The sequence below is a fragment of the Mycobacterium sp. IS-3022 genome (assembly GCF_001500065.1).
Lineage (GTDB): Bacteria > Actinomycetota > Actinomycetes > Mycobacteriales > Mycobacteriaceae > Mycobacterium.
Genome location: NZ_LQIN01000023.1, coordinates 114,714 through 170,889, shown reverse-complemented (window position 1 = coordinate 170,889; position 56,176 = coordinate 114,714). Strand labels below are relative to the sequence as shown.

General features: G+C 68.2%; 59 protein-coding genes (2 of these 59 only partly in view). 16 read left to right on the top strand and 43 right to left on the bottom strand.

The window, feature by feature from the left end; all coding sequences use genetic code 11:
• From AU188_RS15115 to mqo, 5 genes are all read right to left on the bottom strand, one after another.
• Positions 1-1,194: the 5' portion of a cobyrinic acid a,c-diamide synthase CobB gene (locus AU188_RS15115; RefSeq protein ID WP_059164504.1), read on the bottom strand. The gene continues 213 nt to the left of window position 1, outside the view; the window shows 1,194 of its 1,407 coding nt (coding positions 1-1,194); the start codon lies at positions 1,192-1,194; the stop codon falls past the left edge of the window.
• A gap of 88 nt (positions 1,195-1,282) precedes the next feature.
• Entirely contained in the window at positions 1,283-1,897 is a 615-nt protein-coding gene (cobO, locus tag AU188_RS15110) for a cob(I)yrinic acid a,c-diamide adenosyltransferase (RefSeq protein WP_059164503.1), read from the bottom strand.
• 35 nt (positions 1,898-1,932) lie between these two features.
• Positions 1,933-3,753, bottom strand: coding sequence for a magnesium chelatase subunit D family protein (locus AU188_RS15105; protein WP_059164502.1), 1,821 nt, complete (start codon positions 3,751-3,753; stop codon positions 1,933-1,935).
• Positions 3,750-4,196 carry a GNAT family N-acetyltransferase gene (locus tag AU188_RS15100; RefSeq protein WP_059164501.1) on the bottom strand — a complete coding sequence of 149 codons (447 nt, stop codon included), beginning with the start codon at positions 4,194-4,196 and terminating at the stop codon, positions 3,750-3,752. The genes AU188_RS15105 and AU188_RS15100 overlap by 4 nt, the downstream gene beginning before the upstream one ends.
• Positions 4,193-5,692 (bottom strand): malate dehydrogenase (quinone), encoded by a 1,500-nt coding sequence (gene mqo / locus AU188_RS15095; protein ID WP_059164500.1) that lies wholly within the window; start codon positions 5,690-5,692, stop codon positions 4,193-4,195. Before mqo ends, AU188_RS15100 begins: the two co-directional genes overlap by 4 nt.
• A gap of 195 nt (positions 5,693-5,887) precedes the next feature.
• On the opposite strand from mqo, the gene AU188_RS15090 reads away from it, so the two are divergent.
• Entirely contained in the window at positions 5,888-6,859 is a 972-nt protein-coding gene (locus AU188_RS15090; RefSeq protein ID WP_059164755.1) for an alpha/beta hydrolase, read from the top strand.
• A gap of 3 nt (positions 6,860-6,862) precedes the next feature.
• Positions 6,863-8,278 (top strand): mycothione reductase, encoded by a 1,416-nt coding sequence (gene mtr, locus AU188_RS15085; protein ID WP_059164499.1) that lies wholly within the window; start codon positions 6,863-6,865, stop codon positions 8,276-8,278.
• Here the strand turns inward: mtr and AU188_RS15080 are convergent.
• The 10 genes from AU188_RS15080 to AU188_RS15035 form a co-directional block, all read right to left on the bottom strand.
• Positions 8,275-9,009, bottom strand: coding sequence for an energy-coupling factor ABC transporter ATP-binding protein (locus AU188_RS15080; RefSeq protein WP_059164498.1), 735 nt, complete (start codon positions 9,007-9,009; stop codon positions 8,275-8,277). The two genes, mtr and AU188_RS15080, sit on opposite strands and share 4 nt — an antisense overlap.
• On the bottom strand, positions 9,006-9,779 hold the full coding sequence (cbiQ, locus tag AU188_RS15075) for a cobalt ECF transporter T component CbiQ (protein ID WP_059164497.1): 774 nt from the start codon (positions 9,777-9,779) through the stop codon (positions 9,006-9,008). Before cbiQ ends, AU188_RS15080 begins: the two co-directional genes overlap by 4 nt.
• 2 nt (positions 9,780-9,781) lie before the next feature.
• Positions 9,782-10,141 carry a PDGLE domain-containing protein gene (locus tag AU188_RS15070; RefSeq protein WP_059164496.1) on the bottom strand — a complete coding sequence of 120 codons (360 nt, stop codon included), beginning with the start codon at positions 10,139-10,141 and terminating at the stop codon, positions 9,782-9,784.
• Entirely contained in the window at positions 10,138-10,815 is a 678-nt protein-coding gene (locus AU188_RS15065; protein WP_059164754.1) for an energy-coupling factor ABC transporter permease, read from the bottom strand. The genes AU188_RS15070 and AU188_RS15065 overlap by 4 nt, the downstream gene beginning before the upstream one ends.
• 145 nt (positions 10,816-10,960) lie before the next feature.
• Positions 10,961-11,815 (bottom strand): class I SAM-dependent methyltransferase, encoded by an 855-nt coding sequence (locus tag AU188_RS15060; protein ID WP_059164495.1) that lies wholly within the window; start codon positions 11,813-11,815, stop codon positions 10,961-10,963.
• A gap of 113 nt (positions 11,816-11,928) precedes the next feature.
• Positions 11,929-12,258 (bottom strand): ArsR/SmtB family transcription factor, encoded by a 330-nt coding sequence (locus AU188_RS15055; protein WP_059164494.1) that lies wholly within the window; start codon positions 12,256-12,258, stop codon positions 11,929-11,931.
• A 57-nt stretch (positions 12,259-12,315) separates the two neighbouring features.
• Positions 12,316-13,092, bottom strand: coding sequence for a 3-oxoacyl-ACP reductase (locus AU188_RS15050; protein WP_172799520.1), 777 nt, complete (start codon positions 13,090-13,092; stop codon positions 12,316-12,318).
• On the bottom strand, positions 13,089-14,453 hold the full coding sequence (locus AU188_RS15045) for an aldehyde dehydrogenase family protein (RefSeq protein WP_059164492.1): 1,365 nt from the start codon (positions 14,451-14,453) through the stop codon (positions 13,089-13,091). Before AU188_RS15045 ends, AU188_RS15050 begins: the two co-directional genes overlap by 4 nt.
• Complete coding sequence (locus tag AU188_RS15040; RefSeq protein WP_082686641.1) at positions 14,450-15,319, bottom strand: gamma-glutamyl-gamma-aminobutyrate hydrolase family protein; 870 nt, start codon at positions 15,317-15,319, stop codon at positions 14,450-14,452. Before AU188_RS15040 ends, AU188_RS15045 begins: the two co-directional genes overlap by 4 nt.
• Complete coding sequence (locus AU188_RS15035) at positions 15,216-16,583, bottom strand: glutamine synthetase family protein (RefSeq protein ID WP_059164491.1); 1,368 nt, start codon at positions 16,581-16,583, stop codon at positions 15,216-15,218. Before AU188_RS15035 ends, AU188_RS15040 begins: the two co-directional genes overlap by 104 nt.
• A 127-nt stretch (positions 16,584-16,710) precedes the next feature.
• Between AU188_RS15035 and AU188_RS15030 the strand changes: the two genes are divergently transcribed.
• Genes AU188_RS15030 through ngg form a run of 3 tightly spaced genes read left to right on the top strand, consistent with a single transcriptional unit; the run spans position 16,711 to position 20,720 of the window.
• A complete protein-coding gene (locus tag AU188_RS15030; RefSeq protein ID WP_059164490.1) occupies positions 16,711-17,100 on the top strand; it encodes a DUF6463 family protein in 390 nt (129 codons plus the stop codon).
• A 57-nt stretch (positions 17,101-17,157) separates the two neighbouring features.
• Positions 17,158-18,957 carry an N-acetylglutaminylglutamine amidotransferase gene (locus tag AU188_RS15025; RefSeq protein ID WP_059164489.1) on the top strand — a complete coding sequence of 600 codons (1,800 nt, stop codon included), beginning with the start codon at positions 17,158-17,160 and terminating at the stop codon, positions 18,955-18,957.
• A complete protein-coding gene (gene ngg, locus AU188_RS15020) occupies positions 18,954-20,720 on the top strand; it encodes an N-acetylglutaminylglutamine synthetase (RefSeq protein WP_059164752.1) in 1,767 nt (588 codons plus the stop codon). Before AU188_RS15025 ends, ngg begins: the two co-directional genes overlap by 4 nt.
• A gap of 1 nt (position 20,721) precedes the next feature.
• On the opposite strand, the gene AU188_RS15015 is transcribed toward ngg, so the two are convergent.
• From AU188_RS15015 to map, 4 genes are all read right to left on the bottom strand, one after another.
• The gene (locus AU188_RS15015; RefSeq protein WP_059164488.1) at positions 20,722-21,285 is read right to left on the bottom strand and encodes an alpha/beta fold hydrolase; all 564 of its coding nucleotides are present in this window, start codon (positions 21,283-21,285) and stop codon (positions 20,722-20,724) included.
• Positions 21,286-21,347: 62 nt separating this feature from the next.
• Complete coding sequence (locus AU188_RS15010; RefSeq protein ID WP_059164487.1) at positions 21,348-22,010, bottom strand: hypothetical protein; 663 nt, start codon at positions 22,008-22,010, stop codon at positions 21,348-21,350.
• Complete coding sequence (locus tag AU188_RS15005) at positions 22,007-23,539, bottom strand: cobyric acid synthase (protein WP_286137517.1); 1,533 nt, start codon at positions 23,537-23,539, stop codon at positions 22,007-22,009. Before AU188_RS15005 ends, AU188_RS15010 begins: the two co-directional genes overlap by 4 nt.
• A 19-nt stretch (positions 23,540-23,558) precedes the next feature.
• Positions 23,559-24,419, bottom strand: a complete 861-nt coding sequence (gene map / locus AU188_RS15000; RefSeq protein WP_059164486.1) for a type I methionyl aminopeptidase — start codon at positions 24,417-24,419, stop codon at positions 23,559-23,561.
• 84 nt (positions 24,420-24,503) lie between these two features.
• Between map and AU188_RS14995 the strand changes: the two genes are divergently transcribed.
• Positions 24,504-24,890: a PaaI family thioesterase gene (locus AU188_RS14995; RefSeq protein ID WP_059164485.1), complete on the top strand. Its 387-nt coding sequence runs from the start codon at positions 24,504-24,506 to the stop codon at positions 24,888-24,890.
• Positions 24,891-24,899: 9 nt separating this feature from the next.
• Positions 24,900-25,346, top strand: a complete 447-nt coding sequence (locus tag AU188_RS14990) for a nuclear transport factor 2 family protein (RefSeq protein WP_059164484.1) — start codon at positions 24,900-24,902, stop codon at positions 25,344-25,346.
• Here AU188_RS14990 and AU188_RS14985 read toward each other — a convergent pair.
• The 7 genes from AU188_RS14985 to dxr form a co-directional block, all read right to left on the bottom strand.
• A complete protein-coding gene (locus AU188_RS14985; protein WP_059164483.1) occupies positions 25,343-25,918 on the bottom strand; it encodes a DUF1707 SHOCT-like domain-containing protein in 576 nt (191 codons plus the stop codon). The two genes, AU188_RS14990 and AU188_RS14985, sit on opposite strands and share 4 nt — an antisense overlap.
• Positions 25,919-25,939: 21 nt before the next feature.
• On the bottom strand, positions 25,940-27,748 hold the full coding sequence (locus AU188_RS14980) for a penicillin-binding transpeptidase domain-containing protein (RefSeq protein ID WP_059164482.1): 1,809 nt from the start codon (positions 27,746-27,748) through the stop codon (positions 25,940-25,942).
• A gap of 186 nt (positions 27,749-27,934) precedes the next feature.
• On the bottom strand, positions 27,935-28,594 hold the full coding sequence (locus AU188_RS14975) for a GNAT family N-acetyltransferase (protein WP_059164481.1): 660 nt from the start codon (positions 28,592-28,594) through the stop codon (positions 27,935-27,937).
• Between the two features lie 36 nt (positions 28,595-28,630).
• The gene (locus AU188_RS14970) at positions 28,631-29,485 is read right to left on the bottom strand and encodes a GNAT family N-acetyltransferase (protein ID WP_059164480.1); all 855 of its coding nucleotides are present in this window, start codon (positions 29,483-29,485) and stop codon (positions 28,631-28,633) included.
• Between the two features lie 56 nt (positions 29,486-29,541).
• Complete coding sequence (gene ispG / locus AU188_RS14965) at positions 29,542-30,711, bottom strand: flavodoxin-dependent (E)-4-hydroxy-3-methylbut-2-enyl-diphosphate synthase (RefSeq protein WP_059164479.1); 1,170 nt, start codon at positions 30,709-30,711, stop codon at positions 29,542-29,544.
• A 7-nt stretch (positions 30,712-30,718) separates the two neighbouring features.
• Positions 30,719-31,942 carry a M50 family metallopeptidase gene (locus AU188_RS14960; RefSeq protein ID WP_059164478.1) on the bottom strand — a complete coding sequence of 408 codons (1,224 nt, stop codon included), beginning with the start codon at positions 31,940-31,942 and terminating at the stop codon, positions 30,719-30,721.
• Positions 31,939-33,099, bottom strand: coding sequence for a 1-deoxy-D-xylulose-5-phosphate reductoisomerase (gene dxr / locus AU188_RS14955; protein WP_059164477.1), 1,161 nt, complete (start codon positions 33,097-33,099; stop codon positions 31,939-31,941). Before dxr ends, AU188_RS14960 begins: the two co-directional genes overlap by 4 nt.
• A gap of 166 nt (positions 33,100-33,265) precedes the next feature.
• Between dxr and AU188_RS14950 the strand changes: the two genes are divergently transcribed.
• Positions 33,266-33,937 carry a fasciclin domain-containing protein gene (locus tag AU188_RS14950; RefSeq protein WP_059164476.1) on the top strand — a complete coding sequence of 224 codons (672 nt, stop codon included), beginning with the start codon at positions 33,266-33,268 and terminating at the stop codon, positions 33,935-33,937.
• Positions 33,938-33,994: 57 nt separating this feature from the next.
• On the opposite strand, the gene AU188_RS14945 is transcribed toward AU188_RS14950, so the two are convergent.
• Entirely contained in the window at positions 33,995-34,870 is an 876-nt protein-coding gene (locus AU188_RS14945; RefSeq protein WP_059164475.1) for a TIGR03619 family F420-dependent LLM class oxidoreductase, read from the bottom strand.
• Positions 34,871-34,909: 39 nt separating this feature from the next.
• Between AU188_RS14945 and AU188_RS14940 the strand changes: the two genes are divergently transcribed.
• On the top strand, positions 34,910-36,202 hold the full coding sequence (locus tag AU188_RS14940) for a cryptochrome/photolyase family protein (RefSeq protein WP_059164474.1): 1,293 nt from the start codon (positions 34,910-34,912) through the stop codon (positions 36,200-36,202).
• Positions 36,203-36,205: 3 nt separating this feature from the next.
• On the opposite strand, the gene AU188_RS14935 is transcribed toward AU188_RS14940, so the two are convergent.
• Positions 36,206-37,039, bottom strand: coding sequence for a mycofactocin-coupled SDR family oxidoreductase (locus AU188_RS14935; protein WP_059164473.1), 834 nt, complete (start codon positions 37,037-37,039; stop codon positions 36,206-36,208).
• A gap of 80 nt (positions 37,040-37,119) precedes the next feature.
• On the opposite strand from AU188_RS14935, the gene AU188_RS14930 reads away from it, so the two are divergent.
• Positions 37,120-37,374 carry a DUF2631 domain-containing protein gene (locus tag AU188_RS14930; RefSeq protein ID WP_059164472.1) on the top strand — a complete coding sequence of 85 codons (255 nt, stop codon included), beginning with the start codon at positions 37,120-37,122 and terminating at the stop codon, positions 37,372-37,374.
• On the opposite strand, the gene AU188_RS14925 is transcribed toward AU188_RS14930, so the two are convergent.
• Together AU188_RS14925 and AU188_RS14920 are read right to left on the bottom strand one after the other, a co-directional pair.
• Positions 37,371-37,943, bottom strand: a complete 573-nt coding sequence (locus AU188_RS14925) for a hypothetical protein (RefSeq protein WP_286137486.1) — start codon at positions 37,941-37,943, stop codon at positions 37,371-37,373. The two genes, AU188_RS14930 and AU188_RS14925, sit on opposite strands and share 4 nt — an antisense overlap.
• A 112-nt stretch (positions 37,944-38,055) precedes the next feature.
• On the bottom strand, positions 38,056-39,483 hold the full coding sequence (locus tag AU188_RS14920) for a WS/DGAT/MGAT family O-acyltransferase (RefSeq protein ID WP_059164471.1): 1,428 nt from the start codon (positions 39,481-39,483) through the stop codon (positions 38,056-38,058).
• A 104-nt stretch (positions 39,484-39,587) separates the two neighbouring features.
• Between AU188_RS14920 and AU188_RS14915 the strand changes: the two genes are divergently transcribed.
• Positions 39,588-40,265 (top strand): DUF427 domain-containing protein, encoded by a 678-nt coding sequence (locus tag AU188_RS14915; protein ID WP_059164749.1) that lies wholly within the window; start codon positions 39,588-39,590, stop codon positions 40,263-40,265.
• 38 nt (positions 40,266-40,303) lie between these two features.
• On the opposite strand, the gene AU188_RS14910 is transcribed toward AU188_RS14915, so the two are convergent.
• Positions 40,304-41,221, bottom strand: a complete 918-nt coding sequence (locus AU188_RS14910) for an LLM class F420-dependent oxidoreductase (RefSeq protein ID WP_059164470.1) — start codon at positions 41,219-41,221, stop codon at positions 40,304-40,306.
• A gap of 117 nt (positions 41,222-41,338) precedes the next feature.
• Between AU188_RS14910 and AU188_RS14905 the strand changes: the two genes are divergently transcribed.
• Positions 41,339-42,271 carry an LLM class flavin-dependent oxidoreductase gene (locus AU188_RS14905; protein ID WP_059164748.1) on the top strand — a complete coding sequence of 311 codons (933 nt, stop codon included), beginning with the start codon at positions 41,339-41,341 and terminating at the stop codon, positions 42,269-42,271.
• Positions 42,272-42,616: 345 nt separating this feature from the next.
• On the opposite strand, the gene AU188_RS14900 is transcribed toward AU188_RS14905, so the two are convergent.
• Entirely contained in the window at positions 42,617-43,780 is a 1,164-nt protein-coding gene (locus AU188_RS14900; RefSeq protein WP_059164469.1) for an acyl-CoA dehydrogenase family protein, read from the bottom strand.
• Between the two features lie 67 nt (positions 43,781-43,847).
• On the opposite strand from AU188_RS14900, the gene AU188_RS14895 reads away from it, so the two are divergent.
• Complete coding sequence (locus AU188_RS14895; RefSeq protein WP_059164468.1) at positions 43,848-44,315, top strand: polyketide cyclase; 468 nt, start codon at positions 43,848-43,850, stop codon at positions 44,313-44,315.
• A 2-nt stretch (positions 44,316-44,317) separates the two neighbouring features.
• Here the strand turns inward: AU188_RS14895 and AU188_RS14890 are convergent, their stop codons facing one another.
• From AU188_RS14890 to AU188_RS14860, 7 genes are read right to left on the bottom strand one after another with little or no spacing between them, the layout of a single operon-like run.
• On the bottom strand, positions 44,318-45,232 hold the full coding sequence (locus tag AU188_RS14890; RefSeq protein WP_059164467.1) for an alpha/beta hydrolase: 915 nt from the start codon (positions 45,230-45,232) through the stop codon (positions 44,318-44,320).
• A 4-nt stretch (positions 45,233-45,236) separates the two neighbouring features.
• Positions 45,237-46,754, bottom strand: a complete 1,518-nt coding sequence (locus AU188_RS14885; protein WP_059164466.1) for a flavin-containing monooxygenase — start codon at positions 46,752-46,754, stop codon at positions 45,237-45,239.
• A complete protein-coding gene (locus AU188_RS14880) occupies positions 46,736-47,464 on the bottom strand; it encodes an SDR family NAD(P)-dependent oxidoreductase (RefSeq protein WP_059164465.1) in 729 nt (242 codons plus the stop codon). Before AU188_RS14880 ends, AU188_RS14885 begins: the two co-directional genes overlap by 19 nt.
• A complete protein-coding gene (locus tag AU188_RS14875; RefSeq protein ID WP_059164464.1) occupies positions 47,461-48,207 on the bottom strand; it encodes an HpcH/HpaI aldolase family protein in 747 nt (248 codons plus the stop codon). The genes AU188_RS14880 and AU188_RS14875 overlap by 4 nt, the downstream gene beginning before the upstream one ends.
• Positions 48,204-49,172, bottom strand: a complete 969-nt coding sequence (locus tag AU188_RS14870) for a zinc-binding dehydrogenase (RefSeq protein WP_059164463.1) — start codon at positions 49,170-49,172, stop codon at positions 48,204-48,206. Before AU188_RS14870 ends, AU188_RS14875 begins: the two co-directional genes overlap by 4 nt.
• Position 49,173: 1 nt before the next feature.
• Positions 49,174-50,412: a cytochrome P450 gene (locus tag AU188_RS14865; protein WP_059164462.1), complete on the bottom strand. Its 1,239-nt coding sequence runs from the start codon at positions 50,410-50,412 to the stop codon at positions 49,174-49,176.
• Positions 50,409-51,113, bottom strand: coding sequence for a hypothetical protein (locus tag AU188_RS14860; protein ID WP_059164747.1), 705 nt, complete (start codon positions 51,111-51,113; stop codon positions 50,409-50,411). Before AU188_RS14860 ends, AU188_RS14865 begins: the two co-directional genes overlap by 4 nt.
• 81 nt (positions 51,114-51,194) lie before the next feature.
• Here AU188_RS14860 and AU188_RS14855 point away from each other — a divergent pair, with 81 nt between their 5' ends.
• Both AU188_RS14855 and AU188_RS14850 read left to right on the top strand, forming a co-directional pair.
• Positions 51,195-52,013, top strand: a complete 819-nt coding sequence (locus AU188_RS14855) for an SMP-30/gluconolactonase/LRE family protein (protein ID WP_059164461.1) — start codon at positions 51,195-51,197, stop codon at positions 52,011-52,013.
• Positions 52,010-52,852 (top strand): thioesterase family protein, encoded by an 843-nt coding sequence (locus tag AU188_RS14850; protein ID WP_059164460.1) that lies wholly within the window; start codon positions 52,010-52,012, stop codon positions 52,850-52,852. The genes AU188_RS14855 and AU188_RS14850 overlap by 4 nt, the downstream gene beginning before the upstream one ends.
• Here AU188_RS14850 and AU188_RS14845 read toward each other — a convergent pair whose 3' ends face one another.
• From AU188_RS14845 to AU188_RS14835, 3 genes are read right to left on the bottom strand one after another with little or no spacing between them, the layout of a single operon-like run.
• Positions 52,853-53,635: a MarP family serine protease gene (locus AU188_RS14845; RefSeq protein WP_059164459.1), complete on the bottom strand. Its 783-nt coding sequence runs from the start codon at positions 53,633-53,635 to the stop codon at positions 52,853-52,855.
• Between the two features lie 39 nt (positions 53,636-53,674).
• Positions 53,675-53,866 (bottom strand): ferredoxin, encoded by a 192-nt coding sequence (locus tag AU188_RS14840; protein ID WP_059164458.1) that lies wholly within the window; start codon positions 53,864-53,866, stop codon positions 53,675-53,677.
• Positions 53,867-53,876: 10 nt separating this feature from the next.
• Entirely contained in the window at positions 53,877-55,118 is a 1,242-nt protein-coding gene (locus tag AU188_RS14835; RefSeq protein WP_059164457.1) for a cytochrome P450, read from the bottom strand.
• A gap of 38 nt (positions 55,119-55,156) precedes the next feature.
• On the opposite strand from AU188_RS14835, the gene AU188_RS14830 reads away from it, so the two are divergent.
• The gene (locus AU188_RS14830; RefSeq protein WP_059164456.1) at positions 55,157-55,705 is read left to right on the top strand and encodes a TetR/AcrR family transcriptional regulator; all 549 of its coding nucleotides are present in this window, start codon (positions 55,157-55,159) and stop codon (positions 55,703-55,705) included.
• Here the strand turns inward: AU188_RS14830 and AU188_RS14825 are convergent.
• Positions 55,674-56,176: the 3' end of a CaiB/BaiF CoA transferase family protein gene (locus tag AU188_RS14825; protein WP_059164455.1), read on the bottom strand. It continues 664 nt past the right edge of the window; only the last 503 of its 1,167 coding nucleotides appear in the window; its start codon lies beyond the right edge, outside the window — the gene reads right to left on this strand; the stop codon is at positions 55,674-55,676. The genes AU188_RS14830 and AU188_RS14825 overlap by 32 nt on opposite strands.

The window sequence follows — 56,176 nt, the reverse complement described above, 5'->3', positions numbered from 1 at the left end:
GACTGCGGTGCGGTGGAACTCGTGCCCCATCATCCGGTCGCCGATGCAGTGCAACGGCGAGTCGGCCACCACGACCGCTTCGCGGTAGCCGAGGGTGAGGCGGTCGGTGAACGTCGCCGACCCGGACAACACACCACACATCGGGTGGCCGTCGAGGTCGTCGACGAGGTAGGTCAGCCCCGCGCATTCGGCATGCACCGGCGCACCGGCTGCGGCCAGGTGCCTGATCTGTGCGCGCGCGACGTCGTTGGCCGACAGGTCGGCGACGAACTCCTCGGGGAACCCACCGGGGATGACGACGGCCGACGTGCGTGGCGGCAGCGGGTCGGTCAGCGGGTCGAACTCGACGACCTCGGCGCCGGCCGCGGCGAGCAGTTCGCTGTGCTCGGCGTAGCTGAAGCTGAAGGCCCGGCCTGTCGCCATAGCCACTATGGCGTTTCCGCCGACGGGGGTCACCTCCTCCGCGTCCCACGGATCGTCCATCACCCGGCTGCCGGCCAGCGCGGCGATCCCGACGAGGTCCACATGGCGGCCGACGAGCACGGTCATCGCCTCGACCGCCGCCTGCGCCCGCTCACCGTGTTCGACCGCGGTGACCAATCCGAGATGCCTTGAGGGGACGGATAATTCGACGCTGCGCGGGATCGCGCCGAAGACTCGGACGCCGGCATGTTCGCAGGCCTGGCGCAACACCTCCTCGTGACGCGGCGATCCCACCCGGTTGAGGATCACCCCGGCGACGTGAACCGACGAGTCGAACGTCGAAAACCCATGCAGCAGCGCGGCGATGCTGTGGCTCTGCCCGCGCGCGTCGACGACCATGACGACCGGTGCGCCCAGCAGCGCGGCCACGTGCGCGGTGGAGCCGAACGCCGAGCTCCGCGAATCGTCGGCGATGCGCCCGTCGAACAGCCCCATCACGCCCTCGATGACCGCGATGTCGGCGCGGGCGCAACCGTGCCGGTACAGCGGCCCGATCAGGTGTTCGCCCTGCAGCACCGGGTCCAGGTTGCGGCCGGGCAGCCGCGCGGCCAGCGAGTGATAGCCCGGGTCGATGTAGTCGGGACCCACTTTGAACGGCGCGACGGCCCGACCGGCGCGCCGCAGCGCCCCCATCAGGCCGGTCGCCACGGTCGTCTTGCCGCTACCCGAGGCGGGCGCGGCGATCACCACAGCGGGCGTCGCCCTGCTCACACCGGCGGCTTTCTCTGCCGAGCAGACGTAAATTGCCCCGACACGCCGAAGAAAAAGCTCACTTTGCGGCTGTTCGCGCGAAAAACGGTCACCACTCGATGCCCTTCTGTCCCTTGCGGCCGACGTCCATCGGGTGCTTGACCTTCGTCATCTCGGTCACCAGATCCGCGGCGTCGAGCAGCGGCTGCGGCGCATCGCGGCCGGTGATGACGACGTGCTGCGTGCCGGGCCGTGAGCGGATCGCCTCGATCACCTCGTCGAGGTCGATCCACCCCCACTTCAGCGGGTAGGTGAACTCGTCGAGCACATAGAAGTCGTGGCGCTCGTCGGCCAGCCGCCGCGCGATCTCGGCCCAGCCGTCGGCCGCGGCGGCGGCGTGGTCGACCTCGTCACCGTGTTTGCGTGACCAGGACCACCCGGACCCCATCTTGTGCCACTGCACCGGTCCGCCGACGCCGTGCTCGTCGTGCAGCCGTCCGAGCTCGCGGAAGGCCGCTTCTTCGCCCACCTTCCACTTGGCGCTCTTGACGAATTGGAACACCGCGATGTCGAAGCCCTGGTTCCACGCGCGCAGCGCCATGCCGAACGCCGCGGTCGACTTGCCCTTGCCCGCGCCGGTGTGCACGGCCAGAAGCGGCGCGTTGCGACGTGCGCGGGTGGTCAACCCGTCGTCGGGGACGGTGAGCGGCTGGCCCTGAGGCATGACGTGACTCTCCCCTACTTCCGTGTGAGTCCAGATCAGGCGGCGGTGCGGACCACGTCGGTGAGGCTGTCGGCCCGCAGCTCGGCCAGCCGCACCGCCGGGGCGCCCAACTGCTCGGCGAGCTCTTCGGCCAGCCCCAACCGCACATGGGAAGTCTCGCAGTCCACCACCACCGCGGCGGCGCCTTCGGCGACCAACCGGGCGGCGGCCTCGCGCGCGCGGCCCAGCGGGTCGGAGCCACCGGTGGCCCGGCCGTCGGTCAGCACGACCACCAGGCTGCGCCGGGCACGGTCGCGGGCCTTCTCGCGCACGACGAGGTCGCGGGCCGCCAACAGTCCCTGCGCCAGAGGCGTCCTGCCGCCGGTGTCGAACCGGGCCAGGCGCCTACTTGCGATGTGAACCGACGACGTCGGCGGCAGCAACACCTGGGCGGCCTGCTGACGGAACGTGATGACGGCGACCTTGTCGCGCCGTTGGTAGGCATCGCGCAGCAGCGACAGCGTCGCGCCGCCGACCGCGGACATCCGGTCCCGCGCGGCCATCGAACCCGACGCGTCGACGACGAAGATCACCAGGTTGCCTTCGCGGCCTTCCCGGATCGCCCGCCGCACATCGCCCGGCACCGGCCGGGGCCGTCCCGGTCCACGCTGCCGCTCCACCGCCGCCAGCAGCGTGCCGAACACGTGCACACCGTGACCGGGTCCGTTGTCGCCGGTGGCCGAGATCGTCTTGCCGGTGCGGTTACGCGCACGCGACCGGCGGCCGGGCGCTCCCTCGCCCACACCCGGGACCACCAGCGACCGGGCGCGGAAGACCGGCGACGGCGGGGCGCTCGGTCGTGAGGCGTTGCCCGAATTCCGTTGTGACGCTTGGCTATCCGAACCATTCCCCGATGAGCCACCACCCGGTGGGTCAGGATCGGGCTCGGGATCTCCGTCGGCGGCCTCGTCGGCTTGGGCCATCGCGTCGTCGAGTTGTCCGGGGTCCAGGCCTGGGTCGTCGAACGGGTCGCGGCGGCGGCGGTGCGGCAGCGCGAGTTCGGCGGCGACGCGGATGTCCTCCTCGGCCACCGTGTCGGCGCCGCGCCAGGCGGCATGCGCGACGGCGGTCCTGGCGACCACCAGGTCGGCGCGCATACCGTCGACGTCGAAGGCCGCACACAACGCGGCGATGCGCCGTAATTCACTGTCCGGCAACGAAACCGAGCCGACCGCGGCGCGGGCGGCCGCGACCCGGCGGGCCAGCTCGGCGTCGGCGTCGGCGTAGCTCTGGGTGAACCCGTCCGGGTCGGTTTCGTACGCCATCCGCTGGCGGATCACGTCGACCCGGACGTCCACCTCGCGGGACGCCCGCACGTCGACGGTCAACCCGAACCGGTCGAGCAGCTGCGGACGCAGTTCGCCCTCTTCGGGATTCATGGTGCCGATCAGGACGAACCGGGCGTCGTGGCTGTGCGACACCCCGTCGCGCTCGACGTGGACCCGGCCCATCGCCGCGGCATCGAGCAGCACGTCGACCAGATGGTCGTGCAGCAGGTTGACCTCGTCGACGTACAGCACGCCGCCGTGCGCGCGGGCCAGCAAGCCCGGGGAGAACGCGTGCTCACCGTCGCGCAGCACCTTCTGCAGATCCAGCGACCCGACAACCCGGTCCTCGGTGGCGCCGATCGGCAACTCGACGAGCGCGGCTCCGTCGACCGCCTCGAGCACTTTGGCCAGCCCGCGCACCGCGGTCGATTTCGCGGTGCCCTTCTCGCCGCGGATCAGCACCCCGCCGATGTCGGGACGGATCGCGCACAGCAGCAGCGCCAGCCGCAGGCGGTCGTGTCCGACTATCGCGCTGAACGGGTATGTCACGGCTTCAGCATAGGGACGTGCGGAATGCCGTCCTCGAGGAACTCCTCACCGTCGCGGACGAAGCCGAGGCGGGCGTACATGTCGGCCAGGTACGTCTGCGAGTCGATCCGGCACGGGTAGTCACCCACCTCGGCCAGCGCGGCCTGCAGCAGCCGGGTGCTGTGCCCGTGTCCGCGGGCCTCCCGCTTGGTGCAGACCCGCCCGATGCGGAAGCCCTTCTGCCCGCCGGGGTGTTCCTCCATCAGCCGCAACGTCGAAATGACTTCGCCGCTGGGGGTTTCCAGCCAGAAGTGCCGGGTCTCGGCCAGCAGGTCACGGCCGTCGAGTTCAGGGTACGGGGTGGCCTGCTCCACGACGAACACCTCGACCCGCAGCTTCAGCAGTTCGTAGAGCATCGCGGCGTCGAGGTCGCGCGACCAGCTGCGGCGCAGCGCAACCGTCATCCGGCGGCCACCGCCGAGGATTCGTCGAGCCGCAGCACACGGGTCCCGTGCGACCACACTTCGTCGAACAGCGCCGGCTCCGAGGACAACTCATGGCCCAGCGACGGCACCATCTCCTGCAGTTTCGGCAGCCACGCCTGGTAGCGCTGGGCGAAGCAGCGCTGCATGACGTCGAGCATCGCGGGCACCGCGGTCGACGCCCCGGGCGATGCGCCGAGCAGGCCGGCGATGGTGCCGTCACCCGCGGTCAGGACGGTCGTTCCGAAGTCCAGCACCCCCTTGCCCTTCGCGCCGCAGATGACCTGGACCCGCTGTCCCGCGACGTTGAGCTCCCAGTCCGATTCCCTTGCGCTCGGGGCGAATTCGCGCAGCGCGTCGATTCGTTCGGCGTCCGACAGCATCAACTGACCGACAAGGTACTTCAGCAACCCGAACTGGGTGAGCCCGACGTTGACCAGGGACGCGACGTTGTTCAACGTGATGGACTCGGGCAGGTCGAAGACGTCGCCCTGCTTGAGGAACTTCGGGGACCAGCCCGCGAACGGCCCGAACAGCAACCACGATTTGCCGTTGATCATGCGGGCGTCCAGGTGCGGAACCGACATCGGCGGCGCACCCACCGGAGGCTGGCCGTAGACCTTGGCCCGATGCGCCGCGGTCAACCTCGACACGTCGGTGCGCAGGAACTTGCCACTGACCGGGAAGCCGCCGAAGCCCTTGGCCTCCTTCATGCCGGCTTTCTGCAACAGGTTCAGCGCCCCGCCGCCCGCGCCGACGAAGACGAACTTGGCTTTGAGCTTGCTGGTCCGGCCGGTACGCAGGTTTTCCACTTTCAGCGTCCACGAGCCGTCGGGCTCCTGGCGCAGGTCGCGCACCTCGTGCCCGAATCGTGTGGTCATACCGCGCTGGGCGACGAAGCCGATGAGTTGGCGCGACAGCGCACCGAAGTCGACGTCCGTGCCCCCCTGGGTCCAGTTCAGCGCCACCGAGTCGGAGAAGTCGCGCTTCTGGGCCATCAGCGGCAGCCGCCGGGCGAACTCGTCCTCGTCGTCGATGAATTCCATGCCGGCGAACAGCGGGTTGGTCACCAGAGCCTCGTAGCGGCGCCGGAGGTATTTCACATTGGCCGCGCCGTGCACGAAGCTCACGTGCGGAACGGGATTGAGGAAGCTGCGCGGATCGCTGATCAACCCGTTCTCCACGGCATAGGCCCAGAACTGGCGGGTCACCTGAAATTGTTCGTTGACGCGCACCGCTTTGGCGATGTCGATCGAACCGTCGGGCTTCTGCGGGGTGTAGTTGAGTTCGCACAGCGCCGAGTGCCCGGTGCCGGCGTTGTTCCACGCATCGCTGCTTTCGGCGGCCGCCCCGTCGAGGCGCTCGATGAGCGTGATCGACAGATCCGGCTCCAGTATCCGCAGCATGGCACCCAGCGTGCCGCTCATGATGCCCGCGCCGACGAGCACGACGTCGGTCGTCGGATGGTCGTCAGCCACTGTCAGTCCCCCAGACGCTGTTGTCCTTCGCGGTCGCGGTCATGGTCGGTCATCAGGTTAGCCCGCAGGGCGCCATCTCAATCCCCGCGCACGAAGTGGGACCGCTTCACCGCAGGAGGCTCGGGTGCGCCGACTATCGTTGCTGTCGTGCCCGACTGGAAGGCCGACGTACTGCCGGGCTACTGGCAACACACGATGGCCCTCGGCACAGACCCGGACGGCGAGGGTGAACTCGTCGCGACCCTGGTCCGCCGCGGTGAGCCCGATCCGTCGGCCACCCACGCCGTCCTGTTGGTGCACGGGTTCACCGACTACTTCTTCAACACCGAGCTTGCCGACCACTTCGCCGCGCGGGGGTTCGCGTTCTACGCCGTCGATTTGCACAAATGCGGCCGCTCCTGGCGGGAGGGCCAAACCCCGCACTTCACCACCGACCTGACCCGCTACTACGCGGAACTCGAGCGTGCGCTCGACATCATTGCCTCGGTGTCACCGGCGCAGGTGTTGGTGTACGGGCATTCGGCCGGTGGCCTCATCGTGTCGCTGTGGCTGGACCGGTTGCGCAGCCGCGGGCAGACCGGTCGCAAACGCGTTGCCGGTCTGGTGCTCAACAGCCCGTGGCTCGATCTGCAGGGGCCGTCGATCCTGCGGGCCGCGCCGACGCGCGCCGCGCTGGGCGCGGTCTCCCGGTTTCGCAAACGGCTGGTGGTGCGCCCGCCGACCGAGGGCGGGTACGGCACGACACTGCACCGCGACTACCACGGTGACTTCGACTACGACCTGAGGTGGAAGCCGGTCGGCGGCTTCCCGGTCACGACCGGCTGGATCCACGCCATTCGCCGGGGCCACGCGAAACTGCACCGCGGGCTCGACGTCGGCGTGCCGAACCTGATCCTGCGCTCGGACCGCAGCGTTCGTGAGGTCCGGGACCCCCGAAAAATCGATGAGATCCAGCGCGGCGACGCGGTGCTCGATGTCAGGCAGATCGCCCGGTGGGCCGGCTGCATCGGCAACCGGACCACCGTCGTGCCGATCGCCGACGCCAAGCACGACGTGTTCCTGTCGATGCCCGAACCGCGGCAGGCCGCCTACCAGGAGCTGACCGGCTGGCTGGACTGGTATCTCGCGCACCGCTGGAATGCCACCACCCAATCCCGAGGAGGCTGACCCATGACGCACTTCGACATCGCGATCATCGGAACCGGTTCCGGCAACACGATTCTCGACGAGCGATACGTCGACAAGAAGGTGGCGATCTGCGAGCAGGGCATCTTCGGCGGCACATGCCTCAACGTCGGCTGCATCCCGACGAAGATGTTCGTGTACGCGGCGGGAGTCGCGCAGGACGTCCGGGAGGCGTCGCGGTACGGCGTCGATGCCCACGTCGACGCGGTGCGGTGGCCCGACATTGTCTCGCGGGTGTTCGGGCGGATCGATCCGATCGCGATGAGCGGGGAGAACTACCGCCGGTCCTCGCCCAACGTGCAGGTGTTCGCCAGCCACGCCAGGTTCCGACCCACTCGACCCGACGGCCGTTACGCGCTGCGCACCGACGACGGTGAGGAGTTCACCGCCGACCAGGTGGTGCTCGCCGCCGGTTCGCGGGCCGTGGTCCCCGACGCGGTCGCGGAATGCGGTGTGCCGTACCACACCAGCGACACAATCATGCGGATCACCGATGTGCCCGAGCACCTCATCATCGTCGGCGGCGGGTACGTGGCCTGCGAGTTCGCCCACATCTTCAGCTCCCTGGGCAGCCACGTGACGCTGCTGATCCGCGGCAGCACGCTGCTGCGCGGCCACGACGACGACATCGCCATGCGCTTCACCGACATCGCCGCCAAGAAGTGGGAGGTGCGCAACCACCACGAGCTGGCGGATGCGCGTGAGGCCGGCGGAGGCGTCGAGATCACCTGCACGGACGGCTCGAAGTTGCGCGGCGACACGCTGCTGGTGGCGACGGGCCGCGTTCCCAACGGCGACCTGCTCGACGCCGAGCACGCCGGCGTGAAGGTCACCGCGGGCGGACAGGTCGTCGTCGACGACTACCAACGCACCACGGCGCGCGGCGTTTTCGCGCTCGGCGACGTGTCTTCGGACTTTCAGCTCAAGCACGTCGCCAACCACGAAGCGCGCGTCGTCAAGCACAATCTGCTCCAAGACTGGGACGACACGGATGCGCTGGTCGCGGCCAACCATCGCCATGTGCCCTCAGCGGTGTTCACCGATCCACAGATCGCCAGCGTCGGGTTGACCGAAAACCAGGCACGCGCAAAGGGATTCCGGATCAAGGTCAAGATCCAGGACTACAGTGACGTCGCCTACGGCTGGGCGATGGAGGACACCACCGGCATCGCCAAGCTGGTCGTCGACGACGACACCGGCCTGCTCCTGGGCGCACACATCATGGGCCATCAGGCGTCGTCGTTGATCCAGCCCATCATTCAGGCGATGGCCTTCGACCTGCCCGCCCAGGACATGGCGCGCGGGCAGTACTGGATTCATCCCGCGTTACCCGAGATCATCGAGAACGCTCTGCTGGCGCTCTGCGGGGAACCGCCGTGGCCGCCGTCGAAGCGCCATTAGCGCGCCGGCACCTCGAAACCCCAGGGCAGTTCCAGGCGGTGTGCGGCAAGAAGTTCTGCATCCGAGAGGATGTCGCGGATCGGCCCGTCGGCCACAATTATGCCGCGGTCCATCACCACCGCCCGCTCGCACAGTTGGGCGGCGTACGGCAGGTCGTGTGTGACGATCAACATCGTCGCCTCGAGGCCCGACAAGGTTTCGGCCAGTTCGCGGCGCGCCACGGGATCGAGGTTCGCCGACGGTTCGTCGAGCACGAGAATGTCGGGCGCACACGCCAGCACCGTCGCCAATGCCGCCCGGCGCCGTTGGCCCGCCGACAGGTGGGTGGGGCTGCGGTCGGCCTGTTCGGTGAGCGAAACGGTCTGTAACGCCTGCCGTACCCGCGCCGCCAACTCGTCGCCGCGCAACCCGAAGTTGGCGGGGCCGAACGCCACATCCTGCGCGACGGTCGGCATGAACAGCTGATCGTCGGGATCCTGGAAGACCAACCCCACACGCCTGCGGATGTCGTGAATGGTCTTGCGCGTCAACACGGAATCGCCGATCCGCACGGTGCCCGACGTCGCGGTGAGCACGCCGTTCAGGTGAAGCATCAGCGTGGTCTTGCCGGCGCCGTTGGGCCCCAGCACCGCGACGCGCTCACCATGTGCGACGGCCAGGTCGACGCCGTCGAGGGCCACCTGGCCGTCCGGGTAGACGTGGCGCAGCGCCTCGATGGTGACCGCGGTCATCGCAATACCCACGCCGCCGTCGCGATCGCCACCGCAGCGACGGCGGGTGTCATGGCGACCACCCATTGCGACGCGGCCGCCCGCGGCGGCGCCCCGATCACCGCCAGATCCGGTGCGTTGCCGTCGAATCCGCGTGACAGCATCGCCACGTACACCCGCTCGCCACGTTCGTAGGAGCGCAAGAACAAGGCTCCGATCCCCTTGGCGATGGCGCCCGCCTGATGCAGAACACGCGGCGAGTCGCCGCGCGAGACGCGTGCCATCCGCATGCGGCTGGCCTCGCCGGTGAGCAGATCGACGTAGCGGATCATCAGCACCAGGACCGAGGTCACCACCGCGGGCATTCCCAGCCTGCTCAACGCCATCGGCAACTCGGTCGTCGACGTGGTGGCCGCCACCGTCAGGGCCGCCGCGACCCCCAACGTGCCCTTGACGACGATGCCCCACGCTGCCCACAGCCCGGTGGCCGAAAGCTGCAAGCCCGCCACGTCGACACGCTGGCCGCCCTCGGCGAACGGTAGGAGCACCGCCAGAACCAGGAACGGCGCCTCGATCAGCATCCGCGGCAGGATCCACCGCAGAGGGATGCGTGCGAGCCGCCAGACGACGACGACGATCGCGGCGTAGACGGCGAAGGGCCAGAACATCTCCCGCGGCGTCGCGACCACCGCGAGGACGAACACCAGCAGACAGACGATCTTGACCTCGGCGGGGGCACGGTGCACTGCGGAGTCGTCGTGCCGGTAGAGCGGATGGGCGCCCGCGCCCATGGCTAGCGCCGGCTCCCGCTGCTGTCGTCCGCCTTGCGGCTGCGGGCGATCAACCAGAACACCGAGCCCGCAACCACCACCGTCGCCAGCACGCCGATGATGCCGGCGACTCCCCCGGTGCCGTCGCGCCCGGCGATCGCGTAGTCGGCCAACGGCGACGCCGCGAGGCTGTGGTCGTCGGCGTGCTGGGCGATGCACTCGCCGGTCAGCTCCTCGCCGTCGGCGGTCTCGACGATTTCGCAGCCGCGCAGCGTCGCCGAGTCCAGCCCGTCGGGGCTGGAACTCGCGAAGTAGGACACCACACCGGCGATCAGGAGAGTGGCGACGGCGAACACCGTCCAGAACCGCCACCGTGCCCTCATGCCGCGACCTCCTGTCGGGTCCCGCGCAACAGATACACCAGATCGGGACGCGACCGCGCGACAGCCATCACCGTGACCGCGGTGATCAGCCCCTCCCCGACCCCGATCAGCGCATGAGTGCCGAACATGTATCCGCTGACGGCGCCCATCGACGTCGTCGCCGCGCCGCCGATCGCGTACTCGAGAACGAATCCCATTGCTGCACAGATTGTTCCGATCAGCGCCGCGATGAAGGCGATGACGCCGAGCCCACCCACCGGGACGTCACCTCGTTTGCGGGCCACGGCATAGAGCAACACAGCCGTCGAATATCCGGCGGCCACCCCGATCACGGCCATGTTGGTGATGTTGGTGCCCAGCGCGGTGACCCCGCCGTCGGCGAACAGCAGCGCCTGCACCACCAGCACGATCGCGATGCACAACGCCCCCGTGTACGGGCCGACCAGGATCGCGGCGAGGGCGCCGCCGAGCAAATGCCCGCTGACCCCCGGCAGGATCGGGAAGTTCACCATCTGCACCGCGAAGATGAACGCGGCAACCAACCCGGCCAGCGGCACCGTGCGTTCGTCCAGTTCGTTTCGCGCCTTGGCCGCGCAGAATCCGACGGCCACGACGGCGATGAGGCCGAAGACGACGGAGGTCGGCGCGTTGACGATGCCGTCGCTCATGTGCATGGCGACGTACTGGTAAGCCACCCCGCAACCCTAGAACTTGGTGTCGACACCTGTCTAGCTGAACAGATGTTCAGCTGGAGGCGCCTGGGGAGTGATTTCGGTGTCGCCGGTCGCGGTGAGCGCAACCAACTACACCGAAGTCGCGTCAACGCTTGACTGCGGTCACCACCAGGTACTCGGCCTCCCACAACGCCCGGCTGTCGTCGCCGGTGTTCCACTTCTGAAGGAACGCCAGGAAGTCGGCGTCGAGGGCCTCGAGCCGCTCGGGGTCGTCGGCGTTGAACTTGTACGCGGCGATGGTCGGCCCGTAGTTGCGCTTCCAGTACTCACGAAACTCGGCCGGGGTCGCGCAGTGCTCCAGGCGCACGGTCTGCCTGCGCAGGTTCGCCTCGGCTACCCGATTCCCCAGCAGCGCCCGGACATGATCCTCGTCGCCCCACAGCGGCGGCGGGTCCGCGCCAGGGGGCGGCGGCGGAGCGTAGGGCTTCAGTGTGGCGAAGAGGTTGCCGATGAATCCCTGTGGCGTCCAGTTGATCATCCCGATGGTTCCGCCGGGTCGGACGACGCGGACCATCTCGTCGGCGGTGTCCTGATGGTGGGGCGCGAACATCGCACCGACACAGGACATCACGACGTCGAAACTGTCGTCGGCGAACGGCAACGCCTCCGCGTCGGCTTCCACCCACTCCAGGTCGACTCCGCGTTGGGCGGCGATGCGGCGGCCGGCGTCGAACAACTCCGGGGTGAGATCGCTTGCGGTGACGACCGCACCGAGCTTCGCAGCCGGGATCGCCGCGTTTCCCGAACCGGCCGCGACGTCGAGCACCCGGTCGCCGGCTCGCACGCCGCAGACGCGGACGAGTTCAGGCCCCAGCCCGGGGATCAGGTCCGCGGCCACGGCTGGATAGTCGCCGGCCGCCCACAGTGCCCGATGTTTGGCTTTCAGTGCGCGATCGGCATCCTGATCCGTCGCGCCGCGTTTGCCTTGTGCCGTACTCACCTACCAAGGCAACCAGCCGACGGTGAGCGGCACGACCGCATTGACCAAATTTCTCTTCGTTGATCCATCACGAAGTGTCGCCGGTCACGGTCGGCAGTCGGGCCGTCGCCGTATCAGTTGTGGCGAGCGCCGATCCAGTGCAGCAGGTCGTGCACGGTTTGGTCCTGCAGGCGGTAGCTGACCGTCCGCCCGACCCGGGTGGACGAGACCCAGCCCTGCTGGCGCAGTACTCGCAGGGCTTGGGACACGGCGTTCTCCGACCGGCCGAGCGCGGCGGCGAGATCGCCGACGCAGATGCCCGGCGCGCGGTGCAGCACCAACAGAATCTCGAGCCGGTTCGGGTCGGAGAGCAGATCGAAGCGCACCGTCCAGCCGGTCGTGTCGACGTCGGCCAAGGCGGACGTAACATCCTTGGCTTCCGCTCGGCTACCGGACCGGACCATGGTGCGCAGTTTATCGAGGAAGCTGGGCGAAAGCGCCGAAGCGATCTTTCGCGCCGCCTACAGCGGGGTGACGTAGTGGCCGCTGATGCCGCCGTCGACGAGGAAGGTCGAGGCGGTGACGAACGACGCGTCGTCGCTGGCGAGGAACGCCACCGCGGCCGCGATCTCGTCGGGTTCGGCGAACCGGCCGATCGGGATGTGCACCAACCGCCTCGCTGCCCGTTCGGGGTCCTTGGCGAACAACTCCTGCAGCAGTGGGGTGTTCACCGGTCCGGGACACAGCGCGTTGACCCGGATGCCCTGCCGCGCGTACTGCACCCCGAGCTCGCGCGACATCGCGAGCACGCCGCCCTTGGACGCGGTGTAGGAGATCTGCGAGGTGGCCGAACCCATCACCGCCACGAACGATGCGGTGTTGATGATCGAGCCCTTCTGCCGGGGCACCATGTGGCCCAGGGCGGCCTTGCAGCACAGGAACACCGATTTGAGGTTGACGTCCTGCACCCGTTGCCACGCGTCGAGCCCGGTGCTTTCGATGAGGTCGTCCTCCGGTGGCGAGATACCGGCGTTGTTGAACGCGATGTCGACGCGGCCGAGGGCCTCGGCGGCGGTGTCGAACAGGGTGTCGACCGCCGCGGCATCGGAGACGTCCACCGGTACGAACGTCCCCTCCAGCTCGTCGGCCACCTTCCTGCCGGCTGTCGGGTCGACGTCGCCGACGACGATGGCGGCACCTTCGGCGCGCATGCGCCGCGCGGCCGCCAAACCGATCCCGCTGGCGCCGCCGGTGACCACGGCCACCTTGCCGGCAAGCCGCCGCGTCAGATCCATCAGGCCTCCCGCACCGCGATGAAGACGTTCTTGGTCTCGGTGAACGACAGCGGTGCGTCGGGGCCGAGTTCGCGGCCGAGGCCGGACTGTTTGAAACCACCGAACGGCGTGTTGTAGCGCACCGACGCATGCGAGTTGACCGACAGGTTGCCGGACTCTATCGCGCGCGACACCCGCAGCGCCCGCGACAGGTTGTCGGTCCAGATCGACCCGGACAACCCGTAGGGGGTGTCGTTGGCGAGCGCGATCGCATCGGCGTCGTCGTCGAACGGCAACACGGTGACCACCGGCCCGAAGATCTCTTCGCGCACCGTGCGGTCGGTGCGTTGCGGCGTCAGCACGGTCGGCGGGAACCAGAATCCCGGGCCCGACGGCGCCGACCCGCGGAAGGCGACGGGCGCGTCGTCGGGCACGAAAGAGGCGACGGTGTTCCAGTGCGCCTTGGACACCAGGGGACCCATCTCGGTGTCCTTGACCCTGGGGTCGCCGACGACGACGCCCTTGACCGCGGGTTCGAACAACTCCATGAAGCGGTCGTAGACCCTGCGCTGCACCAGGATTCGGCTGCGGGCACAACAGTCCTGGCCGGCGTTGTCGAACACGCCGTATGGCGCGGTGGCCGCCGCCTGCTCCAGATCGCAGTCGTCGAACACGATGTTCGCGCTCTTGCCGCCCAGCTCCAGCGTGACACGCTTGACCTGACTGGCCGCGCCCGCCATCACCCGGGTACCGACCTCGGTGGACCCGGTGAACACGATCTTGCGCACGTCGGGATGGCTGACGAACCGCTCGCCGACCACCGCACCCTTGCCGGGCAGCACCTGCAACAGGTCAGCGGGTATGCCCGCCTCGACGGCCAACTCCCCCAACCGGATCGTGGTGAGCGGTGTCCACTCGGCCGGTTTGACCAGCACCGCGTTTCCCGCGGCAAGTGCCGGCGCGAATCCCCACGACGCAATCGTCATCGGGAAGTTCCACGGGGTGATGACGCCGACCACCCCGAGCGGCTCGTTGAACGTCACGTCGATGCCGCCGGCGACCGGAATCTGCTTGCCCGACAGGCGTTCCGGTGCGGCGGCGTAGAACTGCAGCACGTCGCGGACGTGGCCGGCCTCCCATTCGGCGTTGCCGATCGGATGCCCGGAGTTCGCGACTTCCAACGCTGCCAACTCGTCGACGTGCGCGTCCACCGTCGCGGCGAAGGCGCGCAGCGCGCCGGCCCGGTCGGCGGGAGCGCGGCGCGCCCAATCCCGTTGCGCCGCTTTCGCTCGCGCGACCGCATCGTCGACCGCGGCTTCGTCGGTCTGCTCGACGGTTTGCAGCAGCTCCTCGGTGGCGGGGTTGATGACCTCGGACGCGCTCACGCCTCTACCCTTTCTTGCGCATACGTGCTCGCGGCCTCGACGACCCCGGCGAACAACCGCAGGTCGTCGAGGCGCTCTTCGGGATGCCACTGCACCGCCAGCACCCAGCGATCCGGGACTTCGACCGCTTCGATGACGCCGTCCTCGTCGCGAGCGCTGATGACCAACCCGTTGCCGAGTTCGTCGATCGCCTGGTGGTGGTAGCACTGCGCGTCCGACGACTCGCCGATCAGCCCGGCCAGCCGGCTACCCGGCAGGGTGCGCACCGTCGAGGTGGTGAACACCGCATTGCCCTGCTGATGACGGCTGTGGCCGATGACGTCGGGCAGGTGCTGGTGCAGCGTCCCGCCGAGCGCAACGTTGAGCACCTGGGCTCCGCGGCAGATGCCCAGCACCGGCATCGCGCGCCGCATCGCACCCCTGACCAGCGCGAACTCGAACTCGTCGCGGCGCCGGTTGTCGGCGACGTCCGCGTCGGTGGCGGGGTGCGGCTGCCGACCGTAGTGCGCGGGCACGACGTCGCGGCCGCCGGTGAGAATGAGTCCGTCGATGCCGTCGAGCACCCGGTCGGCGATGTCGTCGTCGACCCGTTGCGGAGGAAGCAGCATCGAAATGCCCCCCGCCAATTCCACGCCCTCGGAGTAGATCGCCGGCAGGAAGCTCGCCCGGACATCCCACACCCCGGTCTGCGCCTGCTGCAGATAGGTGGTCAACCCGAGCACGGGCCGCACCTTCCTCCCGCGAGCTGGGCTCGCCGGAGAACTAGAGCCGCTCAAAGCCGCGCATCCTCTCCCAGTCCGTGACGGCGGCGTTGAACGCGGCCAGCTCGACGCGGGCGTTGTTGAGGTAGTGCTCGACGACCTCATCGCCGAACGCCGCCCGCGCGACCTCGGACTTGGCGAACAACGCCGCCGCTTCGGCGAGCGTCGTCGGAAGCCGCTCGGCGCCACTGGTATACGCGTTGCCCTCGGTGGGCTCGGGCAGCTCGAGCTCCCGGTCGATGCCGTACAGCCCGCCTGCGATCAGCGCCGACACCGCGAGGTAGGGGTTGACATCGCCACCGGGCGCCCGGTTCTCCATCCGCATGCCGTGACCGTGCCCGACGACCCGCAGCGCGCAGGTCCGGTTGTCCAATCCCCACGCGATTGCGGTCGGGGCGAAACTGCTGTCGACAAACCGCTTGTAGGAGTTGATGTTCGGCGCGTAGAGCAGCGTGAGCTCACGCAGCGTGGCCAACTGCCCGGCAATGAAGCTGCGGAACATCGGCGACATGCCCAGCGGATCGGCATCGTCGGCGAACACCGCGCTGTCGTCGTCGCCGCGCAGCGAGATGTGGATGTGGCAGCTGTTGCCTTCTCGCGCATCGAATTTCGCCATGAACGTCAGGCTCTTGCCGTGCTGGTCGGCGATCTCCTTGGCGCCGTTCTTGTAGATCGCGTGATTGTCACAGGTCACCATCGCATGGGCGAAGCGGAACGCGATCTCCTGCTGGCCGAGATTGCATTCGCCCTTGACGCCTTCGCAGTACATGCCCGCGCCCGTCATACCGAGGCGGATGTCGCGCAGCAGCGGCTCCATCCGGGTCGAGGCCAACATCGCGTAGTCGACGTTGTAGTCGGAACCCGCCGTCATCCCCCGGTAGCCCTTCGCCCAGGCCTCGCGGAAGCCGTCCTCGAACACCATGAATTCGAGTTCGGTGCCGACGTAAGGCACCAGCCCGCGTTCGGCGAGCCGATCGAGCTGGCACTTGAGGATGCTGCGCGGGGCCTGCTGGACCGGCGTGCCGTCGTGCCAGCCGAGATCGGCCATGACCATCGCCGTTCCGGGCAGCCACGGAATCCACCGCAACGTCGAGAAGTCGGGCGTCATCACCATGTCGCCGTAACCGGTCTCCCAGCTCGACATCGAGTACCCGTCGACCGTGTTCATGTCGACGTCGACCGCCAGCAGGTAATTGCAGCATTCGGCGCCGTGTTCGGCGACTTCCTCGACGAACAGCCGGCCCGACAGCCGCTTCCCGGTCAGTCTGCCCTGCATGTCGCAGAACGCGACGATCACCGTGTCGATGTCCCCGGCGGCCACCAGGCGCTCGAGATCGGCCTGCGACAACATGCCCGATGTGACGCTCATCCGCTGCGGGGCCCTTCCTCAACGACCAGAGATGACGGCTAGTCAACCATTGGCGGTGGTTCGCTCCGGCGTTCGCAGCGAACACTTCATACAATTGTCGCTCCCAAAGATAGGAACCCAGCCCGTGATGGAAGCCAGAACGAAGCGGCTCGGTGAGGCCGTGATCGCCACCGGCGCGCTGCACGATGCGCTCGGGGGCTACCTCTACCGCAAGCAGCTCGCCGGAATGGCCCGGGACGGCCTGCTGAATTCGGCTTCTGACGCCCGGCTGGGCACCGTCGACGGCGAACGGCGCCACACCGCGTTCTGGTTCCTGATCGGCGGCTTGGCCTTCATCACCATGGGCGCGAGCATCCGCAGGTCGGGGGCGTCCGGCGAACCGATCGCGCCTGCGCTCGGGCCGGGGATGACGGCGATGGGCGCGATCGGCGCGGCGGTCATGCCGGTCTCCGGGTTCTGGTTGTTGCTCGCCGAGGGACTCGCCGCCATGGCCCTGCGGCGCCACCAGCGGCGGTAGAGCCAAGTCACACCCGTCACGGGTTTCGCCAGCTTCCACAAGGGTAAAGTCCTTGGCGTGTGTGGAGCCACCGGCGAGGTGCGTCTCGACGGCCGGGTACCTGACGTCGCAGCTGTGTCAGCCATGGCGGAGGCGATGGCGCCCAGGGGCCCGGACTCGGCGGGCGTGTGGTCTCAGGGCCGGGTCGCGCTGGGACACCGTCGCCTGAAGATCATCGATCTGTCCGCAGCCGGCGGTCAGCCGATGCTCGACTCCGACCTCGGGCTGGCAATCGCCTGGAACGGCTGCATTTACAACTACAAGCAGCTGCGCCGCGAGCTCAGCGAGCACGGCTACCGGTTCTTCTCCCACAGCGACACCGAGGTCCTGCTCAAGGCGTACCACCATTGGGGCGACCGGTTCGTCGACCGGCTCTACGGCATGTTCGCGTTCGCGATCGTCGAGCGCGACAGCGGCCGGGTCCTGCTCGGCCGCGACCGGCTGGGGATCAAACCGCTGTACTTCACCGAGAATCCGGCCCGGATCCGCTTCGCGTCGTCGCTGCCGGCGCTGTTGGCCGGCGGCGACGTCGACACCCGCATCGACCCCGTCGCCCTGCACCACTACCTGACGTTCCACTCGGTGGTGCCCGCGCCGCGCACGATTTTGCGTGGGGTGACCAAGGTGCCGCCGGCGTCGCTGGTGGCGATCGAACCGGACGGCAGCCGCAGCACCCGCACGTACTGGGAACCGGACTTCACCCGCCGCGCGGACCGCGCCGACTGGTCCGAACGCGACTGGGAGGACGCCATTCTCGGCGCGCTGCGCGTCGCGGTCGACCGACGCCTGGTCGCCGACGTTCCGGTCGGCTGCCTGCTATCCGGCGGCGTCGACTCCAGCTTGATCGTCGGGCTGCTCGCCGAGGCCGGGCAGCACGGGCTCGCGACGTTCTCCATCGGCTTCGAATCGGTGGGCGGCGTGGCGGGCGACGAGTTCAAGTACTCCGACATCATCGCCGAGCGCTTCGGCACCGACCACCACCAGATCCGCATCGGCACCGAGCGGATGCTGCCTGCGCTCGACGGCGCGATCGGCGCGATGAGCGAGCCGATGGTCAGCCACGACTGCGTCGCGTTCTACCTGCTGAGCCAGGAGGTCGCCAAGCACGTCAAGGTGGTGCAATCCGGCCAGGGCGCCGACGAGGTGTTCGCCGGATACCACTGGTATCCACCGATGGCCGGCGCGGGCTCGCTCGACGAGTCGGTGGGCATCTACCGCGACGCGTTCTTCGACCGCGACCGGTCCGGCTACGAGGCGCTCATCTCGCCCACGTTCACCACATCCGACGACCCGAGCCTGCGCTTCGTCACCGAGAACTTCGCGCGGGCGGGCGCCGAGACCGGCATCGACCGTGCACTGCGGCTCGACACCACCGTGATGCTCGTCGATGACCCGGTCAAGCGCGTCGACAACATGACCATGGCCTGGGGTCTGGAGGGCCGGGTTCCGTTCCTCGACCACGAGCTCGTTGAGCTCGCCGCGACCTGTCCGCCCGAGCTGAAGATCGCCCACGAGGGCAAGGGCGTGCTGAAGCAGGCCGCGCGGCAGGTCATCCCGGCCGAGGTCATCGACCGGCCGAAGGGCTACTTCCCGGTGCCCGCGCTCACCCACCTCGAGGGCCCGTACCTGGACATGGTGCGCGACGCGCTCTACGCGCCCGCCGCCAAGGAACGCGACCTGTTCCGGCCCGCGGCGATCGACCGCCTGCTCGCCGACCCGAACGGTCGTCTCACGCCGCTGCGCGGCAACGAACTCTGGCAGCTCGCGCTGCTGGAACTGTGGCTGCAGCGGCACGGGATCACGGGACCCGCGGCATGACGGCGACCGGTCCCGAGACCGACCAGACCGAAGCCATCACCCTCGGCCTTCACCACGCGTCGCCGCAGCACCTCGTCGACGCGATGGCCGACGATGTCGTGATCGAAATGGGCTGGGGCCGACTCATTTTCGGACAGACGTTCGCCGATCCGCAGAAGCTCGCCGAGGTGTTGCGCCACGAAGGCCCGGGCCGTCGGGACATCTGCATCTACGCCCGCGAACCCCATGTGCTGGTGTCGATGGCCCCCGCCGAACTGTTCATCGATCCGAGCCACACCTACCGGCTGAGGTTCACCGAAGACCACGAACCGGATCCGGCGCCGACCGGATTCTCGGTGCGGGGGCTGCAGAGCGCCGAGGACGCCGACGAGATGAACCGCGTCTACGTGCGCTGTGGCATGGTGCCCGGGCCGGTCGAGGTGTTGTGGCAGAACCACCGGACCCAGGACGCGCTCGACTACCTGGTCGCGGTGCGTGACGACGACGGCGCGGTGGTGGGCACCGTCACCGGCGTCGACCACAAACGGCTGTTCTCCGACCCCGAGAACGGCTCGAGCCTGTGGACCTTGGCCGTCGACCCGACCACCAGCCTGCCCGGCGTCGGCGCGTCGCTCACCCGCGCGCTGTCCACGATCTACCGCGACCGGGGCCGGGCGTACATGGACCTGTCGGTGAGCCACGACAACGTGGCAGCGATCTCGCTGTACGAGAAACTCGGGTTCGAGCGGGTTCCGGTCATGGCCGTCAAGCGCAAGAACGCCATCAACGAACCACTGTTCACCCATCCCCCCGAGACGATCGACGACCTGAACCCGTATGCGCGGATCATCGCCGACGAGGCGATGCGCCGCGGCATCTGGGTGGAGGTGCTCGACGCGGGGGCCGGCGAGATGCGGCTGTCCCACGGGGGCCGCAGCGTCCTGACCCGGGAATCGTTGTCCGAGTACACGTCTGCGGTGGCGATGGCGCGCTGCGACGACAAGCGGTTGACGCGGCGCCTGGTGGCCGAGGCCGGCATCAAAGTGCCCAAGGGCCGGTTGGCCACCTTCGACGAGAAGGATCACGAGTTCCTCGAAGAGGTCGGCGATGTCGTGGTCAAACCGACACGCGGCGAACAGGGCAAAGGCATCACCGTCGGGGTCAGCGGTCCCGACGAACTGGACGCGGCGTTGGCCCGCGCACGCGAGGAACACCCCAACGTGCTCATCGAACAGCGCGCCGAAGGTGACGACCTGCGCCTGGTGGTGATCGACGGCAAGGTGGTGGCCGCGGCGTTGCGCAGGCCGGCGGAGGTCGTCGGGACCGGGCACCACACTGTCCGCGAGCTCATCGAGGCGCAGAGCCGGCGACGGTCGGCGGCGACCGGGGGCGAGTCCCGCATTCCGATCGACGCGGTCACCGAGGCGACGGTTACCGAGGCGGGCTGGACCTTCGACGACGTGCTCCCCGAAGGGCAGCGGCTGCGGGTGCGCCGGACCGCGAACCTGCACCAGGGCGGCACCATTCACGATGTGACGGCGAAGGTCGACCCTCATCTGTGCGACGTCGCGGTCAAGGCGGCCCACGCGATCGGCATCCCGGTGACCGGCATCGACCTGCTGGTCCCCGACGTCACCGAACCGGAGTACGTATTCATCGAGGCCAACGAGCGACCGGGGCTGGCCAATCACGAACCACAGCCCACCGCAAAGGCTTTCGTCGATTTTCTGTTCCCGGGAAGCCCCGCGCTGCCGCAGGCCTGGACACCCGAAGAGGCGACCTGAGCTACCAGGTGCTGGTGCGCATCACGATCTCTGCGGCCAGTTGCGCTGTCGATTCGTGAGCGTTGCGCCTGCCCAGCAGGTCGACCATCCGATAGTCGCCGTACACATAACGCTGGCTGGCCCGGGCGATCGCGCGGGCGGCGGGCGTGCTGACCAGCGCGGTGGTGTTCATCTCCACCGGCGGGCAGTGCTCGTCGCGGATGACACCGGCGGCGTCGGCGACGCGCGGATGTCCGCGGTCGATGACGACCAGCCCGATGAACCGGTCGAGCCGGGTCGCGGCGAGTTCCCACGCCAGTTCCCCACCGATGCGGTCGCCGACGAGCAGCGCCCACTTCACGTCGAGCGCGTCGAGGATGGCCACGACCGACTTGGCGGTCAGCCGCGGATCCGGAGGGACGACGACGGTGCGCAGCGACGCGGTGTGCAGCCGCTGACAGACCGCGTCGTAGGCGGCGGTCGACTGGTGCGCCGCGCCGAGCACCACCACGACAGAGCCCTTCTCGGGACCTGCGACATCGACGGGCACGCTGATTCCCTCAACAGTGACCGTGGTGGATGGCATTGGGACACGCTACAGCGGCCGCTGGGCCGCCGCGGTCGTTTCGCCGGAGGTGAACACTCCTGTCAGCCCGTGGGCACACGCTCGGCCTGCCGGGCCGCGATGTCCAGAAAGGTCTGCGGCAGCGCGGCTTTGACCGGAATCGTCGGATTCGGCACCGGAAACGCAACGCCGTAGACGGCCATGGTCCCGACGTTCTCGAACGAGAAGTAGACGCGGCTGTCGACGCCGCTCAGGCGCATTGTCTGCTCGTAGACGAGCGCGTCGCTTCGGGCGCCGTCCATCTTGGTCGTCGTCATCGGGATGCCCGGCGAGAACGGGTCGAAGAACGTCTGGAACTGCGCGCAGCGTTCCGCGGTGGCCGCCAACTTGTCGAGATCGAGATGCCATGTCAACACCGTCATCACGACGCGGGTGCCGTCGTAGCCGACGACGTACTCTGCGGCGCTGCCCGGCCCCCGTTCGCCCGATTCGGCGATGACCCGGGTGAGCCCCTCCGAGCAGCCCGCGGGACGCGACAGCATGGCCGGCGGGGGTCCCGCGCCGTCGCCCCGCCCCGGCTCGCGGACGACGCGGTCGTATTGCACCCCTTGTGGGAAGTCGGCGGCGGTGAGCAATGTCCGGTCCAACCGGGCGCCCGGCCACGTCGCGGTGCCCGCAATCTGATGGGCGCATCCGGTCAGCATCACCGCCGCGAGGACGACCGCCGTCCCATATCGCCAGCTCATCGCCGTAGTCCGGTCACGACCGTGGGCCTGGCCGGGGCGCCGTCGTCCAGCAGGGCAAGAACCGCGTCGATGTCGAGATGGCTGGTCAGCAGGTCGGCCATCAGGTCGAGCTGAGCGTCGCGGCGAGCGCTGACGTCGACGTCGTCGGCGACGACGAATCCGGTGCGGCCTGCGGCGGCGGCGGCCTCGGCCAGCCACGCGCGCCGGACGGCGTCGTTGTCGAGCAGCCCGTGCCAGTGTGTGCCGTACACCGCTCCGCGGCGAAGCCCGACACCAAGCCACTCGTCCTCAGTCGAGCGGCTGACCTGGCCATGGTGAATCTCGTAGCCCGACAACGGTTCCCGGTGGCGCCGCAGGATCTTGGCGTCGGCGAAGACGATGTCTGCGTCGAGCAGTCCCAGCGCCGTCACGACGCCGGCGCGTGACTCCACCGGATCGTCGATGCGCGTGCAGAGCATCTGGAACCCACCGCATATGCCGAGCACGGGCCGGCCGCGTGCGACGTGTGCGTCCAGCGCTTCGGCCAGGCCACTGCGGCGCAGCCAGTCCAGGTCGGCGACGGTGGCCTTGCTGCCGGGGAGCAGGACCACGTCGGCGTCGGCGAGATCGGCGGGGTCGGTGACCCAGCGCACCAGCACGCCGGGTTCGCATGCCAGCGCCTCGACGTCGGTCGAGTTGGAGATGCGAGGCAGCCGGATCGCGCCCACCCGCAACCACTCCCGCCCGCGCGGGGGCGCCGGTTCGCCGACCACGCGATGCGCCACCACCGAGACGGAGTCTTCGGTGTCGAGCCACAACCCGTCGGCGTAGGGAATGACACCGTAGGTCGGTCGCCCGGTCAACTCCTGCAGTTGCGCCAGTCCGGGCGCCAGCAGCGACGGGTCGCCGCGAAACTTGTTGACGACGAAGCCGGCGATCAGCCGTTGATCGTCCTCGTCCAGCACCGCGACGGTGCCGAACAGGTGGGCGAGCAATCCGCCGCGGTCGATGTCGCCGACCACGATCACCGGAATGTCCGCCGCGCGTGCCAGCCCCATGTTCGCCAGATCGTTTGCGCGCAAATTGATCTCGGCGGGAGATCCGGCGCCCTCGCAGATGACGACGTCGAAATCGGAGCGCAGCTGCGCGAGTTCGTCGGCGACCACCGCGGCGAGGCGGTCGCGGTGGTTGAAGTAGTCCCTGGCGCCGACGGTGTCGACGACCTTGCCGCGCACGACCAGTTGGGAGGTGCGGTCGCTGCCCGGTTTGAGCAGGATCGGGTTGAAGCGCGAGTGCGGTGCGAGGCCTGCGGCACGAGCCTGCGTCGCCTGCGCGCGGCCGACCTCGCCGCCGTCGACGGTGACCGCGGAGTTGTTGGACATGTTCTGCGCCTTGAACGGCGCGACGCGAATACCCTTGCGGGCCAACAGCCGGCACAGTCCGGCCACCACCATCGACTTGCCGGCGTCTGACGTGGTGCCGGCGACCAGCAGCGCGCCGCCCGCCGATTGTGAAGATGGCGACGGAAATCCGCGTCTGGGCGTCGTCAGATTCACAATCGAGGCGCCCTTAGTCGGCGACGGTCAGGATCTCGGCGCCGTCGTCGGTGACCACCAACGTGTGCTCGAACTGCGCGGTCCACTTCTTGTCCGTGGTGGCGACGGTCCAACCGTCGTCCCAGATCTCGTAGTCCAGCCCGCCGAGGTTGATCATCGGCTCGATGGTGAACGTCATGCCCGGTTCCAGCACGGTCTGCACCGCCGGCTGGTCGTAGTGCAGCACGACCAGGCCGTTGTGAAAGGTGGTGCCGATGCCGTGGCCGGTGAAGTCGCGAACGACGTTGTAGCCGAACCGGTTCGCGTACGCCTCGATGACCCGGCCGACCACCGACAGCTGGCGGCCCGGTTTGACGGCTTTGATCGCGCGCATCGTCGCTTCGTGCGTGCGCTCGACGAGCAGGCGGTGCTCCTCGGATACGTCGCCGGCGAGGAACGTCGCGTTGGTGTCGCCGTGCACACCGTCGATGTAGGCGGTCACGTCGATGTTGACGATGTCGCCGTCCTCGATGACGGTCGAGTCCGGGATACCGTGGCAGATGATCTCGTTGAGCGAGGTGCAGCAGGACTTCGGGTAGCCCTTGTAGCCCAGCGTCGACGGGTAGGCGCCGTGGTCGACCATGTACTCGTGGGCGATGCGGTCCAACTCGTCGGTGGTGACTCCGGGCGCGACGGCCTTACCGGCCTCGGCGAGCGCACCCGCGGCGATCCGGCCGGCCACCCGCATCTTCTCGATCACCTCGGGAGTCTGCACCCAGGGCTCGTCGCCCTCGCGCGCCGTCGACCTCCCAACGTATTCGGGCCGGGCGAGCGAGCTGGGCACCGGCAGCGTGGGTGAGACCACGCCGGGGCGAAGGGCGGTACGAACAGGCATGACGCCAAGGATAGCCACGAGAACGGCAATCTCCGTAGTGGAGAACAGTGCTAACGTATAGCTATGCTAAGCGAGTCGGCGCCCATGGAGGTCACCCCAGGCCATCTGCTCGGTCGCCTGGGTATGCGCGATGTGGTGGAGACCGACGAGCGGCTGATCATCGAGATGGACAACCGGCCCGACCTGACGAATATCCGCGGGGCTCTGCAGGGCGGCTTGGTCGCAACGCTGATCGATATCGCCGCCGGCCGGCTGGCCGCCCGCCACGTGCGGTCGGAACAGAGCGTGACGACCACGGACCTCAACGTTCACTTCGTCGCGCCGATCGTCGTGGGGCCCGCCCGGGCTGAGGCCACGATCGTGCGCGCCGGCAAGCGGCTGATCGTCACCGCCGTCGACGTCACCGATGTCGGCCGCGACCGGCTGGCGGCCCGGTCGACGTTGAGCTTCGCGGTGCTCGATCCCCGCTAGCTTTGAGCCATGACGATCGACGAAGTTGACGACGAGTTCGCCACCAGGTTCGCCGAACGGTTCGCCGATACCTGGCGCATCCCTGACATGGCGAAACACGAGGCGCTGTGGAGCGACGACATCGTGCTGGTGCAGCCGATGATGGGCCGGCTGCGCGGCAAGCGGGCCTGCCGGGAGTCGTTTCAGCGGTTGTTCGCCCTGGTGCCCGATCTGCACGCCGACGTGCATCGCGTCGGCCACGGCCGCCACGAGGTGTTCATCGAGTTCACGCTGAGCGGAACCTACGGCGGCAAGCCGATCGCCTGGGATGCGGTCGACCGGTTCACGTTCACCAAAGGCTTGATCTCCGAACGTGTTTCGTATTTCGACTCCGCGCCGCTGGCGGTGAAACTGGCGGGCCGCCCCGCCGGTTGGGGACGGCTGATCCGCACCGGAGCTGCGTTGTTCAGGCGTTAGCCACGTTTGAACCAGGATTTGCGCGGCCCTCGGATGTCCACCGAGCCGCAGACCACCTTGCCGGTCAGGATGACGTGCGGCGTGCCCTCGGCCGGCGCGTCCCGGCGATGGTCGTGCGCGCTGCCGACGGCGACCTCCACATCGTCGATCGAGGCGCTGGCGCCGTCGGGTAGCCGCAGTTCCAGGCCACCGAACTTCAGGTCGAGCTCGATGACGACCATCGGCCCGGCGAACCGCGCCCTCGTGAGGTCCAGATCCACCGAACCCATCCGCCTGTGCAGGGCGAGCCGGCTGGGCACGGTCCATTCGCCGTGCCGTTTGAGCGAGCCCAGCACACCGCGCAATTCCACCCGGTCGGCCGCCGAGGTGACGATCGCGCCGGGTCCGGGCAGGTCGCCGACGAGCGCGTCGAGGTCGGAGTGCAGCCGCGCCCGGGCCACCGCCGCCGAGCGCTCCTCGAACTCCTCGATGTCGATCAGGCCCAAGGCGACGGCGTTGTGCAGCCGCCGCAGTGTGCCGTTGCGGTCGGCGTCGGAGACGCGCATCGCGTCGTGCTTGTCGATACCGGTCATGACCTTGTAGAAACAGGTTACTCAGGCCAGATAGTCCGGCGGCAGCCCGTCGAGCATGCCTTTGACCATCCGCACGGCGTACTCCGAGGAGCCGCCACCGACGATCAGCGCGGCGAACGCCATGTCGCCGCGGTAGCCGGCGAACCAGGAGTGCGAACCGCCCGCGAACTCCGCCTCACCGGTTTTGCCCCGCACGTCACCCGCACCCTGCAGACCCTCGGCGGTGCCGTTGGTCACCACCAGTCGCATCATCGGCCGCAGCCCGTCGAGGATTTTCTGGCTGATCGGCTCCGGCGCATCGTGCACCACCGTCTGCCTGCCCAGAATGAGTTGCGGCACAGGCGTTTTCCCGGCCGCGACGGTCGCTGCGGCCATCGCCATGCCGAACGGGCTGGCCAGCACTTTGCCCTGCCCGAAGCCGTCTTCGGTGCGCTCGGCGAGGTCGACGGTCGGCGGCACCGAACCCGTAACGGTCGTGAGCCCGTCGATCTCGTAGTCGGTGCCGATGCCGTACTTCGCCGCGGCCTTCGTCAGACCGCGCGGCGGCATCCGGCTGGCCAGTTCGGCGAACGTGGTGTTGCACGAACTGGCGAAGGCCCGCGACATCGGCACGGTGCCGAGGTCGAACCCGCCGTAGTTGGGCACCGTGCGGTGGCCGATGTCCATCGTGCCGGGGCACGGAAGCAACGTGTTGGGAGTGGCCATGTCGCGTTCGATGGCCGCCCCCGCGGTCACCATCTTGAACGTCGATCCCGGCGGATACAGGCCGTTGGTGGCGATCAGACCCTCGGCGTCGGCCGACGCGTTCTGCGCCACCGCGAGGATCTCGCCCGTGGACGGTTTGACCACCACGATCATCGCCTTCTTGCCGGTGAAGTCGACCGCGTTCTGCGCGGCGTTCTGAACCGCGCGGTCGAGGGTGATAGTGATCGACGGGGCGGGCTCACCCGGCACCTCGTTGAGCACGCCGACGTCGACACCGTTCTGGTTGACGCTGACCACCCGCCAACCCGCGTGTCCGCTGAGTTGGTCGACCACCGCGTTCTTGACCTCGCTGACGATCGCGGGCGCGAAACTTTCGTCGGTGGGCAGCATTTCGGCTTGTGGCGTGATCACCACACCGGGTCGGGTCCCGATCGCGGCGGCCACCCGGTCATGGTCGGACTTGCGCAGCGTGATCAGGTTCAGCGGCTGTTTCGACGAGCTGGCCTGCTCCGCGAGCCGCTGCGGGTCCAGCGCGTTGTCGAACGGCCGCAGTGCGTCGACGACGGCGCGCGCGGTCGGCATCAGCTCTTCGCCTGCCGCGCCGGCATCCAACGCGTAGCTGTAGTGGTAACCGGGCACCAGCACCTCGGTGCCGCCGCGCTCGATCACCGACGCCCGCGGCGGCGGGTCCGCGCGCAACGCGAAGGTCTGATTCTCGCCGAGCCTCGGGTGCAGCCCGGTGGTGCTCCACCGCACCTCCCACCGGCCCTCGTCGCGGACCATGTTCAGCTGCCCGTCATAGGTCCAGGTGCGGTCCTTCGGCAGATGCCAGGTGTAGCGGTACGTGACGCTTCCGGTGTCCTCGGCGTACTTGGAGCCCAGGATCTGGGTGTCCAGGTGCGTGGCCTGCAACCCCGCCCACGCCTCGTTGAGCGCTTTGCGCGCCTCGGCGGGCCGGTCGCTGAGCTCGGCCGCGCCGGTGGTGTCACCGGTGGCCAGCGCGGCGAAGAACTTCTCGGCGGCCGGTTCGGGTCCGGCGGGCCTGGGCGTGCAGGCGCTGTTGAGGCTGACGACCACTCCTCCGACCGCCAGCAGGGCTGCGACACGTGATGCTGTAGTTGCCATTGGGGCAGATGTTACGAACTTGAGACCTGCAATCGCGGGAGGCGCACCGGAATTTGCATCACCAGTCACACTCACCCACACCTTGCAGCGAAAGTCCGAGGTGACATGCAAAACGTCGATCGGTGTGCCAAGCGGTAGCCGTGTGACGAGCCCGTCGGCCGAACGGCACCGGCACCGTCCCCGCGGCTAGGAGCCCGCGGCCGGCGCCCGGACCACCAACGGCACCGCCGGGAAATAGGCGGCCATCTCCGATCGCGACTTGCGCAACGCCGCGGTGCCGTACCCCTGCTTTCGGTAGTCGGGGTGGATCCAGATCCGCACGTTCACCTCGCCGCCGACGAGGTCGCCGAACACCATGCCGACCTTCTCGGTGCCCTGCACCGCGACCAGCCAGGCGGCCTCCTCGGCGTCGACGCGCCGCAACCCGGCGCGGATCTCGTCGTCGAGGTCGCCCGCCGGCGCCCGCGACCCGTCGCCCGACTCGCGGACATCCTGGGTGCGCGCGGCGAAGATGTCCCGGTCCGCCGCGGCGAGGAACGGCCGCAACACCAGGCTGTCGGCCGTGCGTGCCGGTTCACCCATGGTGAAGCTCAGCTGATTGTTGAGGTCCTCGAGCTCGGCGGCGATCCGGCGCCGCGACACCTTGGTCAGCCGGTCGAACGACAACCGCAGCACCGCTTCGGCGGCCACGTGCGACGCACCGAGCATGCCCGCGATCGCCTCGATCGCCGCGTCGTAGTCGTCGGAATCCACGATCACGTCGAGGAGTTCGTGTCGCCGCTCGAGGGCCCGGACCATCGTGTCGGCGATTTCTCTGCGCGCGATTGTGCGGTCGTCGTCAGCCATGACGTGAGCGTAGGACAGTCGGGCGGACAGGAACCGTCAGTCGAGCAGAACCGTCGCGAACGTTCCCACCTGTCGGAAGCCGACGCGGTCGTAGGTGGCTCTGGCGACGGTGTTGAAGTCGTTGACGTACAGGCTCGCAGTGCGACCGGACCGCACCACGGCCGACGCCAAGGTGGCGGTGCCCGCGGTGCCCAGACCGCGTCCACGCCAGTCGGGGTGCACCCACACACCCTGAATCTGCCCGACGGCCGGCGACTGCGAACCGACCTCGGCCTTGAACACCACCTCACCGCGCTCGAAGCGGGCCCAGGCGCGGCCCGCGGCGATCAGCCCGGCGACCCGGCGCCGGTAACCGCGGCCGCCGTCGCCGAGGCGCGGGTCGATGCCGACCTCGCCGATGAACATGTCGATCGAAGCGACGAGGTATGCGTCGAGTTCGTCGGCACGGACCTGGCGTACGGCGGGATCGACGACGCACTGCGGCGGTGTGCTCAGCGCCATCAACGGCTGATGTTCGCGCACGTCGCGCGCGGTGCCCCAGGCCGGCTCCAGGCGATGCCACATCGGCATCACCAGCTCGGCGCGCCCGACCAGCGACGAGCAGCGCCGCGCGGTACTCATCGCCTTCTCGGCGAATGCATGTAGGTCGGTTGGCGTGCCGCGCAACGGAATCAGGTTCGCGCCGGCGTAGCACAGCGATTCGGTGGGCCGGCGCCGCGTCCACAGTTCGCCGCCGATCGCTGAGGGCTCCACACCGTGTTCGGCCACTCGGCAGGCGACCATGCAGGATCCGACCGGATCCTCGTCGAGGACCCGCATCACGGCGCCGACGTCGCGCACCACGGAGACCCGTCGTTCGTCGACGTGACGAAACAGCGGCGGTGCCGACATGGGAACTCTTTCTAACCGACGCCGGGCGTGGAGTCACCCAGTGTGTGGGATCACACTCAGCTTACGGTCACCACCGGTGAACCGCTGGCATCTGTTCCACGCTCTTCGGCGATTCGCAACGCCTCTTCGATCAGCGTCTCGACGATCTGCGCCTCGGGCACGGTCTTGATGACCTCACCCTTGACGAAGATCTGGCCCTTGCCGTTGCCGGACGCGACACCGAGATCTGCTTCCCGAGCCTCGCCCGGGCCGTTGACCACGCACCCCATCACGGCGACGCGCAGCGGTACCTCCATGCCCTCGAGACCGGCGGTCACCTCGTTGGCCAGGGTGTAGACGTCCACCTGGGCGCGACCGCAGGACGGGCACGACACGATCTCCAGCGACCGCGGACGCAGGTTCAGCGACTCGAGAATCTGGTTGCCCACCTTCACCTCTTCGGCGGGCGGCGCGGACAGCGAGACGCGGATGGTGTCGCCGATTCCCTTGGATAGCAGGGCGCCGAAGGCCACCGCCGACTTGATGGTGCCCTGGAAAGCGGGGCCCGCTTCGGTCACACCGAGATGCAGCGGATAGTCACACTGCGCGGCCAACTGCTCGTAGGCGGCCACCATCACGACCGGGTCATTGTGCTTGACGCTGATCTTGATGTCGCCGAAGCCGTGCTCCTCGAACAGCGACGCCTCCCACAGCGCGGACTCGACCAGCGCCTCGGGCGTGGCCTTGCCGTACTTCTCCATGAATCGCTTGTCCAGCGACCCGGCGTTGACGCCGATGCGAATCGGAATGCCCGCGGCGCCCGCGGCTTTGGCGACCTCGCCGACCCGACCGTCGAATTCCTTGATGTTGCCGGGATTGACGCGCACCGCCGCGCAGCCGGCGTCGATCGCGGCGAAGATGTACTTCGGCTGGAAGTGGATGTCGGCGATCACCGGGATCTTCGACTTCTTCGCGATCGCCGGGAGCGCGTCGGCGTCCTCCTGGCGCGGGCACGCCACCCGGACGATGTCGCAACCGGACGCGGTCAGCTCCGCGATCTGCTGCAGCGTGCTGTTGACGTCGTGGGTCTTGGTGGTGCACATGGACTGCACCGCGATCGGGTGGTCGCTGCCGATGCCGACATCGCCGACCATCAACTGGCGGGTCTTGCGTCGAGGGGCCAGGACGGGTGCCGGTGGGGCCGGCATACCCAGTCCTATCTGTTGCCCAATGCTGCCGACGGACATAGCTCTCCTACTGGAAGATTCTGATCGGATTGACGAAGTCGGCGGTCACGGTCAACAGCATGTAGCCGGCCACCACGACGAGGATCACGTACGTGGCGGGCATCAGCTTGAGGTAGTTGACCGGACCCGCGGCCACCATGCCGCGTGCCGACCGGATCATGTTTCGGATTTTTTCGTAGAACGCGATCGCGATGTGGCCACCGTCGAACGGCAGCAGCGGGACGAGATTGATTGCGCCGAGCACGAAGTTCAACTGGGCCAGGAAGAACCAGAAGGCGACCCACAGCCCCTGGTCGACGGCGTCGCCGCCGATGATGCTGGCGCCGACCACGCTGATCGGTGTCTCGGGGTCGCGTTCTTCGCCGGCGATGGAGCGCACCAACGCACCCATCTTGGTCGGCAGCTTGGCCAGCGACTTGCCGATCTCCACGGCGAGGTCGCCGGTGAAGGCGAACGTGCCCGGCACTGCCGTCAGCGCGTTGTACTGCGTCGGTCCGAACCGCGCCGCGGTGATGCCGACCGACCCGACCGGCTCGGGTGCGGACGTGTCACCGTCGGTGACCCAGCGCTGGGCCGGGACGACGTCGACGAGCGTGGTGAACTCGCTGCCATCGCGCTGCACGGTGAACTGCGTGGGCTCGTCGAGTTTGCGCACGGCGGCGACCAGCTCGTCGAAGTTGGCCACCGGGGTGTCGCCGATCTTGACGACCGTGTCGCCGGCCTCGATGCCCGCGGCCGCGGCCGGCGAGGGCGCCAGGCAGTCGCCGAGCTGGCCCTTGCTGACTTCGGCCTTCACGCATGACGTCTCGCCGACGATCGCGGTGGTCGGCGCGTGCAGGTTGGGCAGTCCCCACACGACCGCGATGCCGTAGATCAGCACCAGGCCGATGACGAAGTTCATGCCGGGGCCGGCGGCCAGCACCGCGGCCCGCTTCCAGGTCTTCTGCTTGTACATCGCGCGGTCGCGCTCGTCGGGTGCGAGTTCCTCGATCGCGGTCATGCCCGCGATGTCGCAGAACCCGCCCAGCGGAACCGCCTTGACGCCGTATTCGGTCCGGTCGCCGAGCTTGTTCGTGCGCCAGGTGGACCACAGCGTCGGGCCGAAGCCGACGAAGTAGCGGCGCACCTTCATGCCGGTGGCCCGCGCCACCCACATGTGGCCGCATTCGTGCAGGGCCACCGAAACGAGGATGGCCAGCGCGAACAGCGCGACACCGATGAACCACATCATCTGGTGGTGATTACCTCCCGCTCGACCGCGCGCTGAGCGCGGTCACGTGCCCACCGCTGGGCATCAAGTACGTCTTCCACGGTAGCCGGTTCGGCGGCCCACTGGTCGGCAGCGCGCAGCACCTCGCCGATGGTGCGCACGATGGCCGGGAACCGGATGCGCCCGTCGAGGAACGCCGCCGCCGCTTCCTCGTTGGCGGCGTTGTAGACCGCGGTCAGGCAACCGCCCGCTTCGCCCGCCTCGCGAGCCAGCCTCACCGCGGGGAACACCTCATCGTCGAGCGGCTCGAAGTCCCAGGTCGATGCGGTGGAGAAGTCACAGGCCAGCGCGGCTGCGGGGACCCGTTGCGGCCAGCCGAGTGCCAGCGCGATGGGCAACCTCATGTCCGGCGGGCTGGCCTGTGCCAACGTCGAACCGTCGGTGAAGGTGACCATCGAGTGCACGATCGACTGCGGGTGAACCACCACCTCGATGCGGTCGTAGGGCACCCCGAACAGCAGGTGGGTTTCGATGAGCTCCAGCCCCTTGTTGACCAGCGACGCCGAGTTCAGCGTGTTCATCGGGCCCATCGACCAGGTGGGATGGGCACCGGCCTGCTCGGGGGTGACCGATTCCAGCTTGTCGGCGGACCAGCCGCGGAACGGGCCACCCGAGGCGGTCAGCACGATCTTGGCGACTTCGTCCGGGGTGCCGCCGCGCAGGCACTGGGCCATCGCGGAGTGTTCGGAGTCGACGGGCACGAGCTGGCCCGGATGCGCCGCCTTGAGCACCAGTGGTCCACCGGCGACCAGGGATTCCTTGTTGGCCAGCGCGAGCCGCGCGCCGGTCGCCAGCGCGGCGAGCGTCGGTTCGAGCCCCAGTGCGCCGACGAGCGCGTTGAGCACCACGTCGGCCTCGGTGTTCTCGACGAGTCGGGTGACGGCCTGCGGCCCGGCATAGGTGACATCGCCCACACGCGCGGCCACGCTTTCGTCGGCGACGGCGATGTTGGTCACCCCGGTGGCCGCGCGCTGGCGCGCAAGCAGGTCCGGGTTGCCGCCGCCGGCGGCCAGGCCGACGACTTCGAAGCGGTCGGGATTGGCGGCGATGACGTCCAGCGCCTGGGTTCCGATCGATCCGGTGCTGCCGAGGATCAGCACGCGCCGTCTTGCACTCACCGGACCATTGTGCCGCCCGTGCGCGTCGCGACGTCACCAGGCGAGTGCCGGCGCCGCAGATGTGACGCAAACCTGACGTGATCCATCCGAGCTGCGACACGGATCCGAATCCTCCGGTGTCACAGCAGAGGGCGGCACCGACCCGTCCGCGACAAGGGAGCAGCGCATGAATATCGAGTTCCGCAAGTCCGTCACGGCGGTGGGGGTTGCCGCGGCCGCGATCCTGACCTTCTCGGCGTGTTCGAACGACACCACCAGCCCCGCGCCGACCGCAGCCGCGGGGACCACTACCGGTGCGACCAGCGTCGCGCCCACCCCGATGGATCGGCCGATGGACCCGGCTGCCGGACTGGTCGGTCCCGGCTGTGCCGACTACGCCGCCCAGAACCCCACGGGGCCGGGATCGGTGTCGGGGATGGCGCTGGATCCGGTGACGGTCGCCGCGGCGAACAATCCGATGCTGACCACGCTGACCTCGGCGCTGTCGGGCAAGTTGAACCCGAACGTGAACCTCGTCGAAACCCTCGACAGCGGCCAGTTCACGGTGTTCGCCCCGACCGACGACGCATTCGCAAAGCTCGATCCGGCGACCATCGAGACGCTGAAGACCGACTCGGATCTGCTGACGAGCATCCTGACCTATCACGTGGTGCCCGGCCAGGCGGATCCGGCGCAGGTGATCGGCACGCACAAGACGGTGCAGGGCGCCGAGGTCGACGTCACCGGCGGCGGTGAGGCCATCAAGGCCAACGACGCCAACGTGGTCTGCGGTGGCGTGCGCACCGCCAACGCGACCGTCTACCTCATCGACGCGGTGCTGATGCCGCCGATGAATTGATCTGCGCCACAATAGGACTGGAGGGCAGCCCGATACCCCGAGCCGGGCTGCCCTCCCTCATGACCGCACCTTCGCGATGATGTTCTCGGCGAACCGCTCGATGGGCTCCTTGTAGCGCTCGACGCCACCACCGGACGGCAGGTCCATGCCCATCCACGGGCTGCACATGACCGCGGTGATCCCGGCGTCCCCGGCCCGCTTGTACAGGTCCGGCGACGGTGGTTCCAGCAGTGCCAGCATGATGGCGAAAGCCTCGCCCTCGCGGCCGTACTCGCGCAGCAGCGAGCGCAACTTCTGCGCGTAACCCACGGCGTCGTCCCACTTGTAGGCGTACCCCACCCAGCCGTCACAGAGTCGTGCTGCGCGACGGAGCGCCGCCTCCGACTCTCCGCCGCACAGAATCGGCACCGGCGCGACGGGATGGGGTTCGATCATCATCTCCGGCACTTGGTAGTGCTCACCGCTCCACGACACCCAGCCGCCCCGCCACAGCGCCCGCAGAGCGGGGATCATCTCGTCGAGGCGCTTGCCGCGGGTGCCGAAGTCCTGGCCCATCAACTCGTACTCCTCGCGCATCCAGCCGACGCCCGCGGCCAGCGACACCCGCCCGTCGGACAGCACCGACGCCGTCGCGACCTGCTTGGCCACCTCCAGCAGCGGACGCGCCGGCGCGACGTAGACGGCGTTGGAGAACCGCAACCGGCTCGTCACCGCGGCCATCGCGCCGATCTGCACCCAGCAGTCCGGCCAGGCGGTCTCGGGCGCCCACATCGGCTTACCGTTCGGCGAGTCGGGATACGGCGAGGTGAGCTCGCGCGGATAGATCATGTGGTCCGAGCAGACCATCCCGTCGTAGCCGGCCTCGTCGAAGGTGCGCGCGAGACCGAGAATTTCTGACGTTTTCATGAACGCGGTGCCCGACCAGAACTCCATCCTGTTTCTCTATCGCGAATTGCGGGCAGCATCAATGCCATGCCCGCGTTGTTGTGGTTTCGTCGCGATCTGCGGTTGCACGACCTGCCGCCGCTGCTCGACGCGGCCGCCGCCGACGGCGAGGTCCTCCCCTGCTACGTCCTCGACCCCCGGCTCGAAGCGTCGGCTGGAGCCCGCCGACTGCAGTACCTCTACGACGCGTTACGCGATCTCCGCGACAATCTCGACGGCAGGCTGCTGGTCACACGAGGCCGACCGGAACAGCGAATACCATTGGCGGCCAAGGCCATCGGGGCATCCGCAGTACACATCTCCGCGGACTACTCGCCGTTCGGCCGGCGGCGCGACGACGCGGTTCGGGCGGCGCTCGGCGAGGTGCCGCTGGTAGCGTCGGGCTCGCCGTATCTGGTTTCGCCCGGTCGGATCACCAAACCGGACGGCACCGCGTACAAGGTGTTCACCCCGTTCTACGGGGCCTGGCGCGACCACGGCTGGCGCCTGCCCGCCAAAACGGGGCCCACGTCGGCGCGCTGGCTCGACCCGGCCGAGGTGTCCGGCGCAGTGGAAATCCCCGATACCGGAGCCGAACTCGATCCACCTGCGGGTGAGACAGCCGCCCGCAAGCAGTGGAAGACGTTCGTGGACAACGGGCTTGCCGGTTACGCCGACGACCGCAACCGCCCCGACCTGGACACCACCAGCCGGATGTCGGCGCACTTGAAGTTCGGCGCGATCCATCCGCGCACCATGGCGGTCGACATCGGACGCGGCAAGGGGGCGCAGGCGTACCTGCGGGAGTTGGCTTTTCGCGACTTCTACGCCGCGGTACTCAACGAGTGGCCGCACAGCCTCTGGTGGAACTGGAACTCATCTTTCGACGCGATGGAGCTGGATGACGGACCGCAGGCCGAGAAGCGGTTCGAGGCGTGGAAGGCCGGTCGCACGGGTTTTCCCATCGTCGATGCCGGCATGCGTCAACTCGCCCAGACCGGCTGGATGCACAACCGGGTCAGGATGATCGTCGCCTCGTTCCTGGTCAAGGACCTGCACCTGCCGTGGCAGTGGGGGGCGCGCTGGTTCCTCGATCAGTTGGTCGACGGCGACATGGCCAACAACCAGCATGGCTGGCAGTGGGCGGCGGGCACCGGGACCGACGCCGCGCCGTACTTCCGCGTCTTCAATCCGATCACCCAGGGTGCCAAATTCGATCCCGACGGCAGCTACGTACAGCGCTGGGTGTCCGAGATCGACGACGCCGACTACCCCGCCCCGATCGTCGATCACGCGGCCGAGCGCAAGGAGGCGCTGCGCCGGTACGCCGCGCTTGACTGAGGCCTACTTGACAGCCAGGCCGGCGTCGACCGGCAGCGCGACCCCGGTCAGGTATCGGCCCGACGCGCCGCACAGATACACCATTGCGTCGCTGACGGCCTCCGGTGTCACCAGCCCGTCCGGCAGCAGCGGAATCTGCGATTCCCCGAATTTCGGGTGCTCCGTCAGGTAGCCCGCGACCGCGTCGTTGAGGATCATCGGCGTGGCGACCCCGCCCGGATGCACGGAGTTGACCCGGACGTTTCGCTCCGCCAAAGACGTTGCGTAGTACCGCATCAGGCCGACGACACCGTGTTTGGCGGCGTTGTAACCGGCCGCGCCGTGGCTCATCGTGTCCACCCCGGGGCTGACGGACTTCAATCCGGCTGCGCTGCTGGTGATGACGATCGCTCCGCCGTCGCCGTGCGCCAGCATCGCCGGTAACGCGGCCTCGATCGTGAAATGCACACCCTTGAGCATCACGTCCACCGCGTCGACGAACGCCGCGACCTCGCCGCGATGCTCGCCCATGGCCGGCAGTACGCCTGCGTTGGCGAGCACGAAGTCGAGGCGGCCCAGTTCGGTGACGCCGTGCGCGACGATCTCCTGCAGCCGCTCGAGGTCGCGGACGTCTCCGCGTTCGGCCACGATCCTGCGGCCGGTCTTCTCCACCAGGTTGACGGTCTCGTCGAGGTCCTCCGGAGTGGCCATCGGGTAGGCGACGCTGCCGATCTGCTCGCAGAGGTCGACCGCGATGATGTCGGCGCCCTCCTCGGCGAATCGGACCGCGTGCGCACGACCCTGCCCCCGCGCCGCGCCGGTGATGAATGCGACCTTGCCGTCGAACTGATTCGTCATGAGGCATCACCCTACGGCCGCGCGTAGTAGGCCTATGCCAGAATGTGGGCCAGTACCAAGCCCGACCGTGAGGAGCAGCCGTGGCCAGCACCGAGGTGCAGCGACACACCGGAGTCGACGTCGAAGACGTGCCGTCCGCGGAATGGGGCTGGTCGAAGGAGAACCCGAAGTTCTTCCACATCGGCGGACTGCTGGCGGCCCTCTTCCTGCTGGCCCTGATCCACGGCAACCACGTCGGCCACGTCGAGGACTTCTTTCTGATCGGGTTCGCCGCGCTGATCGTCGCCGCGGTCATCCGTGACTGGTGGCTGCGCCGGCGCGGCTGGATCCGCTAAACCGGGCACAACGGCCGCAACGACGACTCGGTCCCCAGGTCGAAGAGCGTCTCCGTGGCGCCGACAGTCGGGGCCAATTCGGCGGCGGCCAGCGCCCGGGCCTTGAACGCGCGCGCCGCGACGCTCAACCGGTGGTCGGTGGCGTCGACGTGACCGCCGAGCTGCGCCGGCCAGACATCGCCCCACGCCATCACCTCGGTGTCGCCATTGTTCACCAGCTCGAAGACTTGGGCGCGCACGTGCGGATCGTCGCTCAGCAGTTGCGCGCTGACCGCCAGCGCGACCCCCGGGGGCAGGTCGGACAGGACGGTCTCGGTGGACTCGTCGACAACGTTTGCGCCCAGGATCATCAGCGGCCGCCGATCCCGGCAGCCCTCGACCCGGACGCTGACATCCCACCCCGCCCGCGCCCGGTCGAACAGCCAACCGCCCGCCATCCCGACCACGTCAGCCAGGCTCGCGGCCAGGATGGTGAGCTGATGCTGGTTGATGCGGCCCTCGGCGGCCCGCGCTTCGTCGGCCAACACGTAGTCATCGGTGAGGGGTCGAGTCGGCAGTCGAGTTGGCATAGTTCCCATCCGATCAGATCAGCGAGCCGGACTAGGGGCTGTCACGGCACGCATAGAGCGTGACACTATTGTGTCGATCTGTAAAGGTTCGGTTTGGCCGGGCCAAGGCCGCTCAGCGCGCCGCGCCGGCCAGCGGAAGCGCCGAATCCACGGCGGCCGGCTCGCCCGGGAGGCCGGCGGCGCGGCGTATCTCGGCGAACGCCTCGAACAACGCGTCGGTCGCCTCGTGCGGGTCGTCGAGCGTGCGGTCGTCGGTCAGCACGGAGATGGCGAGCTGGTCGACGTAGCTCCACACGGTGATGTTCATTCCACTACCGGTGACGACGGGTCCGACCGAATAGATCTCGCTGACGACGCCGCCGGCGACGTGTCCGCGTTCGCGGGGGCCCGCCACGTTGGAGATGGTCAGATTCATCACCGCGCCGGATTCCATCCGGCGGGCCTGCATCCGGAAGAATCGGGGGGCCAACGCCGGCGGCAGGTAGGACATCCACGCCGGCAGCACCGTCGGCCCCAGCAGCTGGTGGCTCTCCTTGGCGATTCTCGTCGCGACCGACGTGAGCCGGACCCGTTCCAGCGGATCGGGCATGTGTACCGGCAGTGACGGCATCATGTACGTGAACTCGTTGCCGGTCAACCGATCTGGCGACGGGTCGGTACTCACGGGGACGCCCGCGATCAGCGGGGCGTCGGCGCACCCGTCGTAGCGCAGCAGCAGTTTGCGCAACGCGCCCGCGGCGGTGGCCAACACGACGTCGTTGAGCGTCACGCCCAGTTGTCTGCCGGTCTGCTTGACCTCCGCCAGGTTCAACGGTGCGGTCGCGAACCGCCGGCCCGGCGACACCACGTGGTTGAGGAAGGTCCGCGGCGGGGCGAAGTTGCGGGCCAGATCGGGATGCCGACCCCGCTCTCTGGCCCGCCTGCGCACCCGCGACACCCCGGCGGCGGTCTCGTTGATCAGCCTGGGCAGCCGGCGGATGAGGTGCGCGTGGTCGCGGCCGGCGGCTTTGAGCAGTTGCGCGGTGGTGCGCGCGGCGGGGTCGGGAACGGCCCTGACCGGCGACGGCTCACCGGGTTCGAAGGCCTTGGCGATCTGGTTCGCCGATGCGACGCCGTCGGCGAGCACGTGATGCACCTTGTGGATGATCGCGACGCGATCGTCGGCCAGCCCCTCGGCGACGTACATCTCCCACAGCGGTCGGCTGCGGTCCAACGGCGTGCCGGCGATCTCGCCGATCAGGTTGTCCAGTTCGCGGCGCCCACCCGGCGACGGCACACGCGCCCTCCGGAGGTGGTAGTCGAGGTCGATGTCGGGGTTCTCCCACCACATCGGATGGTGCAGCTTCAGCGGGATGTCGACGAGTTGATAGCGCAGGGCCGACAGCGCCATCAACCGCGGATACGCCACCTCTCGGAACATGTCGAAGCTGTAGCCGTCGACGCCCGACACGTCGAGGATGCCGATCTTGAGCGTGTGCATGTGGATTTCGGGCGTCTCGCTGTAGAGCATCAACGCGTCCACGCCGTTGAGTCGCTTCATCTCACCCCTCGCGCTTGCTGCTACCGGTTTCCCAATTGCCCGCATTTCCACGCAAGTTCGGTGAAGAAGTGACGCTGCCGCCGAGATTTGTCAAGCTGTGCGCCATGAGTCTCGTCGCCGCCCGCGGCCCGCTGAGCAAAGATCCGGTGGGCTGGTTCACGCCGCCGCTGCCCGCCGAAGTGGTGTTCATCGAGCCCCATCCGCGACGCGTGCAGGCTTTTCGCGACGGCCGCCTCGTCATCGATACCGAGCGGGCGCTGATGGTGCACCGGCGCGACCACCCGCTCAGCTATGCGTTTCCGGTCGGCGAGGTCGGCGACCTCCCGGGGGAAGCCGTTCCGGAGGCACCCGGATTCGTCCGGGTCCCGTGGGACGCGGTCGACGCCTGGCTGGAAGAGGGCCGCACGCTGGTGCACTACCCGCCCAACCCGTATCACCGGGTGGACTGTCGACCGACAAGTCGTCGGTTACGCGTGACGGTGGCGGGCGAGCCGCTGGTCGACACGACCGAGACGGTGATCGTCTTCGAGACGTCGCTGGAACCGCGCCTCTACGTCGATCCATCGCACGTGCGGACCGACCTGCTGCGGCCATCGCAGTCGACCAGCTACTGCAACTACAAGGGATACGCGACGTACTGGTCGGCGGCCGTCGGCGACGCGGTGGTCGACGACGTCGCGTGGAGTTATCCGGATCCCCCGCCGGAAACACTGCCCCTGAAGGGTTTCCTCAGCTTCGACGCCGGCCGCGCGGAGGTACTGGCGGAACTCCCCGGCACCTGAGTCGCCCAGCCGACGATCACGTTCGGCGACTGCGACGGTCAGGCCGCCGCGATCACCGACTTGCCGAACCGCTCGATGGTCTCCAGCACATGGGAGAGGCTGTCGCCGGGCAGGCCGACCTGAACCCACGTCACGCCTGTCGCGGCCAGCTTCTCCAGGCCGGCGAGGTATGCGTCGGCTTTGAAATCGTCGCTACCCGGACTGCCGCCCTCCGGGTTGGTGAACGTGATGTCGATGCGCGACCAGTCGCGGCCGGCCTCGTCGAACCGGCGACGGAGATCATCGATTCCGGAAGCGAGGGTCTCGGTGTCCATCGTCGCGGTCCGAGCCGTCTGTGCCAGCAGCGCAGGCGCCGGGAACGGACACCATCCGTCGCCGTAGGCAACAACGCGCTTGCGGGCGGCGGTGGTGTTGCCGCCGATCCAGATCGGCGGATGCGGATGGCTGACCGGCCGGGGATGCGCCGTGATCCCGCTGGCGGTGAAATGCCGCCCCTGATACGAGTAGTCGTCGGTGGTCCAGATTCCGCGGATCACCTCCAGCGCTTCTTCGAACAGCGCGGCCCGTTCCTCGAAATCGACTCCCAGCGCGGCGAATTCACGTTTGAGATAGCCCACGCCGACGCCGAGCGTGAACCGGCCCTCCGACAGCAGATCCAACGTGGCCCCGGCCTTGGCGACGACGAACGGATTGCGGTAGGGCAGCACGACGATGTTCGGGATGAGCCGCAGGGTGGTCGTGGTCGCGGCGGCATAACCCATCGCCACGAACGGGTCCACGGCGTCGTGTCCGCCGGCCTCGAGCCAGCGCTGCGTCGGCGCGGGATGGTCGGTGAAGCCGAATCCGTCAAAACCCGCGGCCTCTGCGGCCGCCGCGACCGTCGCAATCCCCTTACCGGTGACCAATTCCGGGTTGTACGGGTGAGTGTGCATCGGGTGCGTGAAGGTGAACCGCATATGAGTATCGTCCCGTCCTAGAACATTCTTCTCGATTTCTGAGAATGTCGTTACCATGCGAATCGCGGAAAGTACAGCGTTGCCGACGATTGGACTGCGGACGTGACTCACGCCGGACTGACGAAGCCCGAGATCGGCGTCTACCTGCCGCAGATGGGCTTCACCTACGAGCAGATGTTGCACCGCACTCGGCGGTGCGAGGAACTCGGCATCGACTCGCTGTGGCTTTACGACCATCTGTACGGACCGGGCGCACCCGACTACCCGTCGCTGGAGGCATGGACGCTGGCGACGGCGCTGCTCAGCAATACCGAGCGCATCCGGATCGGACATATGGTGCTGTGCAACCAGTTTCGTCATCCGGCGGTGCTGGCCAAGATGGTCACCACGCTCGACCAGATCTCTGCGGGCCGGCTGCAGCTCGGACTCGGCAGCGGGTCGATCGAGGACGAGCACGACCGGGTCGGATTGCCCTGGGGATCCTTCCGCGAGCGTTCTGAACGGCTCGGCGAGACACTGGAGATCCTGACCCAGGCCTTCGCCGACGGGCGAATCGACTTCACCGGCAAGCACTTCACGGTCACGGATTTTCCCGTGATACCGGGCGCGGTCCAGCAGCCGAGGCCGCCGATCGTGGTCGGCGGTGTCGGCGAGAAGTACACGCTGCCGCTGGTCGCCCGCTACGCCGACGTGTGGAACGTGCCCACCTATGCGCTCGGTGCACTGCAGTCCAAAGTGGCGGCGCTACGGGCCATCTGCGAGGACATCGGCCGCGATCCGTCGACCATCGTGCTGTCGGTCGAGGCGGTGATGGCGCTGGCACCCGACGACGCGTCGCTGCCGGAGGTGCGCCGGCTCGCCGAGAAGCGTTTCGGCTCATCGGCGTTCGGGCTGACCGAAGCGGGGCTGGTCGGCACACCGCCGATGGTCGTCGACCGCATCCACGAACTGCAGTCGCAGGGTTTCGGCCAGATCGTGCTGTTCACCCACGACCGCGGCTCCGATCAGACGCTGAACCTGTTGGCTTCCGGGGTGATCGCCCGGCTCTAGTGTCCTGGGTCGTTACTTCGTCGTCGGTGAGAATTCGAGGTTCGCGAGTTCGGTGTGGTCCGTTTTCGGCTTCCTATGCTCGAGATTGCACACACGGCTGTGGTCGTTTTCTCAGATCAGCACAACCCTGAATGCAATCTCGGCGCTAGGACCATTTCGCAGACCAGCACCCCCGGCCCCGTGCGTGCGCACGAGCACCCCAAATTCTGCGCCCGAACTAATGACTCACGACACTCGCGTTCACCGACGGGTCTCAGCGCTCGCTATTGCACTGGCGGCTGTTCATGCCACGAAATCACAATCTTCAGCGCAAAATTGAGCCACCGCGCGGCTCAAAGCGCGGCGCTAGCGTTTCACCGGCGGCGCATACGCCGGCCGGCCGAGCCCCAACGCCTGCTGAGCGATCATGTTGCGGAACACCTCGAGCGTGCCGCCGTAGATCCCGGTCGGCCCGGCCAACCGGAACATGTACTCCGCTCCCCCGTCGTCGGCGGCGCCGTCGACACCTACAGGCAGGACCGCGGCCGCGCCGAGCAGGTCCATCAGCTCCGGGGCCACGTCGCGCATCGTCTGCGCGATCGCCACCCGGCCGTACATCTCCGGCGTGCTCGCCGCCGCCTCCGTCCGGGCGACCGCGCGGCCGAGGCGATACCTGGCGGAGTCCTCGTCGCCCGCCACCGCCGCGACGCGGTCCACCGCCTCTGCCAGCAACAGCAGATGCTCGCTCATCGCCGCCAGCTTCTGCAGTCCCTCGTCGTCACGCTCGACGGTGCCATGCTCGGCGTTGAGCGCCTCGCGCAACACCGACCAGCCGCCGTTGACGTCACCGATCCGGTACCTGTCGTCGACCCGGACGTCGCTGTAGTAGGTGATGTTGGTGCGATCGCCGTCCACGGTGCGAATCGGCTGGATCTCGACGCCCGGCGAGGCGAGCGGCACCAGGAACATGGTCAGGCTCTGGTGCTTGGGCGCATCGGGGTCGGTATTGGTGATCAGGAAGACGTACTGCGCGTTCTGCGCGTTCGACGTGAACATCTTGGCGCCATTGATGATCCATGCGTCTCCGGAGGCCTCACGCACGGCGCGGGTCTTACAGGTCGCGACGTCCGAACCGCCCTCCGGTTCGGTGTACCCGAGGCACAGCCGATAGTGCCCCGACAGCACTTTCGGCAGCACCTCCTGTTGCAGCTGCGGCGAGCCGAACTGCTGTACGCAGCGCGCGACCATGGCCGTCGTGCCCCAGTGGAACCACGGCGTGTGGGCGCGGCCGATCTCCAGTTCCCAGATGCGGCGGCGCACCACGCTGAAACCGCCCCCGGACTCGTCCTTGAAATCGGCGGCGAGATAGCCCGCCGCCCCGAGAGCGAGATGCACTTCCTCGTCGAAGTTCTCACCCGTCTCGCGATCCCGTCGGATGACCTCGTCGGTCACGACGGAACGCAGGAAACTACGGAGCTCGTCGCGGAACGCCCGGTCGTCCACGCTCAGCTGTACGCGGGAGAAGTCCACCTGGACACCGTGACACTATTGCGGTTAGTTGTAAAGTCTGGCCGAGATCCGAACGGAAGGCAGCACCTTGGGCGTCGTCACCACAAGCTCGGAAACCGCGTTCCCGCACGCGCCCGAGACCGTCTACGACTTCGTCACCAACCCGGCGAACTGGCCCAGAACCTATCCCAGCAGCGTCAACATCGGCGGGCTCCCGGACGCCTTGCCGCTCAAGGTCGGTGATACCTGGAACGAGACGGGCCCCGACGGTGACCGCATCTTCACCTGGCACCTCGCGATCGCGATGCGGCCGTCCATGTGGGTGTTCAACTCGGTCGGCCGGCTCGGACACGACCGCGACGGCAACGGCGGCATGGAGGGCCGCATCACCGTGCAGTACCACTTCACCCGACCGGGCGCCGACGTCACGCTGTTCACCCGGACGATGACGATCGAGGCGTACCGGCACGCGCCGCTGCCCGACGGTTTCTTCCGGACGGTCAATCCGGCGCACATCGACGCTTATCACGCCGCGATAGCCCGCGAACTCGGCTGAGTTCACGCCCGGTGCAGCGCGCGTCGCAACGCCGCCCCCTGGAGCTCGAACAGCCGGACGCTGGTCTCCCACTCCGGCAGCAGCGAGTCGAACCCGTGACAGGTGCCACCGAACACGTGCAGTTCGGTCGCGACCCCGGCGCGCATCAGCCGCAGCGCATAGTCCACCGCTTCATCGCGCAGCGGGTCGAGGTCCGAACAGCTGACGAACGCGTCTGCCACGCCGGACAACTCGGCGACCCGGCCCGGCACCGAAGCGGCGCACGCGGCCGTGTCCCCCAGATAATGACGCCACATCAACTCGGCCGCCGGTCCGTCGAAGCCCGGCGTCGTGTCGAACTCCTTCTTGGAGTCGGTGGGCCGGTCGTCGAGCACGGGTTGATGCAGCAGCTGAAACACCACCGGCGGTGCCGCTGCCGCTGCCGAGCGCTGTGCGAGCCCCGTGGCCAGTGCGGCGCCTGCGCTGCTTCCCGCGACCGCCAGCCTGGCGGCATCGATTCCGAGTTCCGCCGCGCACTCCACCGCCCAGTTCAGCACGGTCAGCGCGTCGTCCAAGGCAGCGGGATACGGATGTTCGGGCGCCAGCCGGTAGTCGACCGAGATCACCGTGCAGCCGCCGCGCCTGGCGAACTCGACACATTGCAGATGGTCGGTGTCGAGGTTGCCCATCACGAATGCGCCTGCATGGCAATAGATCACTGCGGGTGCAGGCGCGGGCGCGCCGCGGTAGATCCGCACCGGAACCGAGTGAGCGACCCGATTCTCGATCTCGACGCCGATGTCGTTGACCGCTTTGACCGTTTCGGCCCGGCGCTGGTTCAGCGAGTCGCGGACGACGCCGAGAAGCCCGGGCGACAGATCGGTGCGCGCATCGGCGAGGTGGCGTAGCGCGGGGTCGAGTCGCTCGGCGATGGTCACGGCGTCAGCGTCTCGCCACCGTCTGGGTTTCGGCCTGGCCGACGCTGGAGCGCCCGGGCGGGTCGAAGGTGTAATCGGAGGCCTTGAAGCGCCGCGTCACGGTCCAGAACGCGCGTGCGCTGCGCGGCCACTGGGTGACGACGCGACCGTTGGCCGCGCGAAAGTAGTTGCTACACCTGGTCAGCCAGACCGTGCCCGCCATCGCGCGGTCGATGTCGGCGAGGTAAGCCGCCATTGAGTGCGGCCGCACCGCCACATACGACTTGCCCTTGCGCCGTAGGTACTTCAGTGCACGCACGATGTAGTGGGCCTGCGCCTCCAGCATGAAGATGACGCTGTTGGAGCCGACGTTCGTGTTGGGGCCGTACAGCATGAAGAAGTTCGGGAAGCCGGGCACCGCCATCCCGAGGTACGCGTACGCCCCGTCGCTCCAGGTCTCGCGCAGTGTCGTCCCGTTCTCGCCGACGACCTCGATCTGGCCGAGGTAGTCGGCGGCGGCATACCCCGTCGCGCAGAGCACCGCGTCGACGTCGAGTTCGGTGCCGTCCTGGGTCACCAGCGTGTTGGCGCGCAAAGCCCGTGCGGGGCTGGCGATCACCTCGACGTGCGCTCGGGTGAGCGTCTGCAGGTAGTCGTTGGCGAAGACCAGCCTCTTGCATCCGAACGGATGGTCCGGGGTGAGCTTGCGCCGCAGGTCGTCATCGGCCACCGTGGCCTCCAGCAGCTTGAGCGCGATGCCCTTGAACTCCTGGGTCTTGTCGCTGCCGTGCTCGATGACCGAGATGTTCGACTCGCTGCGCAGCCACAGCCGCGTCCGGTAGATCTTCTTCGCCAACGGGATGTGGCGGAACACCCACTTCTCCCGCTCGGTATACGGGCGGTCGGGTTTGGGCAGGATCCACGTCGGTGAACGTTGCACCGAATACACCTTCTCGGCCACCTTGGCGACCTCCGGCATAAGTTGGGCCGCTGTCGAACCCGTGCCCAGTACCGCCACCCGCTTACCCGTGAGGTCGACGGCGTGGTCCCAGCGCGCCGTGTGCATCACAGTGCCGGCGAACGGTTCCTCCTCGATCAGGTCGGGCATCACGGGACGGGTGAACAGGCCGATCGCCGAGACGACCACGTCGAACGTGTACTGCTCGCCCGTGGCGGTGGTCAGCCGCCAGGCGTCGTCGCTCCAGTGCGCCGAGGTGATCTCGGTGTTCAGCTTCAGGTTGGGCCCGAGCCGATAGCGCTGCGCGCAACGCTCGAAGTACTCGAGAATCTCGCGCTGCCCGGACCATAGCCGCGACCACTCCGCGTTGAGGTCGAAGGAGTAGGAATACAGATGCGACTTCACATCGCAGGCCAGACCCGGATACGTGTTGATCCGCCAGGTACCGCCGACACCGTCCTCTCTGTCGAATATCGTGAAATCACGAAACCCGGCCTTACGTAGGAAGATTCCCAGTGCGAGCCCGCCAGGTCCGGCGCCGACGATGCCGATCGTCATCCCACGCGTCATCCGAGTCGCAGGCATTGCCCTCCGTCCACGACGAGTTCGGCGCCGGTGATGAACGACGCGTGGTCGGATACGAGGAAGGAGACGACGTTGGCCACTTCGACCGGCTTGCCGAGGCGGCCGAACGTGGCGGCCAGCCTGCTCTGGGTCGTTTCATCGAGCATCGGCGTCTCGATCGGGCCGGGGAACACCGCGTTGACGCGGATCCCCGTGGGGGCCAGTTCTGCCGCGACGATCTGGGTGAGCCCCCGCAGCGCCCACTTCGACGAGCCGTAGGCGGCGTGGTTCGGGAAGGGCCGCATCGCACCGGTGCTCACGGTGTTGACGATCGCCGCACCGTCGGCTCGGCGCAGATGCGCAAGTGCCGCTTGGATTCCCAGGAACGGGCCGAGGCAGTTGAACCGCCAGCTGCCCTCGAAGCCCTCGGGAGTTTCCTTCTCCAGCGCCGCGCGGTGCAGCACGCCGGCGTTGTTGATCAGCGTGGTCAGGGCGCCGAAGCGAGCGACGACGGTTTGCACCGCGGTCGCCCACTGCTCGGGCGACGTCACATCGAGCGGGACGGCGATGACGCCGTCGTCGCCGAGCGCATCGACGTTCGCGTGCAACTCGTCCATTCGCACGTCACAGGCGCCGACGCGAACCCCGTCCTCGCGCAGTCGTCGCAGGATCGCCGCACCCTGTCCCCGCGCGGCGCCCGTCACCAGGGCCACGCGGTCCGTCGAGGTCATCGCGCCTCCCGCAGCATCTCCGCCGCGCCGTGGCGCAGCGCCTGGGACTCCGACGCGAGCGTCAGCATCCGAAAACCCAACTCGGCGGCCATCTTCGCCGGCTTTCCGGCTCCGGCATGGATGCCCGCGATCCGCCCGGCTGCCGTGGCGCTGTCCGCAATTCGTGCGATCGCGTCCTGCACCACCGGAGCGGTCCAGGCTTCCGCGGGCCGGTGTCCGAGCGACAGCGCCAGATCCGCCGGTCCGACATAGACGCCGGCCAGACCCGGTACGGCGCAGATCTCGTCGACCGTCGCCAGCGCCTGCGCGCTCTCGATCATCACGAAAACGTCCACCCGCGCTTCGTGTTCGGCGGGCTCGCGGCCGAGGTCCGCCCGCAGCGGTCCGTAACTGCGCACGCCCGCAGGGCCGTAGCGTGTCGCGGCGACCGACTCGGCGGTCTGCTCGGCCGAATCGACCATCGCCACGATCACGGCGTCGGCCCCCGCGTCGAGCACCCGGCCGATCGGGGCCGGATCGGTCGAAGCAACCCGCACCGCCGTCGCGATCGGCACGTGTTCCATCCGGCGCAGCAGCAGCGCGACGTCGGCGTCGTCGAGGTAGCCGTGCTGGATGTCGAACCCGACGTAGTCGTACCCGGCCGCTGCGAACTCCTGGGGGCCGATGATGGTGGGGCCGACGACCCACCCACCCCACGCCCGCTCCTTGGCCTCAAGGGCGTCCTGCAGCTTGCTCGCGGTCATTCGACGATCGCGATCTTGACGCGATCGGGCGCCGGCCGGCACGCGAGTTCGAAGGCGGCCTGGACGTCGTCGACACCGAACGTGTGAGTCACGTAGGCGGGCAACAGATCCCGATGGCGCCGGGCGAACTCGTCGGCCGCGGTCAGCATGCGTCGCCGGTCGAGTGTCACGCCCGACTTGAGCGTCAGATTGTTGCGCAACATGGTGCGCATGTTGATCGGATAGCTGTCGTCGTCGGGCACTCCGAAATAGAAAACCGTCCCTCCCGGGGCAGCGGCTTCGACCGCATGGCTCAGGGTGGCGACCTGGTGGCCGACCGCTTCGATCACCACATCGGGCCGGTCTCCGGGCTCGAGGTGGCTCACCCAGCGGTCGCTGGTGGCGCGCACGATCGTGTCGACGCCGAACTCCTTGGCCACCGCATCACGGTCGACCGGATCGACCCCGGTCACCCGGCGCGCACCGAAAGCCTTTGCTGCGTAGGAGAACAGCAGGCCGATCGACCCCTGGCCGATGACCGCGACGTGCAGCCCCTTCAGCTTCGGCAACTGTTCGATCGCGTAGAGCACGCACGCCAGCGGCTGCAGCGCGACCGCATGCTGCGGGCTCAGACTGTGATCGTAGGATGCGAGCCCGTCACCGTCGGCGACGACGAACTGCATCAAGCCGTCGAAGCCCGACGCCCAGCCGACGACGCGGCTGCCCACGCCGTGGCTGCGGTGCCGGCTGGCGACCACCTCGCCGACGACCTCGTGGATCGGAAAGCCGGGCATCTCTGCCGCGCTCGGTCCCCGATCGCCGGGGATCTTGCCGCGCACGCCGCGAAACGGCGGCAGGTCGCTGCCACAGACGCCGGCGGCCTCGAACCGCAGCAGCACCTGCCGGTCGCCCAGCGACTCGGGTGTCGGCTCCGCAATATCGGCTCTTTCCAACGTGTACGGCGCAACCAGTCGATACGCCCACATCTCACACGCCCTCCACCTGGACCTCGACGGGAACACTGTTCCAGCCCCACTGAAAACTCGACGGTGGCCGCGATGCGGCCGCGTCGTCGATGCGCCATTCGGTGACGCGGTCGAGCCATTCGCTCACCAGGATGCCGATCTCCAGCCGCGCCAGGTGCACACCGAGGCAGAAGTGTTGTCCGCGGCCGAAGGCCAGCAACCGCTCGATGGGCCGGTTCCAGATGAACGCGTCCGGATCGGGATATTCGCGTTCGTCGCGGTTGGCCGAAGCCAGCAGGGCGATGACTCGCTGACCGGGTCGAATCGTGGTGTCGTGGATCGTGAACGGCTTGCGAGCGGTACGCGCAAACCACTGTGCCGGTGCGCAGTAGCGGATCATCTCCTCGCGTGCCACGGGCACGTTCGCGTCCGGGTCGGCGCGCACGGCCGACAGTTGATCGGGTCGCAGCCCCAGTTCCCACAGGCCGTGGGCGACGATCTTCGGCACGGTTTCGGTTCCGCCGATGAATATTCCGAGCATCTGGGTGGCGGCCTCGATGTCGCTGAACGCCGATCCGTCCGGCAGGCGGTAGCCGATCAGGTTGTCGGCGATCGGGTTCTGGCCGGCTGCGCCGCGGCTGCGCTGGACGATCGGAACGAGATACTCGAGATAGCCCGGCCGGGCGTTGGCCACCTCCACGCCACTTCCCGGCTGTGCCAGGCTGCCGGCGTTGACGGTGGCGAGCACATCGGCCGCGAGATCGACGGGCAGGCCGAGCAGTTCGCAGACCACGGACGCGGCGACGATCCCGCCGTAGTCCTGGGTCAGGTCGAAATTTCCGCGCGGCAGAAGCTCGTCCAGGCGTTCGTTGGCCAGTGTCCGGATGCGATCGGCCAGCTTGGCCACCGACCTCGGCCGCAACGGGGGCGAGGTGCAGCGGCGCACGGTGTCGTAGATCGGCGTGTCGAAATTCGCGTGAAACGGCATCGGGTGCAGCGGTGGGTCGGGGACGGGCCCGTCGTTGCGCTTCCCCAGAACCGTTGCGGCGGGCAGCGTTCCCTCCGACGCCACGAAGGTGCCGTCGTTGACCTCCAACACCCGCCAGATGTCGTCGAACCGCGACAGCGCGTAGGTGTCCCACTTGTCGAGGTAGTACACCGGATGTCGATCGCGCAGCGTCCGGTAGTACGGGAGCGGGTCGGCCATCACCGCCGGGTCGAACGGGTCGTAGGAGAAGCCTTGCAGCACTGGGCTCCTCATTGCAGCGGCGAGGGGGGTAGGGCCTGCAGGATGGAATCTTCCCAGCCGTCGCGCAACGCGGGTGCGACGCTCATCCAGGTGACGATCTCGGCGGGCGGACTGTCTTTCCATGACGGGTAGTGGTTCGCGAAACAGTCCCAGTCGCCGTCCAGCGCCCAATAGTGGATGACCTCGTTGAAGCGGAACGTGGTGATGAACGAACCGAGCCAACGCTTTCCGGTGCGCTCGGACCACGGGACGTATAGGCGTTCCAGTTCCCGGATGTAGTCGTCCTGCCGGCCGGGCTTGGTCTGCATGATCTCCTGGATCACCAGGCCGGCGCCGAAGTTCGCCTCGCGTAGCTGGGCCAGCGTCCGGTTGTACTTGCCCGCGTACATGATGCGGCCCTCGCCCGACGCGCCGATCTCGGCGAGGAACGTCGACCATTTCGCCGCCGCCGCCTCATGCGAGCCGCCCCGGGCCTGCGCCTTGCCGATACGCGCGTAGTCGGCGAACTGGTCGATCTCCCAGACGATCGTGACCTGCGGCCAATGCCCGTTGTACGGCGTCGTCTCCCAGATCGCGAACAGCCGCGCGCCGAGTTCGGCCATCATCGGGTGGTAGAGGTCGCTGAACGCCTCGGTGAATTGCTCGGCCCGTGCCGAGCCGAGGGTGATCGTTTCATGCAAGTAGAGCAGCGTGTGGCCGTAGAACTTCTTCACGACCTGCACCCATTTGACAGTGGCACCCTGCGAGCGTGACACTTATCGCGTGTTTTGTAAAGGTGTGAGGACAGCGGCCGGATGACGTTGACGCCGCTGGCGAACGGGCTCTGCTTCGGCGAGGGGCCTCGGTGGTTCGAAGGTCTGCTCTGGTTCTCCGACATGCTCGGCGAAGCGGTGCACACCGTCGACCTGCACGGTGACATGGCGACGCTGCCGCTGCCCGGCCACGCCCCCGCCGGCCTGGGCTTTCGCCCCGACGGTTCGCTGCTGATCTCCTCCACCGAAAAGCGCCAAGTGCTCCGTTATGACGGCGAGAACGTCGCAGCCGTCGCCGATCTGTCCGACACGGCGCCGGCCGGCCTCGGCGACATGGTCGTCGACGACGGTGGGCGCGCGTACGTAGGGTCACAGGCCCGCGAAGGTGGGGTGATCGTGCGACTCGACCCCGACGGCTCGGCCACCGTCGTGGCCGTCGACCTGGAGTTCCCCAATGGCATGGTGATCACGCCGGACGGCGCGACGCTGATCGTCGCGGAGTCGACCGGCAGGCGGCTGACCGCGTACTCCATCGGCGCGGACGGGTCGCTGACCGGTCGCCGCACGTTCGCCGACGGGCTCGACGGGCCGCCGGACGGCATCTGCCTCGACGCCGACGGCGGCGTGTGGACGGCGATGACGCTGGCTCATCGGTTCGCGAGGATCACCGAGGGCGGCACCGTCACCGACCGCATCGACATCGGCGAGCGCATCGCGATCGCCTGCGCGCTCGGCGGACCCGAACGCCGCACGTTGTTCCTGGTGTCCAGCACCGACGCGTATCCGCAGCGGCTGATCGGCACCAAGCTGTCCCGCGTCGATGCCACGACCGTCGACGTCCCGGGAGCGGGTCTGCCGTGACCGACGCCTACTACGAACTCGTCGACGACACCGATCCGCTCGGCGAGAGGTTCCGCGCGACCGATCTCGTGCGCAGCACCTGGTCGGCCGCGATCCAGCACGGTGCGCCGGTGTCCGCGCTTCTGGTGCGGGCGCTCGAGCGCTGCGAGACCCGCGAGGACACCCGGTTGAGCCGGGTGCTGATCGACCTGCTCGGCGGTGTTCCGGCCGAAGGAGACCTGTGGGTCCGGTCGCGAATCGAGCGCGCGGGCAGGCAGATCGAGCTGGTCAGTGCCGAGCTGTTGGCCCAGCGCCCCGACGGCGAGCCCCGACCCGTCGCCAGAGCCAGCGGGTGGCGGTTGAAGACCATCGACACCCGCGCGGTGCAGCATGCGCCGGCGCCTCCGCTGCGTCCGCTCGCGGAGGCGAAAAGCCGTGACATGAAGAAGGACTGGGACCGCAACTACGTCCACAGCCTGGATTGGCGGTGGCTGACCAGGCCGCTGGACGACGGCCCCGGCGAGTCATGGATCCGGCCCGAGGTCGACCTGGTCAACGGTGAGACCATGACGCCGCTGGAGCGGCTGTTCGCGGTCGCCGACGACGCCAACGGCATCGGCACCAAACTCGACATTCGCAAGTGGACGTTCATGAACACCGACCTCGCCGTGCACGTGCACCGTATCCCCGACGGTGAGTGGATCGGCATCCGGGCCGAAACCAGTTACGGGCCAGACGGTATCGGCACCACGCTCGGCACTCTGTTCGACGAACGCGGCGCTGTCGGCGCCATCCAGCAGTCGGTCTTGGTGCGGTCCGTGAGCGGAGTTGGGGTGGGAAACAGCAAGCCCGGCCGGTGATCAGGCGACGACGCAGGCGCCGGTCTCGACGGGCTGACTCGCGCCGACACCCTCGAGCATCAGCGCGAAGATCTGCTTGGCGGTGAGCACGAACCCGGTGTCGGGTTCGTCGACCGCCGCCCCGAAACTGATGCCGAGCACGCGCCGGTCGAGTCCGAGCAGCGGTCCCCCGGACTCGCCCTGCCGGATCGCGCCCCTGATGACGTACACCTCACGCTTCAACGTCGTGGTGCGGTAGATGTCGGGCCCCTGAAGCTCGATGACCTCGCGGATCCTTGCGGGCGTAGCCGTGAACGGCCCGCCACCCGGGTATCCGAGCACCACGGCGTCGGTGCCGGTGATGGCCGGTGTGTCGGCGAATGCCAGCGGCGGCGCCTGCAGGTCGGGCACGTCGAGCACCGCGATGTCCATGTAGGGGTCGAAAACCACCACGGTGGCGGGCTGTTCCCGATCGCCGACCCAGACGCTGACCGTGCCCCCGCCGGCGACGGCGTGTGCGGCCGACATCACCTTGTTGGGCGCGATGACGACTCCGCTGCCCGCCAGCGTCTTCTGGCACGACGGCGCCATGGTCTGGATCCTGACGACGCTGCGCGCGGCCTCGGCGACGACCGCGTTGTCGACCAGCGCGGCGTCGGGTGCGGCGACCGAGGCGATCGCGACGGGACCGGTCGGTTCGGCGTCGACGGCGACGTCCAGGGTTTCAGTGAACCTGCCGCAGCCAGGCACGCCGATCGACAGGGCGATCGCGAGCAGGCAGACCGCGAGTCTTCTCGGCGTCATGGCGGAAACGATAGCTGCCCAGCATCGCGGCAGGCGCGCTCAGTCGACCAGGCGCAATGCCGCGACGGGGCACTGCGTCACGGCCTGCTGCATGCGGTCGCGGTCGGACTCTGGCCGGTCCGGCTCATGGATGACCACGACGCCGTCATCGCCGACCTCGAACACCTCCTCGGCGATCGATTCGCAGATTCCGTGTCCGGTGCACTTGTCGAGGTCGACCGCCACACGCATGCTCACTCCCCTAACGAACGACGGCGGGCAGCCGCTTGACGCCGTGCACGAAGCTGCTGTACAGCAGATCGGGCTCGCCGAACTCGATGCTTTTCAGCCGAGTCAACAACTCGTGGAAGAGGTTTCGCAGTTCCGCTTTGGCCAGCTGACTGCCCAGGCAGTAGTGCGGACCGCCGCCGCCGAACCCCAGGTGCGGATTGGGCGAACGGGTGAGGTCGAATGCGCCGGGAGCGGCGAACACGGCCTCGTCGCGGTTCGCCGAGCAGTAGAACAGGCCGACCTTGTCGCCGGCCACGACCGGATGGCCGTTGATCTCGGTGTCCTCGGTGACAAAGCGTGCGAACTGCAGCACCGGCGACGACCAGCGGATGAATTCCTCGATCGCCGAACCGATCCGACCGTCGAAGTCGGCCATCAGCCAGTCGCGCTGTTCGGGGTGTTCGACGAGCGCCATCATGGCGTGCGTCGTCGCCTGCTTGGTGGTGTCGTTACCCGCCGAGGCGAGCAGGATCAGGAAGGCGCCGATCTCTTCGTCGGTGAGCCGGTGACCGTCGACCTCGGCGTTGACGATGCTGGTCATCAGGTCGTCGCCGGGGTGGGTGCGCCGGAACTTCGCCAGTTCCACGCCGGTGTTCGACAGCAGCGCGATCTGCGCGACGGGGTCGGCCAGGCGTTCGTCCTCGGTGGCGTACTCCTCGTCGCTCATGCCGAACAGCTTCTCCGCGGCATAGGCGACCGCGGGCTGGTCGGCGCTGGGCACACCGAGCATGTCCATGATCGTCAGCATCGGCAGCTTCGCCGAACACGCCGACACGAACTCGACTTCGCCTGCACCGACGAGGTTTTCGACGATGGTGACCGCGTTCTTGTGGATCTGCTCTTCGATCAGCCGGATATTGCGCGGGGTGAACGCCGAGCTGATCAGTCGCCGGTACACGGTGTGCTGCGGCGGATCCATGGTCAGGAAGAACGAGGCGAATCGCTGGATCTCGGCGGGCATCGGGTTCAGCGCCACTCCCTGAGCGGAGCTGAAAAGTTCGGGTTGCTGGCTGACGTGGACGATGTCGGCGCGCCGCGTCAACGCCCAGAATCCGGGCTCTTCCATCGGAAACATCGACGGCAACGGCGGGTGCCAGGTCAACCCGTCGGCGGCACGCAACCGCGCGAACGTCTCGTCGCGAACGGCGAACGGCCGGCTCCAGAACTCTTCCGACGTGATGTCGACGGCACTGTGTTCACGGGCTGGTGTCACCGAATCAGCGTGACACTTCGTCAAAAATTTGTAAAGCTATGACCGTGCCGGTAACCGACGCGGACTCGTCGACGCGGGAACGCATCCTCGCCGCGACCGCGGAGGTGCTCGGCCGCCACGGCATGACGAAGCTCAGCCTGTCCGAAGTCGCGGTGCAGGCGCAGGTTTCCCGGCCCACCCTGTACCGCTGGTTCGCCTGCAAACGTGATCTGCTCGATGCGTTCGTGGTGTGGGAACGCCAGTACTACGAACGCGCAGTGGCCGAGGCGACCGCGCACCTGCCGGTGGGTGAACGACTCGATGCAGCGCTGCGGGTGATCGTCGAGTATCAGCAGTCCTATCCGGGCTTGCGCATGATCGACATCGAACCCGAACAGGTCATCAAGCGGCTCGCCCGCGTCATCCCGCTGATGCGGCAGCGCCTGGAACGGCTCGCGACCGGACCCGACGCCGCACTAGCCGTGTCGACCGCGGTGCGCGTCGCGGTGTCGCACTATCTGGTGCGCAGTGACGACGACGCCGACTTCCTCGCCCAACTCCGTCATGCCGCGCGAGTCAAGCATCACGCGCCTCGAGTTCGGCCATGATCTCGTCGGTGTGCTCCCCGAGCCGCGGTGCGGCCGACCGCGGCTCCCAGGGGGTGCCGTGGAAGTCGGCGGGGGTGGCGACCATCGGTGTACTGCCGTCGCCATCAGGCACGTACACCACTCCACCGGCGGCGTGGAACTGCTCGTCGCCGACCACGTCTTCGAGCGTGTTGATCGGAGACCAGAAGAAATCCGGTTCGGTGGCAAAGGTTTCGGCCCATTCGTCGAGCCGCCTGGTCGCGAATATCTCGTCGAGTGCGGCGATCAGTTCGACGGCGTTGGCGGCGCGCGCCTGCGGGGTGTCGAAGCGCGGATCGGTCAGCCACTCGGGCCGCCCGACAGCGCGGCACAGCGGTGGCCAGTGGCGGCCGGCCTGCAGACCCACGATCCAGAACCGGCGCCCGTCGGCGGCCACGTAGTTGTTCATGCACGGGTTGCCCATGGTTTCGCGCTGACCGATCGCGATGGTGT

Bases quoted from the DNA above. Each gene is read 5' to 3' on its own strand.
- cobO (WP_059164503.1), bottom strand. From the start codon at position 1,897: ATGCCTCAGGGCCAGCCGCTCACCGTCCCCGACGACGGGTTGACCACC.
- AU188_RS15100 (WP_059164501.1), bottom strand. From the start codon at position 4,196: ATGACGGTTGCGCTGCGCCGCAGCTGGTCGCGCGACCTCGACGCCGCG.
- AU188_RS15090 (WP_059164755.1), top strand. From the start codon at position 5,888: ATGGCCCTCGGCACAGACCCGGACGGCGAGGGTGAACTCGTCGCGACC.
- mtr (WP_059164499.1), top strand. From the start codon at position 6,863: ATGACGCACTTCGACATCGCGATCATCGGAACCGGTTCCGGCAACACG.
- AU188_RS15080 (WP_059164498.1), bottom strand. From the start codon at position 9,009: ATGACCGCGGTCACCATCGAGGCGCTGCGCCACGTCTACCCGGACGGC.
- cbiQ (WP_059164497.1), bottom strand. From the start codon at position 9,779: ATGGGCGCGGGCGCCCATCCGCTCTACCGGCACGACGACTCCGCAGTG.
- AU188_RS15070 (WP_059164496.1), bottom strand. From the start codon at position 10,141: ATGAGGGCACGGTGGCGGTTCTGGACGGTGTTCGCCGTCGCCACTCTC.
- AU188_RS15065 (WP_059164754.1), bottom strand. From the start codon at position 10,815: ATGCACATGAGCGACGGCATCGTCAACGCGCCGACCTCCGTCGTCTTC.
- AU188_RS15055 (WP_059164494.1), bottom strand. From the start codon at position 12,258: ATGGTCCGGTCCGGTAGCCGAGCGGAAGCCAAGGATGTTACGTCCGCC.
- AU188_RS15040 (WP_082686641.1), bottom strand. From the start codon at position 15,319: ATGAGGTCGTCGAGCACTACCTCAACAACGCCCGCGTCGAGCTGGCCG.
- AU188_RS15035 (WP_059164491.1), bottom strand. From the start codon at position 16,583: ATGAGCGTCACATCGGGCATGTTGTCGCAGGCCGATCTCGAGCGCCTG.
- AU188_RS15030 (WP_059164490.1), top strand. From the start codon at position 16,711: ATGGAAGCCAGAACGAAGCGGCTCGGTGAGGCCGTGATCGCCACCGGC.
- ngg (WP_059164752.1), top strand. From the start codon at position 18,954: ATGACGGCGACCGGTCCCGAGACCGACCAGACCGAAGCCATCACCCTC.
- AU188_RS15015 (WP_059164488.1), bottom strand. From the start codon at position 21,285: ATGCCATCCACCACGGTCACTGTTGAGGGAATCAGCGTGCCCGTCGAT.
- AU188_RS15010 (WP_059164487.1), bottom strand. From the start codon at position 22,010: ATGAGCTGGCGATATGGGACGGCGGTCGTCCTCGCGGCGGTGATGCTG.
- map (WP_059164486.1), bottom strand. From the start codon at position 24,419: ATGCCTGTTCGTACCGCCCTTCGCCCCGGCGTGGTCTCACCCACGCTG.
- AU188_RS14995 (WP_059164485.1), top strand. From the start codon at position 24,504: ATGGAGGTCACCCCAGGCCATCTGCTCGGTCGCCTGGGTATGCGCGAT.
- AU188_RS14990 (WP_059164484.1), top strand. From the start codon at position 24,900: ATGACGATCGACGAAGTTGACGACGAGTTCGCCACCAGGTTCGCCGAA.
- AU188_RS14985 (WP_059164483.1), bottom strand. From the start codon at position 25,918: ATGACCGGTATCGACAAGCACGACGCGATGCGCGTCTCCGACGCCGAC.
- AU188_RS14980 (WP_059164482.1), bottom strand. From the start codon at position 27,748: ATGGCAACTACAGCATCACGTGTCGCAGCCCTGCTGGCGGTCGGAGGA.
- AU188_RS14975 (WP_059164481.1), bottom strand. From the start codon at position 28,594: ATGGCTGACGACGACCGCACAATCGCGCGCAGAGAAATCGCCGACACG.
- AU188_RS14970 (WP_059164480.1), bottom strand. From the start codon at position 29,485: ATGTCGGCACCGCCGCTGTTTCGTCACGTCGACGAACGACGGGTCTCC.
- ispG (WP_059164479.1), bottom strand. From the start codon at position 30,711: ATGTCCGTCGGCAGCATTGGGCAACAGATAGGACTGGGTATGCCGGCC.
- AU188_RS14960 (WP_059164478.1), bottom strand. From the start codon at position 31,942: ATGATGTGGTTCATCGGTGTCGCGCTGTTCGCGCTGGCCATCCTCGTT.
- AU188_RS14950 (WP_059164476.1), top strand. From the start codon at position 33,266: ATGAATATCGAGTTCCGCAAGTCCGTCACGGCGGTGGGGGTTGCCGCG.
- AU188_RS14945 (WP_059164475.1), bottom strand. From the start codon at position 34,870: ATGGAGTTCTGGTCGGGCACCGCGTTCATGAAAACGTCAGAAATTCTC.
- AU188_RS14940 (WP_059164474.1), top strand. From the start codon at position 34,910: ATGCCCGCGTTGTTGTGGTTTCGTCGCGATCTGCGGTTGCACGACCTG.
- AU188_RS14935 (WP_059164473.1), bottom strand. From the start codon at position 37,039: ATGACGAATCAGTTCGACGGCAAGGTCGCATTCATCACCGGCGCGGCG.
- AU188_RS14925 (WP_286137486.1), bottom strand. From the start codon at position 37,943: ATGCCAACTCGACTGCCGACTCGACCCCTCACCGATGACTACGTGTTG.
- AU188_RS14920 (WP_059164471.1), bottom strand. From the start codon at position 39,483: ATGAAGCGACTCAACGGCGTGGACGCGTTGATGCTCTACAGCGAGACG.
- AU188_RS14915 (WP_059164749.1), top strand. From the start codon at position 39,588: ATGAGTCTCGTCGCCGCCCGCGGCCCGCTGAGCAAAGATCCGGTGGGC.
- AU188_RS14910 (WP_059164470.1), bottom strand. From the start codon at position 41,221: ATGCGGTTCACCTTCACGCACCCGATGCACACTCACCCGTACAACCCG.
- AU188_RS14885 (WP_059164466.1), bottom strand. From the start codon at position 46,754: ATGCCTGCGACTCGGATGACGCGTGGGATGACGATCGGCATCGTCGGC.
- AU188_RS14880 (WP_059164465.1), bottom strand. From the start codon at position 47,464: ATGACCTCGACGGACCGCGTGGCCCTGGTGACGGGCGCCGCGCGGGGA.
- AU188_RS14875 (WP_059164464.1), bottom strand. From the start codon at position 48,207: ATGACCGCGAGCAAGCTGCAGGACGCCCTTGAGGCCAAGGAGCGGGCG.
- AU188_RS14870 (WP_059164463.1), bottom strand. From the start codon at position 49,172: ATGTGGGCGTATCGACTGGTTGCGCCGTACACGTTGGAAAGAGCCGAT.
- AU188_RS14865 (WP_059164462.1), bottom strand. From the start codon at position 50,412: ATGAGGAGCCCAGTGCTGCAAGGCTTCTCCTACGACCCGTTCGACCCG.
- AU188_RS14855 (WP_059164461.1), top strand. From the start codon at position 51,195: ATGACGTTGACGCCGCTGGCGAACGGGCTCTGCTTCGGCGAGGGGCCT.
- AU188_RS14845 (WP_059164459.1), bottom strand. From the start codon at position 53,635: ATGACGCCGAGAAGACTCGCGGTCTGCCTGCTCGCGATCGCCCTGTCG.
- AU188_RS14840 (WP_059164458.1), bottom strand. From the start codon at position 53,866: ATGCGTGTGGCGGTCGACCTCGACAAGTGCACCGGACACGGAATCTGC.
- AU188_RS14830 (WP_059164456.1), top strand. From the start codon at position 55,157: ATGACCGTGCCGGTAACCGACGCGGACTCGTCGACGCGGGAACGCATC.